This window comes from Propionimicrobium lymphophilum DSM 4903, assembly GCF_000423485.1.
Taxonomy (GTDB): Bacteria; Actinomycetota; Actinomycetes; order Propionibacteriales; family Propionibacteriaceae; genus Propionimicrobium; species Propionimicrobium lymphophilum.
This window is the reverse complement of the sequence record NZ_KE384026.1, coordinates 344597-402267: the sequence shown is the minus strand read 5'-3', so window position 1 is coordinate 402267 and position 57671 is coordinate 344597. Positions and strand designations below refer to the sequence as shown.

Here is a 57671-nt window from a genome sequence, read left to right as displayed (position 1 = left end):
AGCAAGGTTTATGCATTTTTACACGGTGAATTGACCGAAGAAACGGCAGACCAGGTCCGTCAACATCTCATGAACTGTGAGAATTGTATGGACTACTTCGACGTTGAAGCGTTGATCTCCAGCATGCTTAGGAAATGCTGCCGAGAGGTCCATGCGCCTAAGACGCTGCGCGCAAAATTATCCGTGCTGCATGTGACGTGGAGTGCGGGACAATAAAAAATAGGGTTAGAGTCCTTGAACACTTAATGTTCGGACCCTAACCCTTTATTAGTTAACCGTTAGGCCTTTTGCCGTGGTTAGCAGAGTTCTTGCGACGAGACTTGCGTTTGCGTCCTCGTTTGCTCATGGTTGCCTCCAAAGCGCTAGTTGTTAAGTTTTTGCTTCGGCTCACGAGTATAACCGACGCATCGAACCGATTCTGCCACCCGTTTCCTCGTCGACCAAATATTGTGCATATAATCCCTCACCAGGTGGGATTTGAAGGCATTTATAACTAGCATGGCTCCATGTCTTCAATGTCGCAGCTGCTGGAAAAACACTCGAATCTTTCTAAAGATAATCACGATTGGCTGGTCAGCCTCGTAGAGCATTGGCATCTGTTAGCCGACACCAGCTTTTCTGACCTCGTTTTGTGGGTGCCAGACGCCGAAGACGACAACATCTTCTGGGCAGTAGCTCATATCAGGCCGACTACCGGCCCTACCGCGATCGAGGAGGAGGTCGTCGGTGATGAGATCAACTACGATCCCGAATCTCCAGTCACTACCGCGTATTTCAGCCAGGAGATTTATCGCACCAGCGAGCACTCGATGGATGCAGGAATACCTGTAGATACATGCGGAATTCCTATCATTCGTAACGGGCAAGTTATCGGTGTTGTAGAGCGAAACACGAACCAGATGGGTGTTCGCGCACCCGGCGCCCTTGAAGACGCATACTTAGAAATTGCAAAAATTCTTGAGGAAATGCTTTATAGGGGCGAGTACCCGGTTTGCGACTCCAACGAGGATTATTACCCGCCCATGGCGGGAGACGGGATGACGCTTCTTTCTGACAAAGGTTTTGTCTTATACGCCAACCCAACAGCCGTTTCCGCCTGGCGCAGGTTAGGGATTCTTCAGGACCTGATGGGCGATAATCTCGAAGATCTATTGAGCAGAGTCGACGAGCTGCACAGTGGTCGGGATTCTGCTGAAGAGCCCTGGAAGCTTGGCTTGAAGCAACTTGCGAGCTTCGAATTGGAAACAGCTAACACAGCTTTACAGATTCAGGTTGTACCGCTGAAGACAGCGGAGAAAGAAAGGACGCTGGTTCTTTGCCGCGACGTCACAGAGGTTCGCGAACGCGATCGCGAATTAGTGACTAAGGACGCGATCATCCGTGAGATTCATCACAGGGTTAAGAATAATCTCCAGACGGTCGCGGCTCTTCTTCGGATGCAGTCACGCAGGCTGGATAGCGAATCTTCCAGGGAAGCAATGCGTGATGCGATGAGGCGGGTCGAATCGATCGCAACCGTTCACGAGATCTTGTCTCAAAGTTTCGATGAAGTGGTTAATTTTGACGAAGTGGCAGACAGGATTCTTTCGATGGTCGGCGATGTTGCCGCCTCTGATGGACTGGTGTCTACCAGGCGCGACGGCACGTTAGGGATGGTGCCTGCCGAAGTTGCCACCTCTTTGAGCCTCGCTGTGACGGAACTTTGTCAGAACGGTGTTGAACATGGGCTCGACTCAGGAAGTGGGGAGCTACTTCTGAAACCGAATCGAAAAGATAACCAGTTAGTCGTAGAGGTGATCGACAATGGTGCTGGACTGCCCGAAAACTTCGACATTAACAACACCAATTCTTTAGGGCTGTCGATAGTAATGACGCTGATTCAAGATCTAGGCGGGGAGTTCATGTTGGTCGATTCGGGGGAGGAGTCACCGTTCAAACACGGCGCGACGGCCCGAATAATTATTCCAATCAATCACAAAAAAATCGATCTTGGATAAGTGACGGAAGATTTTGAATAACGATGAATTATTTTGGGAAGGGTAACCTATCTAGGAACAAAATTCCATGCATAGTTAAGACCTTGAAAATTATTTCCAAGGCCTTAAGCTTTTTAATTTCGGCCTCTACCTTTGGTTCGAGCTGCTCGTCGTTTCATTGACCTGCGCTCGTCTTCGCTAGTTCCGCCCCAAACTCCATGGTCCTGACCATTCTCGAGTGCCCACTGAAGGCATTCTTCGCGAACGTCGCAGCGCATGCAGACTTTCTTGGCCTCCTCAACCTGAGCCAAGGCTGGGCCAGTCACGCCAATAGGGAAAAATAGCTCGGGATCCTCAGTTAGGCATGCTGCGCGGTGACGCCAGTCCATACTGTCAGACTCCTTTTCAAAATCAGGTAAATGTTAGTCCGCTCGGTAAACTTTTTAGCTTCGGGGTCAGTCGTTGTTTAAACGAACCAGCAGACAAACTTAACCGTCAAACGGCAGAGGTTCAAGACCCTTAACGCCGATTTTTTCTGCAAATAGAGCTCCAGCTGCTGGTTCGTCGCCATTCGCGACATCGTTTCTGGAGGTGGTAACGAATAATATCGATAGGTCATTCCCGCCGAATCCCACGGCGGTTGCCATCGTCACTGGAAGGTCAATGCGTTCACTGAGCCTTCCCTCGGGATCGTACCTTCGGATATGTCCAGCACGGTTCATAGCTATCCAGACTCCACCTTCGGCGTCCACGCATAGCCCATCAGGACGTCCCTCGCCGTCTCGGTATCTGACGAAATCGCGCCGATTTTGGAGGCCTTCCTCGAAGGTGTAATCAAAAACCGAGGTGACCATGGTCTCGGTGTCGTTGTAATAGGCAAGTGTCCCATCCGGACTGAAAGCAATGCCGTTGGACGTGGTCAAACCGTCTAGAACAGGTTCCGGGGAATCAGCTCCCGGAGAAATCCTGTACATCTGAGAAGCGCCGATCTTCTTTTTCCACGACATGTTGCCTATGTAGAACCTGCCGTGCGGATCGCACCCGCCTTCATTGAATCGTTTGGAAGCATCGATGAAATCACCGGTTATTGTCTTCAGATCGCTTAGATCTTCATTTTCGCACAGCGCGACATCTCTAGTTCTCGCGACTATTGCTCCGCCATTCTTTCTTGGACGAATGCACGCGACAACTTCTGCGCCAACCGGCAGCCGCCTATGGTTACCGGATTTGTCAACCGCTAACACGTCACCAGAAAGCATGTCAAGAAATCGAATTTCTTTGGTCTGCTCCCACCAGACTGGTCCTTCGCCATGGAAAGAGATGGAATCAGTGATCTGTTCCATTCTCATGGCTGTACCTCGTGTATTGGTTTGGATCGTCCCGCAAACGCGGAACACTTGACGCTTATCAAATGTACATATTTATGGGATGTTTTTCAGGTGTTATAGATAATTCGTGGCTACTGTGTTTGCCTCTTTTTGAGGCTATTGAGCCGCTTTGCTGCGAGGTAAACCGCCACGACGGTCATCAAAACCAATAATGCGTTTCTGAACACAAGAATGAGCGTCGCAATTTTGTCGGGCGGAGTAATTAGTAATTGCGCGTAAGTGATCGGATAAACGAGCTGAGTACCCGCTGCGACAAAGAATCCCATAATGCCGATATGAAAGAGTGCCTTGCTGCCGCCCTTACCCTTAGGTAAGCGGGTCAGCATAGCCAGTGGGCCGCCTAGCCAGACGATATATTGCGGGCTCAGAGTTTTGTTTGTGATGATCACGGCGAGGATGAGCGCTAGGAATGTCAAAATGACAGTTTTCGTGTGAAGGGCAGTTCCCTCAAGCGAGCGGTCTGTATGGATTAGCTGAACAGTCGCATAAATCGCGAAACAAACTGCGGCGGCTATCGCGAGTGAACTAAAAAGTAGAGGAATGGAGTCGTTGCGCCACGAAATTTCCCACGCGTTATAGATCGAGATGTTCACCTGGTATTTGTCGGCGTTACCGAAGGCTCGGTCAGCCATCGCCGGCGTTGCGGCAATGGATTCGATTTGCAAGCCACGATCTGATTGCCAGGTCAGGGCTGAGGTCGAGCCAGACCATCCTGCGATTAGCAAAGAGCTCAAACCAAGACCGAGCCCGACTACGAGAAAACCCTTCAAGCGCTGGACGGCATTTTTACTCTTGCCAAGTAACCCGGATAGCAGAAGGGCTGGCCAGAGCTTAGTTGCTGCGCCAATCGCGATTGCTAAACCCGAACCGAACTGTCCTAGTCTCGATTGACTTTTGAACAGAACAAGGGCGAAGACGACCGCTGCTGCGGGCAGCATGTCGATCCTGAACCAAACTATTGGGCCAAGTAAGAAAACAAAAAGAGTCCAATAGGTCGCAGACTGCCATGAATCTTTTCGCCACAAAACAACTGTCACGGTGACATCGAGAAGCAAAATAAAGAATACGAAAATTGTTTCGAAAGCGGTGAAGTCGCCTGCGCTCAATGCGTAGATCAGCCTCATGAGCCAGGCAATTGGCGGAGGGTACTCGACCAGTCCGGGCGTATTCGTCGATATCGCTTCTGCAGTCTGGTTGAAGTAATAATGAACATCAGCTTCGACAAATCTGGTTCGGTTAAGCCAGATCCAAAGCATCGACAGCCTAGTCAGCGACCATAAGATCGTCATCAAAACACCATCGACAGTGATTTTTGTGGGTGCCTTCTTATTTACCACTCTGCCTCCGGCTTTTTGGGTTGTTTCACAGGCTCGAGAGCCACAGTGGGATAGTCAGTCTTGACGCCCCGGACTATCTTGAAAGCCCTAGGCGAAACAGCCTTGAAAATCCAATACAAAATGACGGCTAGTAGCGCCACAATTAAGACATTTCTAGATACCAGAACGAGGGTCACAGGCAGCCTGAAGATGCTCGAGAGCCCTCCGTCTCGGACTAGAGGCCCATACCCAATCGGGTAGACAATACCGGTGGCTGCAGTCATCGTTATCGTCATTGCCGTGATGATCCATAGCCTTCTCCGGTCAATAACGTAAGAAGGCGATCCCGGGGCCCTAGCCCCCATTATGGCGAAAGACGCACAAAGTGGGCCTCCAAGCCAGAACGCGTACTGTGGGCTGAAAGTTTTATTTGTGACGATCATCACCAAAATAACGAGCAGCATGAAATAGCTTGCTTCCATCATGTGGCCATGACCTCGAAGCAGCCAGAGGCCGTAGCAAACGCAGACTAGTAGCACTCCAACTACGAAGGCTATCGAAGCTGCGGACGTCCAGAAACTAACTGTGGTCCCGTATACCTCGAATGCCTGATACCTGGAAATGAGAACTGCGTAGTCGCCAATTCCGAGAGCGCGTAAAAGCATTGGGACCGTAGCCCAGACAGATTCGACCTGGAGGCCTCTGCCCGATTGCCATGAAAGGGGAGAGACTAATCTGTCCCAGCCAGCCCAGAGAAGGCTTACTGCGACGACAATTATGCCGGTCAAAGCGAAGCTGTAAGTAGCCTTCAGCTTCTGTCTCCAATGCCCTCCGCACAGCGCAGGCCAGAGGAGCGCAGGCCACAATTTAACTGATGCCCCTACCGCCGCTAGGCAGCCAGCTATTGCTGTGTGTCGGCGGAGCAAGAAGAGCAGGCACCAGCCAGCAAACACAGAGGTCACCAAGTCGAACCGCATGTAGATAGTGGGACCACAGCAGAGAACAAAAACGATCCATGCCGCAACAGCATGAGGCGCTAGGCGTTTAGCTGTGTGCCAAAGACTTATAGAAAATAGCGCGTCTAGGGCGACCATGGAGAAGATGAAAGAAATAACATAGCCGGTCTTGGTGCCAAATCCGGTCAGCCAAAATACGGCCAGCATCCACAAAACAGGTGTCGGATATTCCCGCATGACCAAAGACGGGTCGGTGCCGGTGAAGAGTGAGTTAATGCCTTGGTAGTAGTAAAGAACGTCACCTTGAGCGGACGGTGAGAAAACGACCCAGATGACAAAGATCAGAATTCTGGTCAGAAACCAGAAAAAAAGCAAAGACCTGCCGGAATGCAGATCGAATTTTCTGAACTGGCTAAATGACCACTCTGCCGAGCGGCGAACCCAGTTCCTCGAACCGGAAGATTCTTTCCGAGAAGAAGTCGAGTGATTCTTCAAGGCTCCTCCCGAGGCTCAGGTCAAGTTTGCGTTAAAAGAAGCGAGCGCCCCTACGAGGATTCGAACCTCGGCTCCCGCCTCCGGAGGGCGGTGCTCTATCCACTGAGCTATAGGGGCAAATAACTAATAAGCTATTTTAGGCCTAGCGGCACAATAACCTAATCATTTCCGCATGACCGATGAGCAAATATAGCAGCAGAAATCCGATTATCGGTCATCGGCTTTAATATCAGGGTTTCTTTTGCCAGAATTTTCAGCATGCACACCATCAGCGCCTCCAATGCACAAGCAGCAGCAACTCATCCTGATTGGCTGATTAAGCCAGAGGACGCGAATGCTTTGAACCCAAAGATTTGGCCTCGTACCGCAGAACGAATCGATGGGATGCTTTCGATTGGTGGTGTAAGCGTTTCCGAGGCAGTGGCTGAGTCCGGCTCGCCGGTATACCTGATTGACGAAGAGGATTTTCGCGCCAGGGCTTCCTCATTCAAGGAGGCGTTTCACGGTTGGGACGTCTTTTATGCTGGGAAGGCTTTTCTTTCTAAAACGATTGCCAGATGGGTAAAAGAAGAGAGCTTGAATCTTGACGTCTGCTCTATGGGCGAGATCGAAACCGCGCTTCGAGCTGATTTTGACCCTGCGAAGATCGGTTTCCACGGAAACAACAAGTCGATTGACGAGATTCGTTTCGCACTGGAAAACGGAATCGGTCGAATCATCGTCGACTCCTTCTATGAAATCTCTCGAACAGAGCAGATCGCTCAGCAGCTTGGCATCACTGCGAACGTTATGGTCCGCGTGACTGCGGGCGTATCGGCCCACACCCACGACTACATCGCTACGGCTCATGAGGATCAGAAGTTTGGTTTCTCCATCGCCTCGGGGCAGGCATTGGTCGCGATGATTAGGTGCCATAATTCTGCGCAGCTAAATCTTCTCGGCGTTCATTCTCATATTGGTAGTCAAATATTCGATACGAGTGGTTTTGAGGTCGCTGCGAAGCGAACACTGAAGCTGCTCGCGCAGTTCGCTGATGCCACTTCCACTCAGCTACCTGAGCTTGATCTAGGCGGTGGTTTTGGTATCGCTTATACGGATGAAGACGAGCCTGCCACTCCTCGGTCGCTCGCATCTGACCTGCAGGGAATCGTCAAAAAACAAGCCGAAATCCTAAGCCTCGATTTGCCGCGAGTGTCTATCGAACCTGGTCGCTCGATAGTCGGCCCAACAGGAGTTGCAGTATACGAGGTAGGCACTGTCAAAGTGGTCGACTTGGAGGAAGGCAGCAGGGTCTATGTTTCAGTCGACGGTGGGATGAGCGACAACATCAGGCCTGCACTTTACGGGGCAGAATACACCGCAGTGCTTGCCAGCCGAGCTTCCGATTGTGAACCCGTCTTGTGCAGAGTAGTCGGAAAACACTGCGAGGGTGGAGACATAGTCGTTCATGATGTCTATCTACCTGGAGATATTGTTCCTGGCGATCTGATCGCTGTTCCTGCCTGTGGCGCTTACTCCTACGCAATGGCCAGTAACTACAACCACATACCCCGTCCTCCGGTGGTATCTGTTAAAGCAGGTAGGCTACAGACAATGATTCGTCGTGAAACTCTTGCTGATCTGGCTAGATTAGACGTAGGCGAGTAAAGAAAAGGTTTATTAATGGGTGAAAAATCCAAGCCCCTTAAGGTGGCCCTTGTTGGTGCTGGAACAGTCGGCAGTGAAGTAGCGAGGCTGTTGTTGACGCAGCGTGAAGAATTCGCGCGTAGGGCTGGTCGCGAAATAGAGCTAGCCGGAGTTGCCGTACGAAATGTTTCCAAAGAACGTCCCGGCATTCCCTCTGAACTATTAACAGACGACACTATGGGCCTTGTCTCAAGGAAAGACATCGATATCGTCGTCGAGTTGATGGGCGGTGTCGACGAAACCAAGGGCCTGATCATGAAGGCCATTGAGACTGGCAAGTCTGTCGTTACTGGAAACAAAGCTTTGCTCTCTGCTTTCGGTGAAGAGATCTTTTCGGCGTCGAATAAGGCGGGCGTAGACGTCTACTTTGAAGCTGCAGTAGCTGGCGCGATACCTATTATTCGTCCGCTGCGTGATTCTCTTGTTGGTGACAAGATCACTAAGGTTGCTGGAATCGTCAACGGCACTACCAACTACATTCTCGACAAGATGACCACGGAGGGGATGGAGTATGAAACCGCGCTGAAGCAGGCCCAAGAATTGGGCTACGCGGAGCAAGACCCGACTGCTGACGTAGGTGGGGCAGACGCCGCAGCTAAGGCCGCGATTCTCGCTAGCTTGGCTTTCCGCACGCCGGTCAACATTAGTGATGTCTATTGCGAGGGAATCACCAAGATTACCCAGACAGAGATTTCTGCTGCCCATGCTGCCAATTGCGTCGTAAAGCTTCTCGCCATGGCAGAGCTAATCGACGGTGAAGTCCACGTTCGTGTGCACCCGGTAATGCTCCCGAAGAGCCACCCGCTGGCGTCGATCGCTGGCGCCTACAATGCCATCATGGTAGAAGCCGAAGCGGCAGATAAGCTCATGTTCATGGGCCCGGGCGCAGGCGGAGCGCCGACAGCAAGCGCTGTAGTTGGCGACTTGGTGACGGTGGCACGCAACAGGGTCGCAGGTATTTCCTTGCCCGTTCTTGCAGGCTTCAAAAAGCTTCCGATCGCAAAAATGGGTTCCACTCGCTGCCACTATCAGCTAACGCTTGATCTAACCGATGAGGCTGGAGTCCTTGCTTCGGTCGCAACTACGCTGGCAAAACACAACGTTTCTGTTTACTCCCTCGAGCAGGTTGCGGTTGATGAATCCGGAGATCACGCCTCGGTTGGTTTAATGACACACGAGGCACTAGAGGCTGATGTTCTAGCCTGCATGAAGGAACTACGAGACAGCGACTACGTGTCGAACAACATCAGTTTCATAAGGGTTGGTAGCTAATGATCGTTGCTTGCTTAGACCTAGAGGGCGTTCTCGTCCCGGAAGTTTGGCTTGCCGTAGCAGATAAAACAGGCATCGAAGAGCTTGGGCTGACCACCAGAGAGATCCCTGATTATGACGAACTGATGAAGGGTCGTCTAAAGGTGCTCGCCGAACACGGTATTAAGCTCTCCGATATTCAGGAGGTCATCTCCACGCTCAAGCCGCTTGAGGGCGCAAAGGAATTTTTGGATTGGCTGCGTGAACGTTTCCAGGTAATTATTCTTTCCGATACTTACTACGAATTCATGTGGCCGTTGATGAGGCAACTTGATTACCCAACTCTTTTCTGCCACGACCTCGTCGTAGAAAATGATTCGATCGTTGGGTACAAGCTGCGCCAGTCGAATCAGAAACAAAAGGCAGTACAGGCTTTGCAAAGCATCAATTTTAAGTGCGTTGCTACCGGCGATTCGTATAACGACACCACAATGCTGGGGCAGGCTGATGCGGGAGCATTATTCAAGCCGTCCAAGCAGGTGGCGAATGACTTCAAGCAGTTCCCTGTGGCCAACAATTATGACGATCTCCGTGCCTTCTTCGAGAAGGCTGCCGCAAAATTGTCATAGGTGAAGTTGGGGATATTTCTCCAAGCGGGTTATACTGACTAGTAGAAATCGGCAGTCACTATGTTTGGTGATTTCGATTCTGCTAATCAGCAAAGCAAGAGGCTCGGGTTCGATCAGCCGAAATTTTGAAAACCATTTTTATTGTTTTCATCACTTGCGCTAACTTACTTCAGAGCCAATTGCTTATAGGGTCAACCGACTTTTGAATTATTAAGTCGATTCCCGCCAAAAGATTAGCTAGAAAAATCTAGTTTCGGCCTGCGGTCTGCGGGTTTAAATAGCTTCGATTCACCCACTAAGGGCTTGAAAGTTATTAGGTATCGCTACTTGATATCCGCTGCAGATCTTGAAAGGACAATTAAGTGAGCGAAAATATCGCGAGCAATCCAGGATCTAATCTGGCGACCATGAACGTCGCTGATCTGAAACGCGTCGCATCACAGATGGGAATTAAAGGCGCGGCAAAGCTGCGCAAGGCTGAGTTGATCGAAGCGATCAAGTCCAATGGCGCGCCTTCTGGCGGATCATCCAGTCAGTTAGAAAAAACTGCCAAGTTGTCAAGGCGTCAACGAGCAGCAAAGAAAGCTGCCGAAGAGTCCAACGGAACCTTGTTTGAAGAGAACCAACCTCAAGAATCCTCTAACGAGCAGTCTGCTAGCACTGATACTTCCGTTGAGATTGGTGCCAGGCTTGATGCTTTGAGCCAGGATCCTGCAGTCCAGGAAAGACTTCGCCAGCGCAAAGCCAAGCGCGCCAGCAATCAGCAGAAGTCTGAAAGGTCCGAAAAACAGTTTAGGCGTGACGATCAGTCAAATCACGAGGGTGGTGGCCGCAGGTCTCGCCACCGCCGACAACGCGATAGGCAGAACAGACGGTCGCGGAACGATTCTAGGGTAGACGAAACCATTCGTGAAGACGACGTTTTGGTCGATGTTAAGGGCATCCTTGATGTTCTTGATAACTACGCATTCGTGCGCACCCAGGGATATCTTCCTAGCCCTCAGGATGCTTACGTTTCCATGTCGATGGTTCGCAAGAACAATCTGCGCAAGGGCGATGTAGTGTCCGGAGCGATCCGTCAGCAGCGAGAAGGGGAGCGTAAGGAAAAATTCAGCCCCCTCGTACGCATCGACACTATTAACGGTGTTTCCCCAGAGAAGATGGCAGACCGACCGGAGTTCAATAAGCTGACTCCGCTTTATCCGCAGGAAAGATTGCGGATGGAGACGAGCCAGAACGAGCTTGCTGGCCGTATCATCGATTTGATTTCTCCAATCGGTAAGGGCCAGCGCGGTCTTTTGGTCAGCCCTCCTAAAGCCGGAAAAACCATGGCGATGCAGACCATTGCCAACGCCATCACGCGTAACAACCCAGAAGTTCACTTGATGGTCGTTTTGGTTGACGAGCGTCCTGAGGAAGTGACGGATTTTCAACGGACGACCTCGGGCGAGGTAATAGCCTCGACTTTCGACCGTCCCGCTTCCGATCACACGACAATTGCCGAATTGGCAATTGAACGCGCGAAAAGAATGGTGGAGCTCGGTAAAGACGTGGTGATTCTTCTAGACGGAATTACCCGCTTAGGTAGGGCGTACAACCTATCGGCTCCTGCATCCGGCCGAATCCTTTCTGGTGGCGTCGACTCAGCTGCGCTTTATCCGCCCAAGAAGTTCTTCGGTGCCGCCCGAAACATAGAAAATGGTGGATCGTTAACCATCCTTGCTACGGCTCTGGTCGAGACCGGCTCAAAGATGGACGATGTCATTTTCGAGGAATTCAAGGGAACCGGAAACATGGAGCTGCGACTCAGCAGGCAGCTTGCGGATAAGCGAGTTTTCCCGGCGATTAACGTTGAGGCCTCTGGCACTAGGCGAGAAGACTTGCTTACTTCGAAGCAAGAGCTAGACATCATCTGGAAGCTGCGCAGGGTTCTCTCGGGTCTTGACGACCAGCAGGCATTGGAGACATTGCTGAAGCAGATGCGAAAGACTCATAACAACGCTGAGTTTTTGGTTTTGATCAGCAGGACTACCGCTAATAACGATTAAGAAATTCGATTGCGACGGTAATTCGCGTAAGCGTAAATACTTGCGATAGCATTAACCTTCGGTTCCGGTTCACGCCTTTATTCGTTTGGCGACCCGGCGACTAGACAGGAGAAATAAAATGAAGCAGGGTATTCACCCCGAGTACCACACCGTTAAGGTGGTGTGCACTTGTGGCAACCAGTTCGAGACTCGTAGCACCTTCGAAGGTGACGTAATGAGCGCCGATGTTTGCTCGGCTTGCCACCCGTTCTACACCGGTAAGCAGAAGATCCTCGACACCGGTGGTCGTGTCGCACGCTTCGAGCGCCGCTACGGTAAGAAGAACGCTAAATAGCTTTTATTACGGGCGTCGGCAGGGTTACTCTGTCCGGCGCCCGTAATTTTGTTTAATCAGCTTGAATGAAGTCTTTAGGAGCCAATAAATGTTTGAGCAGGCAGAAGGACTACGAGACGAATACCGCGAGGTCACCGCGCAGATGGCTGATCCCGAGGTCATGTCTGATGCGTCAAAGTCGCGCAAGGTGGGCCGTCGTTTTGCTCAACTTGGCCCTATCATCAAGGCATTGGATGCTCATGAGCGTTTAATAGCCGACCTGGATGCGGCGAAAGAGCTGGCCGACGACGACCCCGAATTCGCTGCTGAAGCCGAAAGACTCAGCGAAGAACTCTCCGAAATCGAGAGCAAATTGACTGAGCTCCTCGCTCCGAGAGATCCCAATGATGCTAACGACGCCATCATGGAGATCCAGTCGGGTGAAGGTGGTGAAGAGTCTGCGCTTTTCGCTGGCGACCTCTTAAACATGTATCTCCGCTACGCGGAACACCGAGGTTGGAAGACGGAAATGCTTGAATCGGAGCAGACAGATCTGGGCGGCTACAAATCAGTGACCGTCGCGTTCCGCGCTAAGGATAACGATCCCAGTAACGCTCCGTATGGTGTGCTTAAGTTTGAGGGTGGAGTCCACCGAGTCCAGCGTGTTCCGGTCACCGAATCTCAAGGTCGTATTCACACATCTGCAGCCGGTGTGCTGGTCATGCCCGATGTGGAACCCGATGAGATTGAGATTAATGATTCGGATCTTCGGATCGACGTTTATCGCTCTTCGGGTAAGGGTGGTCAGGGCGTAAACACTACTGACTCCGCAGTGCGAATCACGCACCTGCCGACCGGAATCGTCGTTACCTGCCAGGACGAGCGCAGCCAGTTGCAGAACCGTGAGCAGGCCATGCGCATTCTTCGTGCACGTCTTGTTGCCCAGCAAGAGATGGAAAACGCTGCTCAGGCGGCAGACGCCCGTCATTCCCAGGTCCGCACTGTCGACCGTTCTGAGCGTATCCGCACCTATAACTGGCCTGAGAACAGGATTACTGATCACCGAATTGGGTTCAAGGCTCATAACCTCGATCAAGTCCTAACCGGCGAATTAGAACCACTCATTTCAGCGCTTCAGGAAGCAGACCTGAAGGAACGTCTTCAGCACGTTGGTGAGAAATAATGCCTGATTGGCCGAAATCCAATCGGCCCAAGACTTTGATAAATATGGCTGCTTACGTGTTGGCCGAAGGAAACAGTTTATCTCCCCAGGCTGATGCCAGGCAGCTCATGCAACATGCGACGGGCCTAGATCCGCTTGGCCTCGCAACCGTGCGAACCATAGATGACGCGACTATCGAGAAGTTTTTTGGATACGTTAAAAAACGAGCCGAGGGCGCTCCTTTGCAACATATCTTGGGCAAAGCGTGGTTCAGGCATACTGAGGTTGAAGTCGGGCCCGGTGTATTAGTTCCGAGACCCGAAACAGAGATCGTGGCTGGTTGGGCGATAGCAGCTTGCAAGGACGAGATCAAAAAGGGTAATCGAGCTCCTGCAGCGGCTGATCTTGGTGCCGGCAGCGGCATAATAGCGAAGTCGATTGCTTTAGAAGTGCCTGGATCTCGCGTCTTTGCCGTCGAAATAAGTAAAGACGCTGCAAAGTACCTACGCTCGAACCTCTCTGAGACCAGCGTCGAAATAATCGAAAGCGATTTTTCTGATTTACCGAAACTTAGGCCTGACCTTGCTGGCAAACTCGATGTCGTGGTGTCTAACCCGCCATACATCCCGGATTCTGAGGTCGATAGTTTATCTGCCGATGTGCTTGCTGACCCGGAAATCGCGCTGTTCAGCGGAGAAGACGGACTCGATGCTATTAGGGCGCTCCTTCCGGTTGCTGCTTTCCTTCTTAAGGAAGGCGGAAAATTGGTTTTTGAGCATGGTGACGATCAACGTAACGCGGTACTTGAACTAGCATTGTCGGACGGAAGGTTTACCGATGTTGAAGATCACGATGATCTGACTCGTAGGCCTAGATTCCTGACTGCTAAGCGAACCGGGATAGAAAAATGAAACTGGATCTGAAAAAGGGCAAAAACGAGTCCCTAAGCGTCGCTACTAAAGCGATTAAGCAGGGTAGATGCATAGTTTTGCCTACAGATACCGTTTACGGAATTGGCGCAGATGCTTTTTCTGCTTCAGCAGTGCAAAGACTGCTGAACGCAAAACATCGCGGACGTGATATGCCACCTCCCGTTCTAATTGCTGAGCCGGAAACTCTCCCTGCGATGGTTCAAAACGTTCCTAAGGCGGCAAAAAAATTAGTCAAGCACTATTGGCCTGGAGCTCTAACGGTCATTCTTAAAGTGGCTACGGATCTACGAATGGATCTTGGCAGGACACACGGCACCATCGCTGTACGAGTGCCCGACAGCGACGACGCTAGGGACTTGCTGCGAATTACGGGCCCTTTGGCTGTCAGCAGTGCGAATATTTCCGGTCAGCCTTCCGCTACCAACGTAGAGGACGCAATGCGCCAGCTGGGTGACTCAGTAGCTGTTTACCTAGATGGCGGACCGACTCCTGGCCCCGTTCCCTCGACAATCGTGAACTTCGTCGACAACCCGGAGGGCGAGCTTATTCGCCTAGGCGCGATTAGCGTCGATCAGCTTCGCAAGTATGCTCCTAACCTGGATGCTCGCCAGACGGATTTTGCGGATTAAACAGTGCGCGAATACTTACTTGTCCTACTAGTCTCGGCCGCAGCAACTTATCTATTTGCGGCTCCTGCTAGGCGTCTTGCGATACGCACCGGCGCAATGGCCAAGGTCCGTTCAAGGGATGTGCACACAGTGCCAACGCCCTATCTAGGCGGCCTTGCCATGCTGGGTGGGTTAGTCATCGGAGTCTTAGTTGCTTCTAGGATGCCGTTTCTCGGGCATAGGCAAGTTATCACCCAAGATTCTTGGGGAATCGTGGCTGCTGCTCTAGTGATCTGTTTAGTTGGGGTCGTAGACGACCTCATCGAGCTGCCAGCGGTAGCTAAAATTGCGGGTCAGGTTTTGGCTGCAAGCGTGGCAGTGCTCAATGGCGTGCGAATGTATTGGATATCGCTTCCTAGCCAGATCATTGCTCTTGACCAGGCAACTTCGATTCTGATCACAGTGGTGTTCATTTTTATCTGTGTGAATGCAATCAATATCGTCGATGGCTTAGACGGGTTGGCCGCTGGCGTCGTGGGTATCGGTGCGTCCGCACTATTTGTCTACACGTACGTATTGGCTAGGGAACAAAACTTCGTCGTTGCTACAACATCTAGCCTTATAGCAGTAACTACAACTGGAATTTGTTTTGGCTTCCTGCCACACAATTTCTATCGAGCCAAGCTTTTTATGGGGGATACGGGCTCAATGCTGCTCGGCCTTCTTCTGGCTTGTTCATCCCTATCTCTTACCGGACAAATCGATGCCAGCACTGTTGATGCATCACGCGGTGGCTTACTTCCCAACTGGTTGCCGATCATGCTGCCTTTTGCGATCATGGCACTGCCGATCGGCGATATGACGCTTGCTTATATTCGACGAACCATGCGAGGCCAGTGGTGGTTTGAAGCTGACAAGCAACACCTGCATCACAGGCTAGTCAGGCGGAGCAGGTCGACAATCAAGGCCGTTCTGATTATGTACGTTTGGACAGCGCTAATCGCTTATGGAGTCGTTTTCGCTGGGTTAATGAGAAATTTGGCTGCACTATTTGTCGTTGTGCTTGTTTGGCTGTTGGCATTGTTGGTCACGTACTTCGTACTGCGAAAGCTCGCAAAACTCCCGCTACCTGCCGCTGGTACATAGTCATTATCCAGAGTGATCTGTGGCTGCTTTCTAGATAGGATGAAGTCTGTGAACTGGCAAAAGAAATTAACTATGACGGCTCTTGTGTCATCGTTAGTCACACTTCTTGTCGTTTGCTTGCTTGGGGTCTTTATTTCCGGAACCGATGGGGCACTCGGCTCGCTCACGGGCGGGGCAGTGGTGTTGGTATTTTTCTTTTCGGGGCAGTTGATCTCTACGTTTTCCCTGACAAGATCCAACCTAGGCTTTGGTTTCTCAGTGACCATGATCGGTCTTGTCCTGAGATTTGTATTCGTAGGTATTTCTTTTTGGGCAGTAGGCAGATATTTAAACATCGAACCGATTTGGTTAGTTATAGGTGCTTTGGCTACTCTGATCTCGTGGTTAACCGGCTTGCTGATCGGTCATTCGAGAGCACGTATTCCGGTTTACGACGCGCCATATAAGGCTAAGCGAGACGTCGCGGAAGCCTGTGGGCAGACTTCTGGCAGCGACACACCCCGTTAGGCCGAAGCAGGATGATGAGTAAAGAATACGAAGAGTTCGAACAAGAAACAGATCAAAGCACTGGGTCTGGATATTCGGACAACGGAATGCGTATTTTTTCGTATCTGCTAGCTGGAATTATTTGCTATGGCGCCTTAGGTTGGTTGTTGGATGCGAAGCTCGGTACAAAGTGGTTGACGCCGCTCGGTATCGTTTTTGGACTTGCGTGCAGTATTTATTTGGTTGTAAAGAAATATGTCCGCTAGAACTTTTTGCAGACAAGCGTTAGATGAGATGATGGCAGAAGAGGTACAAGTGACGAGCAAGACCGGAGGTCTGTTATGAGCATATTTATGCAGCTTCCTCTGCCTGCTCAAGGCGAATTCAAGACGCCAGGTAGCGATGACTTCAAGTTCGACGGTCTATTCGGCATCGATTGGCTTAACAAACCAATGCTGCAGATTTTTATCGCAGCGGTTCTGGTTTTCCTCTTCTGGGGGCTATCCAGCCGAAACTTGAAAATAGTTCCAGGCAAGGGTCAGTTCTTCGCGGAAAGCGTTTATAACTACATTCGAAACGGTGTTGGTCGCGACATCATGGGCCCGGATTTCCGCCGTTATATCGGCTTGCTCGTGGGCATATTCACCTTCATCCTGTTGAACAACTGGTTTGGCGAATTTTTCTTCTTCATGTTCCCGACATTCTCGAATATCGGTTACGTGTGGGGTGTAGTTGCGTTTATTTTCATTGCCTATGTCGGGGCAGGTTTCAAGCAGCACGGTATCGGTTATTTGAAGAAGGCACTAATCCCGGAAGGTGTTCCGTGGTTCCTTGCTTTCATCATCGTGCCAATCGAGTTCATATCTAACTTCGTCACTCGGCCGCTGACTCTGGCTGTTCGACTTTTTGCGAACATGTTCGCCGGGCACCTAGCGGTAATGGTTTTCACGCTTGGTGGCGCATTCCTACTTACATACTCCGGAAACATCGCATACAACTTTGCGGGTTTCTTCTCAATCGTTTTTAGTCTTGTGATGATGTGCCTTGAGCTGTTTATCGGCTACCTGCAGGCGTACATCTTCACAATTTTGGCCGCACAATATATTTCGTCTTCGGTTAGTGAAACCCACTGATTGGAATTTGAAAGGAAAAAGTAATGACCCCAATGGAGTTGACTGGCTCGATCAACGTGCTGGGCTACGCAATCGCCACCATCGGCCCGGGCCTCGGCGTTGCTTGGATCTTCGCTTCGGTGATTAACGGCATTGCTCGTCAGCCTGAGGCCCGTGGCGCCATGATGAGCGCTGTTTACATCGGCTTCGCAGTGGTTGAGGCGTTGGCCATTCTGGGCTTCGTTCTTGCCTTCATCGCTCGCTAGTAGGTCCCTAAATGATAGGGTTTGGACTTGTTCCTCTTGAGGGAACTTTTGGCCCGCTAGCTCCAACTCATTGGAGCGAAGTGATCGTCGGCCTTGCTTTGGCTTGTCTGATCGCTTTCGGTGTGCAGAAGTTTGTGGTACCGCGATTTGAAGAGGTCTACAGGCAGCGTTCTGAACAGATTGAGGGCGGCATTAGGCGCTCCGAGCAGGCTCAGCTAGAGGCTAAAGAATCCAAGCAGGAGTATCAGCAAATGCTTGAGCAGATGCGTACTGATACTTCTCAGGCTAGGGAAGAGGCTCGTGCACAAGCCGCCCAGATTGTTTCAGAGGCTCGTGAGCAAGCTCAACGAGAGGCCGATCACATCATTGAGCAGGCACGTCTTCAGATTGTTGCTGAGCGCAAGCAAGCTTTCGACAGCCTACGCGGCGAGGTCGGGGGTTTGGCTACTACGCTTGCTGGCCGGATTGTCGGAGAGTCTCTAAAAAACGATGAGCTTGCCGATAGAACTGTCGATCGATTCCTCGCGGAGTTGGAGACCAGGTAAATGAGTGTAGCGATTTCGAACCAGGCACAGGCTTTGATTCAGAGTTGCGACAAGGTAACTGCTGAGGCTTCTACGGGCGCAGAATTATTCGGATTGGTTGATTTACTGATCGACAATCCGCAGCTTTGTCGTGGCTTGTTTGATAGCAACGGTTCGTTGGAAAATCGTCGCGGTCTTGCGAAACAGATATTCAGCGAAAATCTAGGGGAGCCCGCCTGCGAAATCCTAGATGCTGCACTTACCGTTAACTGGAACGACCCTCGCGAGGCCTTGGCTGCCCTAGAGGTCCAGGCGCTTAGAGTTCAACTTCGGTGTTCTGAAGCAGATATTGACGAGATAACTCAACAACTCGCCGCGCTTTCTCGAGCAGTCATAAATAGCCCAGAGTTAATGGCTACCATCACTGATCAGACGATTGATCTTGATGCGCGTAGAGATCTTATCTCAGAACTGGTGCCTAGTGGCTCTCCAGAGACGGTTTCTCTGCTTGCAAGGCGAGCCATCAATTCGGTTGTTTTCGGTAGCGTGGCTTTCTCAGAGAATCTGAGGAGCTATGCTACTGCTTCTGCGGACATCCGAGGACGGCAGTTAGCATTGGCGACTGTAGCCAAGCCATTGAGCGATCGGCAGCGTCAATCGCTGAGTCTGAGTTTGGAAAGGCTCTATGAGCGTCCAACTGATCTACTGGAGATAATCGATCCAGAGGTAATCGGAGGAGTTCGCGTTGAGATCGGCGACGAAGTCATCGACGGAACTATAAGAGCGAAACTGAACGAAGCTGAGCACGCGGTTCAAAGCTTAAATGAAGAAAGCTGAGTCAAGATGACCTCAGCAGACACGACAAAATCAAAAACTAGTTACATGGAGAGCAAGTCATGGCGGAACTAAAGATTAGTCCCGATGAAATTAAAGATGCGCTCGATAAGTTCGTATCGAACTACGCCCCATCTGCCAGCACCAAGGAAGAGGTCGGCAGGGTTATCTCTTCGGGTGACGGCATCGCTAAAGTCGAGGGACTACCGTCTGCGATGGCGAACGAGCTGCTTTGTTTCGAGAACGGCACGTTAGGCATCGCGCTGAACCTTGACTTGCGCGAAATCGGTGTGGTCGTTTTGGGCGAATCCGAGGGAATCGATGAAGGTTCCACAGTTCGCGGCACCGGTTCGGTGCTTAGTGTTCCGGTGGGCGACGGATACCTCGGACGCGTCGTAAACGCCATGGGCGAGCCGCTCGATGGCAAGGGCCCGATCAGCAGTGAAGAAAGTCGCCCGTTGGAGCTACAGGCTGCAGGCGTTATGGACCGTCAAGAGGTCCGTGAACCATTGATGACTGGTTTGAAGGCTGTCGACTCCATGACGCCAGTTGGCAGGGGACAGCGTCAGCTGATCATTGGCGACCGTAAGACCGGCAAGACTGCTCTCGCAATCGATACCATCATCAATCAGCGAGCCAACTGGGAAAGCGGAGATCCTAAGAAGCAGGTTCTTTGCATCTACGTCGCAGTCGGTCAAAAGAATACGACTGTTGCTGAGGTGCGAGCTCAGCTTGAGAAGGCAGGCGCGATGGATTACACCGTAATCGTTAACGCTCCTGCTTCCGATCCAGCCGGTTATAAGTACATCGCTCCCTACGCTGGATCGGCTATTGGTCAGCACTGGATGTATCAGGGCCGTCACGTGCTCATCGTGTTCGATGACCTTAGCAAGCAGGCCGAGGCATATCGTGCCATGTCTCTGCTGCTTCGTCGACCGCCGGGCCGTGAAGCGTACCCCGGTGACGTTTTCTACTTACACTCAAGGTTGCTCGAGCGTTGCGCAAAGCTATCCGACAAGATGGGCGGCGGCTCGATGACGGGCCTGCCGATCGTCGAGACTAAGGCAAACGACGTATCGGCCTACATTCCTACGAACGTGATTTCTATCACCGACGGACAGATCTTCTTGCAGTCAGACCTATTCAACGCAAACCAGAGGCCCGCGATTGACGTTGGCATCTCCGTGTCTCGTGTCGGCGGTTCTGCGCAGACTAAAGCTATGCGTAAGGTCTCGGGCACTCTCAAGATTTCACTTGCCCAGTACCGAGACATGGAAGCCTTCGCTATGTTTGCTTCCGATCTGGACGATGCTTCTAAGAAGCAGCTTGAACGCGGAGCTCGCTTGACTGAGCTGCTCCGTCAGGGACAGTTCTCTCCGGTTCCTATGGCTAAACAAGTCGTGTCGATTTGGATGGGTACGCACGGCCACCTCGATATCGTTCCAGTCGAAGATGTCCTTCGCTTTGAGAAGCAATTTTGGGACTACCTAGAACACGACACCGACATTTTGAAGAAGATCGATGAGACCGGAGAGCTTAGCGCTGATATCGAAGCCGAGCTTGAGAACAACATCGAATCTTTCCAGCAAACCTATCGGACTGCTGATGGACAATCGCTGATCGGTGATGCTGATCAGGACGAGGAAGCTCCTATTAGCCAGCAGGTTATTACCAAGCAGAAGCGGGGTTAGTAAATGGCTGCCACGTTGCGCGAACTGCGGGAACGCAGAAATTCTGTGTCCACGACGATGAAAATCACTCGTGCCATGGAGATGATCGCAGCTTCGCGGGTGACCAGGGCTGAACGGAAGGCTGTCGGCGCTGAGGAGTACACGCTTGAGTTGCGCCGCGCTGTCTCCGCTGTCGCTGCTTTCAGCGATACAGACCACCCACTTAACTCAGAACACAAGCAGAGGAATCGTTCCGCGCTTTTGGTGATCAGTTCAGATCGCGGTCTTGCCGGCGGTTATCCGAGCAACATCAACAAGGCAGCTGAGAAGATCTTGGGCCGTCTTAATGCCGAGGGTATCGAGACGGATATCTATACTTGTGGTCGCAAGGCGCGTGAATATTTCGAGTACCGCGAAGTAGAACTCGCTGGATCTTGGGAAGGATTCAGCGAGGATCCACGCTACGAGCACGCAGAACAAATCGGTGAACTGCTAATGAAACGTTTCCTCGACGGTTCCGCTAAAGACGGTATCGATGAGGTGCACATTGTATACACGCAGTTTAAGTCTCTTGTTAGCCAGCAGACCCGGATCGTTCGTCTGTTGCCTCTGCTCATAGTCGATGCCGATGACGAGGACGATACATTCGACGAGTTGCTTCAGTCTCAAAGAATCGGGACGGGGGATGACGCTAAGGGAATAGTTCCTGAGTACTCATTCGAGCCCGATGCTGAAACGGTGCTTGACGCCTTAACGCCGATGTACATCATCGACACAATTAAATTTATGCTTCGTGAATCGGCTGCCTCTGAACTGGCTTCCCGCCAGCAGGCGATGCACTCTGCAACGGATAACGCGAAGCAACTAATCAACGATCTGACTCGACAGGCTAACCAGGCTCGTCAAGGTGAGATCACACAGGAAATTACAGAAATCGTCAGTGGTGCTGACGCGCTTTCTGATGGACAGGAGAACTGAGCGATGGCGTTAACTGAAGAAAAAACCCTAAAGCCCAGTGGGACAGGTGAGGCTTCTACAACCCCAGCCGGACGCGTAACCCGTGTAATCGGCTCGGTTGTTGATGTCGAATTTCCTGCCGGGAACATTCCCGACATTTACAACGCATTAAAGGTCGAAGCCACGGTTGGCGACACCACTTCGACTCTTACTCTTGAGGTTGAGCTACAAATCGGTGGCAACACCGTTCGATGCATCTCGCTTAAGCCGACTGATGGTGTGCGCCGAGGCGCGAAGGTCGTTGATACGGGCGAACCGATCACCGTTCCGGTTGGTGACGTCACGAAGGGCCATGTCTGGAACGTGACCGGTGAGGTGCTGAATGCCGATCCGGAGACCGTCAAGGTCACCGAGCGCTGGCCCATCCACCGTGATCCGCCGCCTTTCGATGCGTTGGAACCGGAAACTCAAATGCTGGAAACTGGCATTAAGGTCATCGACCTGCTGACACCTTATGTGCAGGGTGGAAAGATTGGCCTTTTCGGTGGCGCAGGTGTTGGTAAAACCGTCCTGATTCAGGAAATGATTTTTCGAATCGCCCACAACTTTGGAGGTACCTCGGTATTCGCCGGTGTCGGTGAGCGTACTCGTGAGGGCAACGACCTGATCACCGAGATGGAAGAAGCGGATGTTCTTAAGGACACCGCCCTTGTCTTCGGGCAGATGGATGAGCCACCGGGCACGCGTCTACGAGTTGCACTTTCGGCGTTGACGATGTCCGAGTACTTCCGTGACGTGCAAAACCAGGACGTTTTGTTGTTCATCGACAACATCTTCCGTTTCACTCAGGCAGGTTCCGAGGTATCAACTCTGCTTGGACGCATGCCTTCGGCCGTTGGCTATCAGCCGACTCTAGCCGACGAAATGGGCTTGTTGCAGGAGCGCATCACTTCGACGAAGGGCAATTCGATTACGTCGATGCAGGCGATTTACGTCCCCGCTGACGACTACACGGACCCAGCTCCGGCAACCACGTTCGCACACCTGGACGCGACTACCGAGCTTTCACGCTCGATCGCTAGCCGTGGTATTTACCCGGCAGTAGATCCTCTTACGTCCACAAGCCGTATTCTCGACCCGCAGTACGTCGGGCAAGAACACTACGACGTAGCTACCTCGGTTAAACAGATTCTGCAGCGCAACAGCGAGCTCCAGGACATCATCGCCATTCTTGGCATTGATGAGCTTGGCGAGGAAGACAAGATCGTTGTTTCTCGTGCCCGTAGAATTCAGCAGTTCCTATCCCAGAACTTCTACGTAGCTGAGAAGTTCACCGGTGTGGTCGGATCGACTGTTCCGGTTTCCGAAACCGTTGAGGCCTTCAAGATGATCGTCGATGGTAAGTGCGACGACATTCCGGAGCAAGCTTTCTTCAACGTTGGCGGAATGGAAGATGTCGAGGCTAAGGCAGCTGAACTTAAGAAGGGTGCCTAATGGCTGAACCGCTTAATGTTCGAGTCGTTTCAAACGACTCGCCAGTGTGGGAAGGAGAAGCCACAAGCGTTGTCGTCCGCACTACCGAAGGTGACCTTGGTATCCTCTCGGGGCACGAACCGCTGATGGCTATCCTTGCCCCGCAGGCGGCCGAAGTGCTGACAGTTCAAGGGGAGCGAGAAATTTTCGCTATTTCAGGCGGATTCGTCTCTATCTTCAAGAACCGTGTTTCCCTGATTTGCCCTTACGGCGAGTTGGCTAAATACATTAGCGTCGAAGAGGCTGAGAAGGGCAAGGCTTCCCTGTACCGCAGGATCAACAACGGCCACGCCACTAATCAGGAGCGTATGGAGTACGACAAGTATGTTTCCCAGCTTCGTGCAGCTCGTAAATGGGCCGGAAAGAACGATTAATAGGCGATGAGGTGGATAGTGATTGCAATAGCGTTGCTAGCTCTGCTTGTCGTTATTGCAATCCTGTTCCGTGCTCGTTTGCTGGCGAGTAACAAGCTCGCTTTCAGCTGTTCCGTCCGACCGAGTGGCGAAAAACGGTGGCGGCATGGCTTAGCCCATTACAATGGCCCGATGCTACTTTGGTATCCGGTTTTGGGTCTTGGGATGAGGCCTAAGCTGATCTTTTCCAGGAGCAGAATTTCAATAAGTCGGGTTGAAGAAATCACCTCGCAGATCGGTTCTATACCGGAGGCACAGATTATCGATCTGATATCCGATCAGCCGGTGGGTGATAAGAGCAACAAGTGGCAGCTTGCGCTTAGTTTTGGATCTCGGTTGGGCTTGAACAGCTGGATAGAAGCTGCTCCACCCGGTGGAGATAAACCTGGCTTTATCATTTGATCTCGGCGAGTCTCTTGACTCGAACTTGAAATATCTTAAGAATCGCAAAGTAAGGTTTGTTACCTTGTATCAAAATAAATACGTTGAAAGCGGTCTTGTGATATTCCAAAAAAAGCTAAAGATTACTGCCGCGTCCATATTGGTTGGCATTTCCATCAGCGCGGGCGCGTCTGTTTTGCCTGCTCAGGCGGATACCCTCGACGACGAGTTGGCCGCTGTTAAGCAGAAGATTGCTGCATCGCAAAGTACCATCGACGAGCATACATCTAGCCTCGAAAAGGCAGACCTCGACGTTAATGCTGCTCAAAAAGATTTAGACGAAGCCAGAATCAAGGTAGCTGAGTCCCTGAAGCGTATGGAAGCTGCCCAGAGTGAAGCCGATGATGCACAGGCAGCGTTGCAAAAAGCGCAGCATGATTTCGAAAAGTCCGTCGCTGCGGTCGATTCTGCTAAGGCCGAGGTCGAGGAGCAGAAGAAGCTAGTCGGCGAAGCAGCTAGGAGTGAATTACAGCGGAAATCCACTCTCTCTGGCATATCTATCTTTTTCAGCAGCCAGAACAGCAGCGATCTTGCGAAACGTGCACAGTGGGCCAAAAATGTGGCTGGTTCGACGGATAAAAAACTTACTGAATACGAAAATTCACTGAAAAAGCTTGAAGCGCGTCAAAAAGAGATGGAAGAGGCCAAGGGCGTGGCTCAAAGTGCTAGGGATTCTGCAGTTGCTTCTCTAGTAAATACTCAATCGATCGCCGCTGAAGCTAGACAGGCCGCAGATTCGTTTAACGAAAAACTTCAGGCAGTCAAAGATTCCTATGATGCAGCTTCAAAGCTGCTTGCGGCTGCCGTCTCCGATAACGAGGAGTTGAAGGCGCGATCGCAGAAATTATCTGCTGAGATCTCTGAGCGGGATCGAAAATTAGCGGCAGAAGCCGAGGCAGCTAGGCAAAGAGCAAATAGGACTGCGGCGCAAGCAGTAGGCGATTGGGTAACAACCAATATTGCTCCGGGTCAGATACCTCCGGTTAGTGTGCAGCAAGCTCTGGCAAATGCGCAAGCGCTCAATGGTAACCCCGGATTCGAGGGACTATGCCTCGCACTTGTCGCCAATATGTATGGTTACTCTACCTCGGGCACGATGAGCGCTCAGTTGGCCGCTAACGACATCCAGGCAGCCGGCCAAATGCATACCGGCGGAGATATCCCAGTGGGCGCGCTAGTTTTCTACAATGGGTGGCCGGCCGGCAACCCGTACGGGCACGTGGCTCTTTACGCTGGTAACGGAATGGTTTGGTCTAACGGCGCAAACGGCGGGGTAGGGCTCATGCCTATTTCTACTCCAACCGTAGCTTGGGGCGAACCAATGATTGGCTGGTCTAGCGTTTGGCTGCCGAACGCTAGGTAATTTGTGGCCGTCAGAAGGCGGCCACAAGATCATGCGTTGGGGTTTCGTTCTCCACCGGGAAGCCACAGCACTTCTTCTTTGTGCTCGTTAGCGCACACTTTGCGAGCGAGAATGAAGAAGAGGTCGCTTAATCTGTTCAAGTACTTGATTGCGAGCGGATTAATACCTCCGCTTGGTTCGGTTCCTTCTTCCTCGAGGCCGTAATCCTCTGCAGCACGCCAGGCCGCCCTCTCCGCTTTTCTGACTGTGGTACGGCAAACATGCATCTGAGCAGCGGCTAAGCCTCCGCCAGGCAAGATGAAGGAACGAAGATTCTCAATGCCTTCGTTGAACTCGTCGCAGTATTTCTCCAACCTGTCGATTGACGATTGGATAACGCGCAACGGCTCCCATTTTGGGTTCGGGGTTACGGGATTGGATAGATCAGCACCGACGTCAAAGAGCTCGTTTTGAACTATTCCAAGGGCTTCACGAATTTCTTCAGTTATTCCGGGAGCTAGCTGTTCGGGCAGGCTGAGGGCAATGCCGATGGCGCAGTTGGCTTCATCTACACATCCGTATGCCTCAACTCTTGAGTCAGTTTTGCTCGCAACTTCGTTGTTTGAGAGTCGGGTATTCCCGGCGTCACCTGTGCGGGTATAGATCTTGGTGAGGTTAACCATGCCTAGATCCTACATTCAGCGCCATAACCTGCGTTTTAGGAGTCTTCGCATCGCTGTAGTTACGCGTTCGGGGGACTCGGCATGAACCCAGTGACCAGCCTGCATGACTACCTCTATGCCAACTGCAGGGAAGAGACGATAGATTTTCGGTAGATCTCTTCTTGTAATGTAATTGGACTGTCCGGCTGCGATGAATTCGCTCGGACCTAGGAAGCGTTTATTAGTGATATCGGGCCAGTCATTGAAATTCTGCATCTGGTCCTTGAGCGGCCTGATGTTGGGCAGCCATCTCCACCCCGTCGCCGAATCTGCGTCGCGGTGCAAGTTTTGTAGCAAAAAATTGCGGACCATCGCATCAGGAATGAATGGTTCTAAGAACTTCGATGCCTGAGCTCGACTTTCGAGCGAGTTCAGGTCGATACTGAGCATCGAGGTGGCATATTTAACGTATAAGTCTACATCGAAGCGTTCTCCTGGAGACATATCCAGCACACCAAGGCGTGAGATCAAATTAGGGTGGGCAAGGGCAACCAGCATTGCGATTCGTCCACCTAAGGAGTGCCCAACCAGGTTTAGCGGGGATTTTTCCGCACCCAACTCGACCAATTTTTCTGCCACTAAGTTGACGTAGTTGTCGTAGCTGACCTCAGCAGTCCAAGGGGATCTTCCATGATCTGGTAAGTCGACTAAATAGACGGTTGCTAGATCGGAAATGTTTTTGGCTATCTGACCGAAGTTTTTCCCTTGTCCGAAAAGACCATGAAGGAATACTAACTTTTGCGGCCCAGCGCCGATAGTCGTGTGGAAAAGCGTCATAGTTTTCTTTCCCAGCATGTCTTATGCCAATGCCTGCGATGGTCGAGGCCTGAGGAAGATCCGATAGGAGGAGTATGTGGCCATACGACTAAGTGTGCGACTCCTGCGAGGATGTCCTGGTTGCATCCGGGACAAATATAGGTCTTTTCACTTTTACCTTGCCTGGTTGGCCTCATAATCCACTTACCGTCTGATTTTGTTGTCGTGGTTTGAGTCGTCCCTAGCGAAAGCGGCCTAAACGGCCTGGAGTACTTATTAGTTCTACGAGCCACATACCCAACAATATCCGCTCAGCATGTCTTCATCTGTTCGAAGCGTTTTATTTATGCTGCAGAGAGTTTTGTTACGAGTAGCAACGGTAAATGGACATATTTTATTGCCCTGTAATAATTAGGGATGTGACGAAATCCCATGTTGTAATTATTGGCGGAGGGTTTGCTGGCCTACACGCGGCCCGCGAACTGACCAGAATAGACCATGAAGTAACAGTTATCGATAGGCACGCCTACACCACCTTCCAGCCGTTGCTTTATCAGGTTGCAACAGCTGGTTTGAACCCGGGTGATGTCACTTATTCTTTGAGAAGGTGGGCATCGAATGACAAGACTAATCTGCTTAGTTTCAGAAGAGCCACGGTTACGGCCATCGATTCCGAGAATAAGCAGGTAATCGTCAGCCGCGGTAAGCCCATTAGCTACGACAAGCTAATTGTCTGCCCTGGTGTTGGCGCCAACTATTTCGGTGTTAAAGGTGCGGCTGAAAATACCAAGCTGATCTATACACGCAAGAAAGCTCTAGAGGTCCGTGACATTGTGTTCTCGGGGCTGGAACTGATGGCAGCCGAGCGCGATCCGAACAAGAAATTTACTGCGGTCGTCGTTGGTGGTGGGCCTACCGGCGTAGAAACGGCTGGAGCCCTTGCAGAGTTGAAGACGCAAGCATTGCCTGAGCTCTTCCCGGAAATCGGAGTGGACAGCTTCCACGTCGTGCTCGTCGAAATGACAGATAGGCTGCTTGGCCCATTCAACCGGAGACTGCAGCGCTACACAAAGCGCGCGTTGTCCAAGCTAGGCGTCGATGTGAGGCTTGGCAGCGCTGTGCAAGAGGTGCACCCAGACCATGTGGATTTTGCCGATGGCACTTCGCTGGAATCCGACATTGTTGTTTGGGCTTCAGGCGTTGGAGCTCATCCAATTGTCAGCAACTGGGGGTTGCCTCAGGGGCGTGGCGGTCGTATCTTGATCAATCCCGACCTAACTGTTGTAGGTCATGATGACATCTTTGCGGCTGGCGATGCCGCATTGTGCGAGTCGAATCCTTCCCCGCAGCTTGCTCAGCCGGCAATTCAGATGGGCGAGTTGGTGGCGAAGAACATTGCCGCGCAAGAAGAAGGCTCAGCGCTCGAAGATTTTACCTACCACGACAAGGGCATCATGGCGACTATCGGCAGGAATGCTGCTGTTGTCGAACTGCCAAACGGGATAAAGATGACTGGATTCCTGGCTTGGGCAGCGTGGGTTATCGTCCACCTGATGACCTTGCTTGGGGGGCGCAACCGTGTCTCTGCGCTTTTGAACATAGCGGTCAGGTATATGGCTTGGCCTAAATCTGCGGCTGGAATCATCGGCGACTTCGCTGAATCTCCTGCAGCTATTAAGCGCAGCACCGAAAAGCAGGAGGGTTAACTCTCATTGTGCGGTGCGCTAACCTGGTTTAGTGCGTTTAGTAATTGCTGATTGCCAAGTTGATTACGCGGGTAAGCTCACAGCTCACCTGCCCATGAGCAAGCGATTGATAATGATCAAGGCTGACGGTTCGGTTTCTATACACGCCGATGACCGAGCCTACAAGCCGCTCAACTGGCTAAGCGCGCCGTGCACAATGTCTGTTTCTGATCCTAAGGACGACGAACAGGCTGCAGCCCAGATGAATAAATCTGTAAATGAGATCTGGACTGTTAGTTCCAATTCCGGGGACACCCTAAAAATCGGCGTAGGTGAAATCTATCTAGACGAAAGCGTCGAACTCGGAATCGATCCTGGTCTACAAAAAGATGGAGTCGAAGCCCACCTACAGGCACTTCTAGCCGAGAACCCAGAAACCTTTGGCGAAGGCTGGACCACGGTGCGTCGTGAATATCCCACCGCAATCGGTCCTGTCGATCTTTTGTGCCGCAATTCAGAAGGCGCTTATGTGGCTGTCGAGGTTAAGCGTCGCGGGGAAATAGATGGCGTTGAGCAGCTGACCAGATACCTGGAATTGATGAATCGGGATCCGCTTCTTGGAGAGGTCAAAGGAGTATTTGCTGCCCAGCTGATTAAGCCGCAGGCCGTAACATTGGCGCAAGATCGTGGCATTAAATGCGTGACTGTAGATTACGACGCTTTGCGTGGAATGGACCACTCTGAGGACCGTCTTTTTTAGCTCCAGTCGTGGGTAGGTGTGTTCATTTTTTATTCTAATATGTGAGATGGGCGAAATTGCCTAAAAAGGGCTAATCTGTCTCTGTCTGGCAACGATAGACAATATCTGCCGTATTTCCATCGTGGCTAGACACGCGTTATCTCATAATGAGAAACTTCTACCACACAACTAATTAATATCTATTACGAGGAGTGCTAGGTGTCCGAGACACTTGAAAAGCAGACCCAGCCTGGCTGGGAAGGCTTCGTAACAGGTCACTGGGCGTCGGAGATCGACGTTCGAGACTTCATCCAGAAGAACTACAAGCCATATGAGGGCGACGATTCTTTCCTCGCCGGCCCCACCGATAAGACCAAGCGACTCTGGGAAACTCTGGATAGTAACTATCTCAGCGTGGAACGCAAGAGGCGCGTTTATGATGTTGACACCGATACTCCGGCCGACATCGATGCTTTCAAGCCCGGCTACATCAGCGAAGATGATGACGTAATCGTTGGTCTTCAGACCGACACGCCTCTTAAGCGCGCGATGATGCCTAATGGCGGTTGGCGTATGGTCGAAACCGCAATTAAGGAGGCGGGTAAAGAGGTAAACCCTCGCGTGAAGGAGATCTTCACTAAGTACCGCAAGACGCACAACGACGCAGTTTTCGATATCTACACCCCTCGAATTCGCGCCGCACGTTCTTCCCACATCATTACCGGTCTGCCTGACGCATACGGACGTGGCCGCATTATTGGCGACTACCGTCGTGTTGCCCTTTACGGCATCGACAAGCTGATTGAGTGGAAGCAGGCGGACAAGGAATCCGTTGCTGATAAGCCCTTCTCTGAGCACTGGGCTAGGTTCCGCGAGGAGCACTCGGAGCAGATCAAGGCTCTGAAGAAGCTTAAGAAGATGGCAGCCGATTACGGCTTTGACATCTCGGTGCCCGCTAAGACTGCTCAGGAAGCCGTCCAGTGGACATACTTCGGCTACCTGGCATCGGTTAAATCTCAAGATGGCGCGGCAATGTCGATCGGACGTCTTTCCGCGTTCTTCGACATCTACTTTGAGCGTGACTTCAAGAATGGAATCTTGGATGAGGCTGGAGCTCAGGAGATCATCGATGCGCTTGTCATCAAACTAAGGATCGTTCGATTCCTGCGTACGGAAGCATACGATCAGATCTTCTCTGGGGATCCTTATTGGGCCACTTGGTCTGACGCTGGTTTCGGCGAAGACGGCCGCACTCTGGTCACTAAGACTTCGTTCCGTCTCTTGCAGACCTTGGCTAACCTTGGGCCTGCTCCTGAGCCGAACATCACGATTTTCTGGAGCCCCGAGCTTCCGGAAGGGTACAAGAATTTCTGTGCCAAGACTTCGATCGACACCTCTTCCGTCCAGTACGAATCCGACGAGCAGATTCGAGCTCACTGGGGTGACGATGCTGCGATTGCTTGCTGCGTATCTCCGATGCGAGTTGGAAAGCAGATGCAGTTTTTCGGCGCTCGAGTTAACTCCGCAAAGTCGCTGCTATATGCGATCAATGGCGGCCGTGACGAGATGAGTGGAAAGCAGATCACCCCGGTTGGTGAGTTCGAGCCAATCCAGGGCGACGGTCCGCTGGACTTCGACGTGGTATGGGATAAGTACGAGCGGATGCTCGATTGGGTCGTCGGAACCTATGTAGAGGCTCTGAATATCATCCACTACTGCCACGACCGCTACGCATACGAGTCTGTCGAAATGGCACTGCACGATCCTGAAATCGTCAGGACCATGGGTTGCGGCATCGCAGGTCTTTCGATTGTTGCAGATTCCTTCTCGGCTATTAAGTACGCGAAGGTTTACCCCGTTCGTGATGAAACCGGTTTGATCGTCGACTACCGCACTGAGGGCGATTTCCCACGCTACGGAAACGATGATGATCGCGTCGATGATATTGCCGCCACGATCGTCCATACGATCATGAGCAAGATTAAGGCAATCCCGATGTACCGCGACGCCATTCCGACTCAGTCGGTACTGACGATCACGTCAAACGTCGTTTACGGCAAGGCGACCGGCGCCTTCCCGTCCGGTCACGAGGCTGGAACTCCCTTCGCTCCGGGTGCCAACCCCGAGAACGGTGCTGATACGCACGGAATGCTTGCATCCATGCTTTCTGTCGGAAAGCTCGACTACAACGATGCTCTAGATGGCATCTCTCTAACCAACACCATCGTTCCTTCTTCTCTCGGTAAGACCGAAGAGGAACAGATCACCAACCTTGTCGGCATCATGGATGCTGGCTTCATTCCAAAAGATTAGGAGAAAAATATGACTATCAAGACTTTTGACGAGCGTCTTGCTTCCATGAAGGCTAGCCGTCCGATCGAGAACGGCGGCAAAGGCCTCTACCACGCGAACATCAACGTTCTGAACAAGGAGACTCTTGAGGACGCCATGGAGCACCCCGAGAAGTATCCGCAGTTGACCGTTCGTGTATCCGGTTACGCTGTTAACTTCGTCAAGCTGACTCGTGAACAGCAGCTGGACGTAATCTCGCGTACTTTCCACCAGGGAATGTAATTTGGCTACCAATGAGGTAACAAACGAAAGGTCGTACGAGGAATCTCGTACGACCTCCGTTTTTGCTGGCGAAGGATCCACGGGGGAGTATCGTCCCGAAAGAAGCGAAATTGATGTTCCACGAATGACCGGTGCTGGTTTAGCAGGTGTCCAGGACGCTCCACAGATGAGCCGGGAAGAGCATCACAAGGCGGTAAGGAATGGCGAAATAGGGTCGATCCATTCCTGGGAGCTCGTTACCGCTGTAGATGGACCAGGCACGAGGTTGACAGTATTTTTCAATGGCTGCCCGTTGCGCTGTGTCTATTGTCACAACCCAGACACGTTTAAGATGCGCGACGGCAAACCTGTTCTCGCCGAAGACATCGAAAAGCTACTACTCAGGTATAGGCCAGTTTTCAAGGCATCAAAGGGTGGAGTGACTTTTTCTGGTGGAGAGCCGGCTATGCAGCCGGCGTTTCTAGCGAGGCTGCTGCGATTCGCCAAGGAAAACGGTATCCATACCACGATCGACACGTCTGGCTATCTGGGCGTGAACATAAGCGATCAGATGCTGGCAGATATTGATCTGGTGTTGCTAGACGTCAAGAGCGGCGATGAAGCCACCTATGAAAAGGTGACTAAAGCTAAGCTGGCGCCGACCGTCGCCTTTGGAGATCGGCTAGCTGCGACCAATAAGGCCGTTTGGATCAGATTTGTGCTCCTGCCTGGATGGACCGACAACCCGGAAAATATCCGCGAAGTTGGCAAGATTATCCAGCGCTGGTCGAATGTCGAACGCGTCGAATTGCTGCCGTTCCATCAAATGGCGCGAGATAAATGGTCAGATCTGGGCTACGACTATCAACTTGAAAACGTCGAGCCGCCGAGTAAGGAAGATGCCGAAAAAGCTCGCGAGATTCTCAGATCGATGGGTCTTACCGTTTACTGATTCTTAGCACTCACTAAGCGCGACGCGGTGTCTCGTAGCGTGTGGCGTTAGAGTCGTTTTGACTGGAGAGGAGATTTTGTGCCACATCCCGGACATTTGCATGGTGGACACGGGCCTGTCGTCAGAAAAATTAAACACGACATCAACAAAAAGCCCTTCATGGTTATTTGGGAGGTGACTCGTGCTTGCCAGCTGGTCTGCAAACACTGTCGTGCGGAAGCTCAGCATCGCCCGTCACCCAGACAGCTCTCCAATGCTGAAGGAAAGAACCTGCTTGAGCAACTAGCAAGTTACGAAAAGCCACGACCGATGGTCGTGTTCACAGGTGGTGACTGCTTCGAGCGACAAGATCTCGTCGAACTTGTCCAGTACGGCACTGATCTTGGCCTGCACATCTCAATTTCGCCATCTGTTACGCCTCTCTTCACTAAGGAACGTCTAGTCGCCTTGCGGAAAGCCGGTGGTAAGGCGATGAGCGTTTCATTGGATGGTGCATCTGCTAAGACGCATGACGCCTTTCGTGGTTTCGCTGGAACATTTGAAAAGACAGTCGAGGCAACCAAGATTATTAACGAGGTTGGTTTCAGGCTCCAGATCAACACGACTCTGACTAAGGGGAACATTCACGAAGCCCCTCAGATGCTAAAAAATGCCATAGACCTAAATGCTTTCATGTGGTACACCTTCATGCTGGTCCCGACTGGTAGAGGTTCTCATCTTCAGATGCTCAACCCCTCAGAAAGGGAGGACGTCATGCACTGGCAGCATGACGTTTCCGACCGGATTGCTATTAAAACTACAGAGGCTCCGCAGTACCGCAGGATAGCGATTCAGCGAGCAGACGCAGCTGATGCCGGTGTTCCTCCGGAGGAATTAGCTCGACCAGCGGAACGTGGCGAGCTGTACCACTGGCTGACTAATGAGACGGCCAGAATCATGGGCGAGCATGCGCCAAATCCGCGAACTCCTCGTCCTCCGATGGCCATCAACTCTGGATCTGGTTTCGCGTTCGTAGATCACGAGGGGAACGTTTGCCCATCTGGATTCCTCCCAATTGCGGTGGGAAATATTCGAGAGAATCCTTTCGACGAACTGTATCGGGAAACCAAAGTGATGAAGGACCTTAGAAGCCCCGATCAGTTTGAGGGCAAGTGCGGAGCATGCGGTTTCAATAGGATATGCGGGGGATCACGAGCAACCGCATACGCCATGACAGGCGACTATATGGCGGCAGATCCAAACTGCATCTATATTCCTGATGCATGGGCAGCAAAGCATAGTTAGCGCACATAAATGTTTTGGCTGGCCAACATGGCCAGCCAAAATATTTATGTGTTATTTCTTCTTGTCGGTTTTCAAAATTTTTGTTTTCTCGTCGTCGACTACGAGAGTCTGCTCAGGCTGGCCATCTGCTAGCCATTTTTCGTCGTCTGCAGGTCGATCGGGTAGTTCGACCTCGGGGAACGGATCATCGTCGGGGAAGTCATTGAGCGATTCGAGACCAACCTGTTGCAGTGCTTCGAGCTGACCAATGATCGACTTCTTCCTGCCAATCAAAACGTTTATCTCTCGCTGCAGCTGTTCCTTGCGCCATTCAAATTGTTGCTCGAGACGCTCACGAAGCATCGCAGATTGGCGATGAGCCGAAGCTAACTGCGCCTCGCTCTCGCTAGCTGCACGTGCACGGGCCTCATCGGCTTCCTTGATCGCATCGGCTCTAATAGCTGCTGCCTGTTCTGTATGCTCGACGACAATAGCAGTGGCTTTCTCTGCCTGTTGACGAGCATCTGAAAGGATCTTCTCGACCTCTTCCTTAATGCTGGAGGCTCCTTCGTTAGCTTTGGCTAATTGTTCGCTTGCTGCCTGATGGGCTTCGGCTAGGGTCTTAGAGGCTTCTTCCTTTGCCGTTGCTAACCTGCTCTGTGCATCGTTATCGGCGGTAGCCATGATCGCGTCTGCGTTAGCTCGTGCCTGAGAAACGGTCTTTTTTGCTTCTTGATCGGCGAGGCTAAGAGTTTTGTGAGCATTATTTTCTGCTTCAGCAAGCATCGAATCGGCAACCGTCCTGACCTGCTGCAGGGTTCTGTTGGCTGTTGCTTCGGCATCACTAAGAGTAGTGGAAGCAGCCGCTTCGGTTTCTAAAGTTTTTTGAGCCGCTTCTTGCTCGGCTGCGGCGGTTAGCTGTCTAGCCGTTGCCTTGGCCTCTGTCAGAGCCAGATGCGCTTTGTGATTTGCCTCAGAGACGATCGTTTCGGCCTGCTGACGCGCAGCGGTGACAATGCTGGCCGATTCGACTTGAGCGCTTTCTCGAGCTGCTTGAACATCGGCATCTAATTTTTCTCGGGTCTTGCGAAGATCTTCCGCGGTGGAAACCCGAATGTCGTCTGCCTCACTTTGCGCGTTAGCCCTGAGGTCTGAAGCGTTGCGGCGTCCCTCTTCACGAATTCGCTCTGCTTCTAATCCAGCCTTTGCAACAAGATCTTCGGCCTGGGTTTCAGCGGAACGAAGAATCGAAGTGGCGTGAGCGCCTAGCCGGCTGAAGTCGGTTTCACCCTGAGAAGACTGCGTGATCGAAAGCTCTCGACGTAGATGTCGAGTCAGCTGACGCAGTGTCGAGACTTGTTGTTCTACATCCCTGACATAGGTGTCAACTGCGGTGCGGTCGTATCCAAGCATCGCGTGTGGAAAGCTGCCAGCGGCGCTGGCTCGCTCATCGAACAAGTTGAGCCCGGTCATGTCGGTTTCTTCCGAGACTTCGTAATTGGGCTGCTCATCGTTAGTCGCCATGCGCTTAATTATAGGGAGACCTGCGAATTTGCCTGAGATACTTGCCGCGCACCTGGTGAAAAAATAAATAACCGATGTTCTTCCAGGGAACATTTTGGTTTTTTACAACAAAGATGAACATGTGAGTCAATCAGAACGAGCATTGTGTCTTGTAAAGAATATTTTGGAAGGTGCCGCAGATCTATTTTTAGGTTCTGCGTGTCCCGGATGCGGATTGCCCGGGTTAGGAATCTGCCATGAGTGCCTAGCTAACGCTTTCGCCCAGCCCGTGATTAATAGGAATCTGCTTGGTGATCTGAGTGTGAGCGCTGCTTGCGAATATAAGGAGCCTGTTAATCGACTGATTTTGGTGCATAAGAATCGGTCTGGATTTTGGTTGAAGAAACCGCTGGCAAGGCTCGTCGCGGAGAAGCTAGAAATAGATAAAAGCGCGATCTTCTGTCCGATCCCCTCAGATCCAGCAGCTGTGCGAAGACGCGGCTACGACCATACATATTCGTTGGCGAAAGAAATTTCTTCGATAACTGGTTGCAAAGCTTTGCGTTTGTTAGAACGATGCCGGGCTGCGGGAGACCAGATCGGACGTAATAAAAGTAGCCGTTCATCAGCTCAGAAAAACACGATGAGAGCACGTTCAGGTTTTAACATGCCCGTGCTTCTTTTCGATGATGTCGTTACTACTGGGGCCACACTGAGGGAAGCTAAACGTGCTCTTGGAGATGCAAAAATTTCTTGTGAACAGGCTGTGACTATTGCATCTACGGGTTTACGACTACCAAATTTTCCATGAAAAATTGTTAACAAAGCGGTAACTTCTAATTAAGCGGTTTAAAGCCACTAATTAGTCCGCCACTACCTAGGAGGATGACATGGAAGTCACCATCACTGGACGTCACTGCACAATTACGGACGAACTTCGTGAGCAGATAAGTGAGCGATTAACCGATTCGATCAGCAAGTTGAAAGATCGTGTGATCCGAGTCGAGGTTGAATTCACGGCGCATCCCGCCAAGGGCGACCCCGAAGATGATATTCGCTGCGAGATTACCCTCAGAGGAAAGGGTCCGGTTATCCGTGCCTCCGCTCAGGCAGCAGACAAGCGCACCGCAATGGATCGCGCAGAAGATAAGTTGATGACCCAGCTTAGAAGGGCGGCGGACAGGCGTAAGCACAATCGTGGACTCCGCGAAGCAAGAAGCCTGGCCACAGTACCTCTAGATCTGGGGCTACTGAAAAAGCCAGAAGAAGAAATCTCCAACGAACCGGAAACAAAGACTGTTGCCGGCATAGAGGTAACCGGAGATGGCCCACTCGTCGTTCGAGAGAAGGTTTTCGATACTCAGCCATTGACTCTAGAGCAGGCCTTGGACGAGATGGAACTGGTCGGCCACGACTTCTTCTTGTACGTAGATGAGCAGACGCTGCAGCCAAGTGTCGTTTACCGTCGTAAGGCTTACAATTACGGCGTTATTCATCTAAACGTTGATGGTTCCGTAACTAAGGCAAACTCTTAGTCTGAGTCCATTAAGACTAGTGAATCATGACGTAGTTACACACTGATCGAAACAGGTTGCATGATCGGCCAGCCAATAAGGTTGGCCGATCATGCTGTTCGGATACTATCGTTATGTTGAAATACTATTAATAACAGGGGATAACACGTGAGCGTTATAGATCGCCTACTTAACTTCGGCGAAGGTCGAGTGCTCAAAAAGCTCGAAAAGATCGCCAACCAGGTCACCAGCATCGAAGATGACTACATCGCTATGAGCGATGAAGAACTTCGTGGCCAGACCGCTGAATTCAAGAAGCGTCTTGAGGAAGGCGAAACTTTAGATGACATTCTGATCGAAGCGTTCGCGACTGTCCGTGAGGCATGTAAGCGAGTTCTGGGTAAACGCCCATTCGACGTACAGCTAATGGGTGGTGCAGCCCTTCACATGTGCAACATCGCCGAGATGAAGACCGGTGAAGGTAAAACTATCGTCGCGCTGATGCCTAGCTACTTGAACGCACTTACTGGTAAGGGCGTGCACGTCGTTACCGTTAACGATTACCTTGCCGAATACCAGTCCGAACAGATGGGACGTGTTCACCATTTCCTTGGTCTGACCGTGGGCGTGATCCTCTCGAACATGACCCCTGCTGAGCGTCGAGTCGCATACAACGCAGACATCACGTACGGAACTAACAACGAGTTCGGCTTTGACTACCTTCGTGACAACATGGCCATGACCCCAGAAGATCTGGTTCAGCGCGGCCACTACTTCGCGATCGTGGATGAGGTCGACTCGATTCTGATCGATGAGGCCCGAACGCCGTTGATCATTTCTGGCCCTGCCACCGAAAACAAGCAGTGGTATCCGGCTTTCGCGAATCTCGCTCTCCGTTTGACTCGCGATGAAGACTATGAGGTTGATGAGAAGAAGCGCACGATCGCTATTCTCGCACCAGGAATCGAGAAGACCGAGGACATGCTCGGCATCGACAACCTTTACGAGTCGGCTAACACGCCGCTTATCGGTTACCTGAACAACGCAATCAGGGCTAAGGAACTCTTCCACCGCGACAAAGACTACGTCGTGTCGAACAACGAGGTTTTGATCGTCGATGAGCACACCGGTCGTACCCTCGAGGGGCGTCGCTACAACGAAGGTTTGCACCAGGCTCTAGAGGCTAAGGAACACGTCGAAATCAAGGATGAGTATCAGACCTTGGCGACGATTACGCTTCAGAATTACTTCCGCATGTATACAAAGCTTTCGGGCATGACGGGTACTGCAAAGACTGAAGAGTCCGAGTTCCAGAAGATTTATGGTCTGGGTGTCCTGGTCATTCCAACCAACAAAGAGATGATCCGCAAGGATTATGACGACAAGATCTATCGGACAGAGGACGCCAAGTACAACGCGATCGTGAAGCTCGTCAAGCGGATTCACGATACTGGCCAGCCGATTCTTCTCGGTACTGCATCAGTCAATAAGTCGGAGGAGCTATCCCGTCGTCTGAAAATTGCTGGCATTGCGCACCAGGTTTTGAATGCTAAGCACCACAAGCGTGAGGCTGCAATTGTCGCTGAAGCCGGTAGGAAGGGTGCTGTTACTGTAGCCACGAACATGGCCGGCCGTGGTACTGACATCATGCTTGGCGGTAACCCCGAATTCATTGCTACCGAGAAGCTTAAAGAGCGTGGCTTGGATCCCGTCGAGGATGCGGAAGAATACGAAGCAGCGATGCGAGAGCTTCTTCCTGTTCTCGAGAAGCAGGTTGAGGCAGAACACGACGAGGTCGTGGAGCTCGGTGGTCTTGTCGTAATCGGTTCTGAGCGTCACGAGTCCAGGCGAATCGATAACCAGCTGCGCGGACGTTCTGGCCGTCAGGGTGACCCGGGTGAGAGCCGCTTCTTCTTGAGCTTGCAAGACGATCTGCTGCGTTTGTTCAAGCCTGACGCTGTTGAAAACGCGTTACTTCGTCTGAATGTGCCGGATGATGAGCCCATTGAGATGAAGATGATTTCCAGGGCAATCGAGAGCGCTCAGAAGCAACTGGAAGCCCAGAACTTCGAAATTCGTAAGAATGTTCTTCGCTACGACGACGTCATGAACCGTCAGAGGCACGCCATCTACGGCGATCGCCGCAAGGTTCTCGCTGGTGCAGAATTGTCGGACACCCTAGAAGAGGTCACCGACAAAATCATCGGCGCAGGCATCGAGCGCTACACGCAGGGCTTCGCAGATGATTGGGACATCGACGGTCTGTGGCAGGCGATGAACCAGCTTTACCCTGTTGGTCTGGTCAAAGAAAACTTCGAAGAAGTCGATGACGCTGACGAACTGGTTGAGGCTTTCCGCGAAGATGCGCGTCGCGTCTACAAGGAACGCGAGGCTCTTCTCGGCGAAGAAAACATGCGAGACTTCGAGCGTACGGTTTGGCTTTTCGTCCTTGATAGAAAGTGGCGTGAGCACCTCTACGAGATGGATTACCTGCGTGAAGGCATCGGTCTTAGGGCGATGGCTCAGCGCGATCCACTCGTCGAGTACCAACGCGAAGGCGCACTCATGTTCGACCAGATGCGTGAAGGCTTCTACGCTGAGGTCGTTCAGTTCTTGTTGAACCAGCCGCTGGATGGTCTCGTTAAGCAGAATCAAGAGAATGAAGCTGCTGTGGCTGAGGAAAGCTCCTCAGATGAAAAAGCCGAGGCACAGCAGGCTCCTGCCAAGAAGAACGAACATTTGCGATACTCGGCGCCTTCTGAGGATGGTTCTGAAGAAGAATCTAATAGGCAGGTTGTTTCAACCGAGGCAGACCAGGTAGGACGTAATGATCCATGCCCTTGTGGTTCTGGAAAGAAGTACAAAAAGTGCCACGGCCGTAATCGTGGCTAGCTGACCAAAGCAATGATGTGGCCAGTCGACCGGAAGTAGTCGGCTGGCCACTTGTTTTGTTACTTGGCTATCCGGACCTCGGGTTTTTAGAAATTGTGGAAAACTATATGTGTGGATTTAGTTTTCGTGCCTGTCAGCCGTGCCCAACTGGATGAACTTTCTGATTCGGGGAGCCTCAATGGCGCGGTTCAGGCTTTTGTAGCGAACGGACCCTTGAAAGATACCTTCGGAATCGGCGACTACAAAGAGTCTCAAGAAGAAGCAGAGTTAGCTGCCTTGCAGGTGGCTGGCGTCTGGGCGCTGGCCAAATACGGTGAGAGACTGATAGCGGTTATCGACGCTTCGAAAGCAAAACTTTCCGAAGGGTCAGAAGCAGAAAACGGGGGAGTAACCGTTTCTAATATTTCGGCTAAAGCGGTCGTCTCTTGGTTTTCCGATGACCAGGAAGCCCCTAGAAGTCTGCTAGAGGAAATGGCCGGTCTAGAACTCGACGATGCCTGGCAAGCCGCGCAGGAATTTATGTCTAGTCATGATTTGGCCTGGCACACGCTCAGCGAAATTTAGCTGAGCCACTCTTTTCCGACTTCCTGCTGTTTATCGATCACTCTCATAACGTAAGGTGAAGCAGTTTCCTCGATTTTTTTGCTCAGAAGTGGAACGCTTACCGTGAAGTCGCATTCATAATCGACAACTGTGAGTTTCTCGTTTCCTCTTAGGAGAGCTTTACCCGTTAAAGTGGCGGGCATGTTTTCCACGGTGGAAGATAGATCTGCTTCTGCTCTACCGTCGATTAGATCGCTCCAGGTAGCGACCATCTTGAGGTTGATGCTTTGCCCTACGAATTTTTGCGCTTTACTTGGGGCAGCAATGCCTGCTCTCAGGGTGACTTCTGAATCGTCTTCGGTGACTTCAGAGCTATCTGCTCCTGCCATTTCGGCTACCTTACTTAGGAAATTTTTATCCCTTAGCATTGCGTAGACGGCCTGTGAGCTTGCAGCAAATTCGTGACGTGATGTAATTCGCATACATACATGATGCCATTTCAGGCAGCAGGTACTAATCAACGCGTCTGATCAACTCAGGAGATTCCTTAATGCCTAGCGAGACTCGATTTCCGGAAGATCTTGCCGAATTCGAAGAAATTGCGCGCCAGCCAGACCAAACTCTCATCAGAGTTCGCCAAGGCAGCTTAGACGCTAGTGCCCATGTTACAGTCCAAGTGATAACAGCAGACCGCCCTTTTATCGTGGAGACGATACTGCAGATTGCCAACAGCCTAGGTTTTTTAAATAGAGGACTATCGCATCCTCGGCCTTGGGTGACGCGTAACGAAAAAGGTCTAATAACTGCGTTTGGTAAGAACGCCGAGAAAGCCAGTCGGGAATCCTGGGTAAGGCTAGATCTCTTGAGCCCCCTAGGCGTGCCTACCGATGAAACTCTCCCTGGGTTAGAGCGCAAGCTCAAATTGGCTCTGGACGATCTAACCATCGTCAGCAACGACATGGAACAGATGCGCGAAAACATTCGTCAGGTTGCTGAGTCTGCGCAGCAGGAAACGACCAGGCAGATGCTGATTTGGCTTTCTGACCCGAGCCATTTTCTGCCTGTAGGCTCCCAGACTTATCGAATTACTGACACTGGGGCTTTCTGGCCAAGATCGAACGGATTGGGAATTCTCAACGATGTGGTTAGAGCTACAAGGCGTTTCCATGCTTCGCTACTTCCCGGCGAAGATCCCGAGGAATTGATCGTAACTAAGGATTCAGAACGGTCAAGGATCAGGCGAGGGGGATACCTCGATTACTTTGGGGTAAGGATCTTTTCTCAGGGAAAGGTCATAGGAGAACACAGGTTCTTGGGGCTCCTGACTTCCACGGCGTACTCGGAGTCAATTTTTAATGTGCCGTTGCTCGCGCAAAAGTCCAACAAGATGATGGAGGAACTGAAATACGACCCAGAGTCTTTCGCCGGGAGGAGTCTGCTCGCAGCGATGGAGACTTTCCCTCGCGAGGAACTGCTTAGGGCAACTCCGAAAGAACTGTATCCGATCTTGGCTCAGGTGGGACAACCGGAGGAGCGCAGAGAGCTAAGAATGTTCTTGCGTAGAGGGCGCTGGGGGCGGATGCTGACTGCCGTCATTTACTTTCCTCGGGACCGTTATAACACGACGGTTCGAGAAAAGATGATCGAAGTGCTGAAGGCTGCAACAGGAGCTAAAGAAGTTGAGTGGAGCCTTTTGGTTAGCGAATCCGTTCTAGCTCGCGTTTACATAAGCCTGCGAGTCGAAGAGGGCAGACAACTACCTCATGTAGATCCGACAAGACTAGAAAATTCTATTAAGCACGCAACTAGAAGCTGGTCGGATCGGTTTGCTGAGATCGCGGAAAGATTCCCCTCATCCGCTAGGGGGATTGATTTCTCAGATGCCTATAAAGAGGCATACACGCCGTTGGAAGCGGTGACAGATTTGGCGGAGTTTAACAAAATACAAAATTCCGATGATTTAGGCCTGCTAATTTATCAGCCAATCCCTCCACAAAACGGTGTCGACTTCCGGTTGAAGATATTCCGTGTCGGTGCCGAAATGAAGCTCTCCGAATTAGTCCCTGAACTAGTTGGGTTTGGCGTCGATATCGTCGATGAATTTCCGTTCAAGGTGAAATTGAGAGGAAAACCGGCGGTTGTCTATGACTTCGGGCTGAGCCTGCCCGCAGGAGTCTCTAGAATCGAAGAGTGGCCTTATGGCGACAGGCAAAAATTTATGTCTGCGTTAGAGGCAAGCTTCAGGTTCGAAAATGTTACTGGGGGACAATGATGAAAATCGACTTACATACACACTCAACGTTTTCCGATGGCACCGACACGCCAACCATGCTTGTTGCTAATGCGCAGAAAGCCGGTGTCGGCGTTGTAGCACTTTGCGATCATGACACTTTCGACGGTTTATCCGAGGCCATGGAGATGGGCAGGCGCATTGGCGTCAGAGTCATCCCCGGAATTGAAATAAGTGCTTGCTCGGGAGAAGATTCGGTTCACCTGCTTGGCTACGGTACTGACATTCACAATGCTGATTTGCTCGGAGAGTTAAGCAAGTGCCTGAAAAGCCGCCAAGAGCGCATCCCTCAGATCGTTTCAAAGCTAACCGAAGAGGGTATAAAGATCTCAGTTGAGGACGTTCAGGAAAAGGCAGCAGGCAATTCTATAGGTAGGCCCCATGTGGCCGACGCAATGGTCACAGCGGGCTATGTGAAGCATCGCAATGAGGCCTTTGAAAAGTATCTCGCCTACGGCAAACCCGCTTACGTGGGACGCTACGAAATTCCTGTCGAAAAGGCTATTGATCTTGTCCATTCTGCTGGCGGGGCAGCTGTTTTGGCTCACCCACTTATTAAGGGCAGAGGTGAAAATATCAGTACCGAACTCATCGAAAAATTGACGCTGGAAAATGGCTTGGACGGGATAGAGGTCGACCACCCGGACCAAGATAACGTGAGCAGGGATCTTCTTTGGCAACTCGGGCATCGACTTGGCCTGATGCGCACTGGTGGAAGCGACTATCACGGCACCGGCAAGATCGGTCACGCCTTAGGCAGCGAGACCACAAGGCATAGCGCTCTGCAGGGGTTGGTGACTCGAATCCGCAGTCATGGCGGAAAAATCTCTGTGCTCTAGAATGATTGCCATGACAGATCAGTACAAAGATAACAAAGAGCCAATTACCGAAGATAGCGTGGAAAAAAACCTGGCTGATTCGACTTCTGAGGCTTCTTTACAGGCTAGCTTGTCTCGCAGCAAGGCAATTGAGGACGACCTCTCAGTTAATCCTGAAAAATACCGAATGCTAACGGGCGACAGGCCAACCGGTGAGCTGCACATTGGGCACTATTTTGGTTCGCTCGCTAATCGCGTGCGTCTTCAAAACGCGGGTGTCGAGAGCTTTGTACTGATTGCTGATTACCAGGTTATTACAGACCGCGATGGCGTCGGCCCTATCAAGGACCGTGTCTACTCGGCGCTTGCTAACTACATAGCAGTCGGGATCGACCCTGACAAGAGCACTATCTTCACGCACTCTGCAGTGCCGGCTCTTAACCAGTTGATGCTTCCTTTCTTGTCTGTCGTCACAGACTCGGAGCTCTACCGCAACCCAACTGTGAAGTCTGAACACGAGGCGACTGGCGGTCGTCCGATGAGCGGTCTTTTGCTCACCTATCCGGTCCATCAGGCGGCAGACATCCTGTTTTGCAAGGCAAATTTGGTGCCTGTAGGCAAAGACCAGTTGCCTCACCTGGAACAGGCTCGCGTGATCGCTCGTAGATTTGATGAGCGTTACGGTCGTGTTGATAAAGACAAGCCAGTATTTCCGTCTCCGGAGGCTTTGCTGAGCGGGGCTTCAAGCATTCTCGGTCTCGACGGTAAAAAGATGAGCAAGTCTCATGGAAACACGATTGAGATCGGCATGAGCTCTGACGAGACCGCTAAACGGATCAAGAAGGCCGTCACCGATTCCGAACGTCACATCACTTTCGACCCGAAGAACCGTCCTGAGGTATCTAATCTGGTTAATTTGGCTGCGCTATGCGCTGATCAAGATCCCGTAGCAATTGCTGAGGAAATCGGCGATGGCGGAGCCGGCCAGCTGAAGAAGCTGGTTACCGAGTCCGTCAACGAGTACTTCGCTCCGATTCGTGCCCGCAGGGCAGAATTGGTGGCAGATCACGGTTATCTAGAGAAGATCCTTGCAGACGGTAACGAGGTCGCGAACGAGGTTGGCAACAAGACACTCAACGAGGTTCGCTCTGCCATGCAGATGATTTACTACTAGAAAACGTCTAAATTAGCCTTCCGCCAGCTCTGAATTAAAGTTGAAGCATGCGTTTTGCGATGATCGGAGCTGGCGGGCTAGGCGGTTTTTATGGCGCCAAACTGTTCGCAGCCGGAAATGAAGTTGCCCTAATAGCTAGACAGCGCACTGTTGATGCGATTCGGAACAATGGTCTGAGGGTTATTGGTGATACCGAGCTACATTTAGATGTCTTTGCCACAACTGATGCTGACGAAATCGGTGAGGTAGATTACGTATTTTGCACTCCTAAGCTTCATCAGCTGCCTGACGCGTTGAGGCATCTGAAGCCGTTAGTCGGGAAAGAAACGGGCGTAGTCACACTCCAAAATGGAGTTGAAGCGCCTTCGATTGTCGCCACCGAAATTGGTGAAAACCATATTATGCCTGGTGTTGCAAGAGTTTTTGCCAATGCGGATCAGCCCGGCGTTATATCCCATAGAGGGGGACCAGGCTCGCTATCTTTCGGTGAATGGGATGGCAGCCAATCCGGCAGATCTGAGCGGTTAGTTCAGGCCGCAAAGTCTGCTGGTATTCCGGTGCCGAGATTCGACAATGAGTGGTTGGACGTATGGCTTAAGTTTGCTTTCGTGGAGCCATTCGGTGTTTTGGGTGCTATGACGCAAAAACCGATCGGATTCCTCCGGAAAGAACTTCGGTGCAGCTTAGGTGCTGCAGTTTCAGAGGTGCTGAATTTAGCTACTGCTAGGGGAGTGGACGTCCCCGATGCTTCCCTAGACCAGATAATGAAATTCCTCGATGCGCAGCCAAAAGATTCGACATCCAGCCTGCAACGAGACCTATTGACAGGTGTGCCAAGCGAATTCGAAGGCCAGCCGGGTGCTGTAGTGCGATTAGCTGGGGAGTCGGGAGTAGACGTGCCTATCCATGACCTTGCATATGAAACGTTAAAACGAATCGCAAAATGAGCCCGGTCAAAGCACGGATAGGAATATCGCTTTTCTTCTTCACCAATGGAGCGATTTTCACAAACATCGTTCCTAGGCTGCCAGAGATAAAACGAGACTTTCTCCTTGGCGACAGCGCCTATGGCTTTATGATCGCCTTGATCTCTGTTGGCTCCTTGCTGGCTGTAAGCGTCACGGTGCAGCTGCTAAAGCGTTTCGGAGCGATAAATACCGGACTTTGCGGGACGTTTTTGCTGTGCGCAAGCGCTGCACTAATTGGGTGGGCTTCAAACCTCATAGTCCTCGCGTTAGCTTTCGCGTCTTTTGGTTTTCTGGACGCAATCGTCGATTCCGCTCAGAACGTCCACGGAGTGCGCGTAGAAGATTACAACGACCGTTCGATAATGAATTCGTTGCACGCCTTATGGAGCTTGGGAGCTGCCCTCGGCTCCCTTATGGGATCTGCTTGTGCAGGATTGGGTATAGGCCGCGGAGTACATCTGAGTGTCGTAGCTTTGGCCCTGGCTATTGTGGCATTCTTTGCCTGCAAAATGGCAAAAATACCTGAGGGCTTCAGCGTCAGCTCTAATCAGAATCCTGAGCAAAAGCTTAAATTCCGGTTGCCACGGCCGGTGCTTGTGACTCTTCTAGCTCTGGGCGTTTTAGCCATCGCTGGTGTGGTGATCGAAGATCTCGGGAGCGGGTGGTCCATCCTTTATTTGATACGAGAGGTAAGCGCACCAATCGGTATAGCTGGACTGGGATATACCGCCATCATCGGAGCGCAGTTCGTAGGCAGGATCTTGGGCGACCTGCTAATCGATAAGTATGGGCGAAGAAGAATTCTGCTGGTTGGTGGTTTAGCAATTTGCGTAGGTGGAGTTCTAGTTGTCGGATTCCCAACTACCTGGACCGTCATGTTGGGCTATCTATTTGCAGGCTACGGCTGCGCCACAGTGGTTCCGACTGCCTATGCTTCGGCCGGTAGAATTCCTGGTCTCCCGGAAGGCTTCGGCATCACCGTCGCGAGCTGGATGCTAAGAATCGGGCTGCTTCTTAATCCGCCAATTGTTGGTCTCATTTCGCAAGCTACTTCATTGCGTGCGGCCATGTCATTAATGCTCGTTTCAGGTTTGGTCATTGTAGCGCTTGCAGGAAAAACTCGAATACAATCTGTTCGTTGATTTTTTTGAGAGGACATCTGATGAGAAAGATATCTGCAGCAATCGTAGGGTACGGAAATCTCGGAAAGAGCGCTGAGAAAGTTATTGCCTCGAGTTCTGACATTGACCTCTACGGAATTTTCTCCCGACGCGACAGCCTTGATACCGGTAGCCCTGTTTTCAATGTAGCCGACGTGGAGAAACATTCCGAAAATATTGACGTCTTTTACCTATGCCTTGGAAGCGCTACTGATATTCCGGAAATGTCTGAGAAATTCGCAAGGCTGGCCTGCACCGTAGACACGTACGATAATCACCACTATGTAGCTAAGCACTACGAGCAGATGGACGAGATAGCAAAGGCCTCTGGCAACGTTTCTATCGTCTCCACCGGCTGGGACCCGGGCATGTTTAGCCTGAATAGGGTATACGCCTCGGCAGTATTGCCGAACTCCGATCAGCACACCTTCTGGGGGCCGGGGGTATCTCAGGGACACTCTGACGCATTGCGTCGGATCGACGGGGTGCAGAAAGCAGTCCAGTACACTTTGCCGGACGAGGGCGCGTTAGATAAGGCTCGCCAGGGCAACGCTCAAGGTTTGACTGGTCAGCAGGCTCACAAGCGTCAATGTTTCGTTGTTGCTGATGAGAGCGAACACGCCCGCATCGAAAAAGAGATCAGGGAGATGCCCGATTATTTCGTTGGCTACGAGGTAGAGATCAATTTCATCTCTTCTGAAGAGTTCGACCGAGATCACGCAGGGATGCCACACGGCGGATATGTGATCACGACTGGCCAGGCAAACGGCACCCAAGACACCATCGAGTACAGCCTGAAGCTTGAAAAAAACGCCGACTTCACCGCCGCTGTTGCTGTTGCATACGGACGTGCCGCGGTACGGATGAAAGTGCAGGGTGTCAGTGGTGCGAAAACGGTGCTGGAGGTGGCTCCTTACTTGATCCACCCAGCACCGCTTAGCGAATTGATTTCTAAAAACGTTTAGTTGCTTCGTTCGCGAACAACTTTTCCGTTCTTGGTACGCCGCCGCGTCCTCTTGGGGCGCGGCTTGGCGTTCCGAGTCTTCTTCTCAGCCGGCTTCTTGTCGTCCTCATCGGATGACTTCTTGAGGCGTCCCTTGGTGCCCTTGGGGATCTGCAGGTCGTTCAAGAAGTTTTCGCTGGTCGAGTAAGTCTCGGGAGGGTCTGCAAGATCCATTCCCAGAGATTTGTTGATTACGTTCCAGCGAGTCACGTCCTGCCAATCGACAAGTGTCACTGCGAAGCCGGATGCGCCAGCGCGTCCGGTGCGACCAATCCTGTGGACGTATTCCTTTGCGTCGTCCGGAACCTCAAAGTTGACAACGTGAGTGACATCACTGACGTCGATTCCGCGGGCTGCAACATCTGTGCAAACAAGGATCTTCGTCTGGTTGTTGCGGAACTTCTTAAGGGTACGTTCACGCTGTGACTGGTTAAGGTCCCCGTGGATCGTACGGGCGTTGAAGCCTCTATCAACTAATTCGTCGGTCAGCCTCTGCGCCGAACGCTTGGTGTGAGTGAAAATCATCACTTTGCCGACGTTCGGGGCCTGGAGCATTTTGCCAATCATCTCTGGCTTATCTAGTTCGTGCGCCTGATAAATCAGCTGTTTGATGTCGGGCACGGTCGCCTGTGCGTCTTGTCCCTCAGCGCGGATGTGTACCGGATTATGCAGTCTGGAACGGACCAGAGCCATGATTGCGGCGGGCATCGTCGCAGAGAAAAGAAGCGACTGCCTATCGTTGGGAGTTCGGTCTGTCAGGTTCTCGACGTCGGGCAAGAACCCTAGATCGAGCATCTCGTCTGCCTCGTCTAACACGAGAATTCGCACGTGCGATAAATCGAGCGCCCGCTGGTTAGCCAGGTCAAGTAGTCGTCCGGGAGTGCCCACTACGACGTCTACACCTTTTTTAAGCTGGGCTAGTTGCTCATCGTATGAAACGCCACCGTAGATAGTCACGAACTTGGCTCCGGTCTTTCGAGCTGCAGAACTAAGATCTCCAGAGACCTGCTGTGCAAGCTCGCGGGTGGGGGCCATGACTAAAGCCTGCGGCTTACCGTAATGCTCGAACTCATCGAAGCCTTCATTGCCTGGAAGAATAATTCGCTGCAGCAACGGTAGCCCGAAGGCGAGAGTCTTACCCGTTCCGGTCCGTGCCTGACCAATCAGGTCGGAACCGCTAAGAGCGATCGGAATGGCCATTTCCTGAATCGGGAAGGGTTCATTAATGTTTTGCTCTGCAAGAGCCTCGCAAAGGAGAGGATTGATGCCCAAAGAAGCGAAGGTCTTCGAGTCTTTGTCCTCATATTCTTTAGTAGTTTTGCTTTCATTCATCACTAACGATGCTACTCGTAAACTTCAGATACTTCCTATAACATGCCTAACCGCTGTCTGCGCGCCTCGGTAAATACGCTCATTTTCCCGTTAAACTTTTATCTGTGAGCGAAAACAAACTGGTGAGCCTGATGTCCTACGCCAATCTTTGTCTGCACGAAGAACTAGTTTCTCGTGCTGCAAGGGCAGGCGAACTAGAGGATAGGCTCCGACTGAACACTCTCGGTGCAGGACACTTCGCTCGATTCGCTGAACACGCGGGCACGTTAAAAACCATGAAGGCGAGGTTTGAACCGATAGCTGGTCCTATAAATGAGTTCGGTAGGCTCACAGATCCTAAGGATGATGTCGAGGCAATGCTGAGGGTGTGCCTGGTCGTCGGATTTATGGCGGATCTGGTGAAAGCCGTTGAGCAAAATTTATCCAACAAAGACAAAGATGCCTTGAAAGTTAGCACGCAACTTTGGCGTAGCCACGATTTCGCTAGTTCGAAGGTAGTTAGTTCTCTCGACGACGAAGGAGCGGTTGACGTTTTGTCGTTGTACGGCCGTCGAGTTATCTCGGAACTAACTCTGACCGTACAGAGCCTCGCTGCTGCCGATCAGGAGCTAAGCAACATCCTTAGTGGAACTAAGGACGATGGTTTAGCCGACATTGCTGGCGTGAGTAATCTGATGGATCAACTGTTAGAAAAAGCCCGCTCCAGGATGAGGCATCTTGGGTTGCGGGCCTAATCTATTAAATTTTTAAACGCCGAAACCTACCGGGCGTTGATTCTGGGCACCCATGTCTATGTATCCGATTTTTTCTACCGGAACGACCAGCCGCCTGCCGTTAGATCCATCAAGGACTAACGGGTTGCCGCTGTTGCGAGATTCCTGAATCTTTTCGATGATCTGCTCGGAGGTCAACTCAGTTTCTATTTCTAGCTCTCGAGCAATTTGAGTTACGCCAATTTTGATATCCACGAGTTCAAATCTACAAGATCATGCAAGTAGAAAAACCCAATAAGGTCAGCGTGGTTATTAATCTACAATTTTTACGTGATCAGCCTGGTTCCCCTTTGGGCCGCTGACGATATCGAATTCTACCTTCTGTCCTTCATCTAGTTTGCGGAACCCGTCCGCCTCAATCGCGCTGAAGTGTACGAATACATCTTCTGAGGAGCCCTCCACGCTGATAAAACCGAAACCTTTGTCTGCATTGAACCACTTAACGATTCCGTTAGCCATGACTTTCTCCATTCAATAGTGTCGTTGGCGCTTTAATCTTATGTGACTTGGTTGCCTCAACCTAACTGGGGAGGCCTAAGTGGTCGTTAAAAATGTCAGTGCGACCTGATTGAATGAAACTATGCAGTTTTCAAAGGCGACCTTGGTTGTAGGGGCGGCAGGCAGCGGTAAGACTACGATGCTGATAGATGGTGTTTCTACGCGTGTTATATCCGGAGAAGGGCTCACCAATCTTCTGATCTTTGCCGCATCAAGGTCGCTTGCTCAGGAACTACGGACTCAAATCTTGGACAAGATAGGTCGGACCCAAGGCAGTCCGAAAATCATGACTATGCATGCTTGGGCAAGAAGTGTGCTTGAAAGATTCACGCCAGAGTCGGATAAAGTCCCCGTGATGCTTACTGCTCCACAGCAAGAATTCAGACTTCGCGAGCTGTTGGCCAACTTTCCTATCGAAAACTGGCCACAGTGGCTAAGACCCGGTGTTAAAACTAAGACGTTCACCAGGCAATTACGAGATAAACTCTCTGAGCTTCGGCATCGCGGCCTCGACCCCGAGGATCTAATGGCAGGGAGCGAACTTGATCGAAGCGTAGGCAGATTTTTCTCCGAGTATCTTGATGTGCTCGATAGCGAGGGCGCGCTTGATTACTCAGAACTTATTCACCGTGTCCGGCTGATTCTTGCTGATGGTGCAGCCCAGATTCTGGCGGGGGAGATATCTGCCGTCTTCGTAGACGATTTCTCCGAATTGGACGAATCCCAAATCAGGCTGTTATCCGATTTACACGCTGCCGGTTCACAGATAATCGCATTCGCTAATCCAGATACGAGTGTTTTCGGGTTTCGCGGCGCCTATCCCAGGGCCATCAGCGATTTCGGGAAAATTTTCAGTAGCGACTTTAAAAGAATCGAATTGGTGAAGAATTTTCGTTCTGATTCGAAGATCGCCCTGGCTGCGAAAAGCGTCGCAGCAAAATTGCCTTATCGTGGCGGGGTCCGACCTAGTGACTATGTCGTTTCAGAAAAAGATGATTCCGGCGTTGTGCGAGCCATAACAATTGATAATGAAAATTTCATATACGACGAAATTGCCGGAATCTTAAGACAGGCGCATGCGAAAAACGGGATTGCTTGGGACGAAATGGCTGTGATCATCAGGGAAGGGCGATCAGAAATCAGTCGTCTTTCTCGAGCCTTCACTTCAGCTGGGATACCGGTTATTGCTAGGGGAGACGAACTGGCTCTTGGCCAAGAATTAGCGGTTCGTCCACTTATTTTCTCCCTACGTCTGGCCTTGGATCTGATGCGTGGGCAGAAACTTCGAGATGAAGATCGTTTCTGGCTCTTAACCAGTCCGATCGGTTCGGTCGACACGATTGAGGCACGAAAACTTTTGCGTCAGGAAGAGGACTTCTCAAAGCAGGTGACTCCTGTTGACGAACTGCTTTCCCAATTGGCGAAAATGATCGAAGAAGGCCAAGATCTGTCAAACCTTTTGTGGCGAATTTGGACTCATACTGATTGGCCGATTCAGCTAAGATCTGCTGCTCTTCGTAACGACGAAGATTCTCAACGGGCTAATCGAGACTTAGACGCAGTAATCGCTCTTTTCGATCTTGCCGAAAGATCGCATTTGAGCGGTGAAAAGGCAGTTTCACAATTTTTGGACGAGTTAGATAGTCAGCAGATCGCCGCCGATACCACTCGCGAATCCGATCATGCCAGGGAAGGCGTTTCCGTGTTGACCACACACAGGGCTGTCGGCCGTCAATGGCGTTTGGTGGTAGTAACTGGGCTGCAAGACGGCCAGTGGCCGAGGACTGCGCCGCAAGTCAAAATTTTCGATGACGCGATGAGCGCGGCAGAGCAAGTTGCTGCTGAGCGCAGGGCCTACCTCTTATCGATTACTAGAGCAAGCGAACAGCTTTATCTTGTGGCTGCAAACGGAGATGACGGTTCAGGCGCTAAAGAATCAAGATTTTTGTACGAACTGGGCGTTGATGTGGAGCGTCACAAGGCCGAAGAAGTGAATAGTCTGCCCGGCATGGTTGCCCTTCTCAGAACCGCGGTGAGCGATAGATCAATATCCGAAGGTCTGAGAAAGGTGGCTATCTCGAAGCTCGTTGAACTAAAAGACGCAAAAGATAGTTTCGGGAATCCGCTTGTTGAGGTTGCTGATCCCCAGAATTGGTGGGGAATACTGCCCATATCTGGTCAGGATCGGTGTGTTTTCAAAAAAGGTGCCCCCATTCGGCTTAGTGGAAGCGATGTCGAAGTATTGATCAAATGCCCGAGACGGTGGCTGCTTACTAGAAAAGCTAATGCAAACCCGAGTAATGAGTTTTCATCCAGCTTGGGAATGCTGATACACGAGCTAGCCGCCAAAGCGGACGATCTGGATCTTTCTGGTCTTGAAAAAATTCTTTCTGAGACCTGGCCAAAAATTGCCCCTGAAGTTGAATGGTACTCGAATGCTCAGTACCAGAAGGCTCAGTTAATGGTGCAACGTCTAAAAGCCTGGATCGAAGAGGATGATTTTGAGTTAGTCGGCACTGAGAAGCGCTTTGAGGTCACGACCCATGTTTCGGGTGAAGAAGTGAAGCTAGTTGGTGTCGTCGACAGATTAGAAAAAGACCGTGATAATAATCTTCGGATTATCGATTTCAAGACTGGAAATAGCGTTCCGTCCAAAAAAGAAGCAGAGTCTCATGTGCAGCTTGGCATTTATCAACTTGCTGCGAAGCTGGGAGCATTTGAGGATATCGCACAGAGCAATGCTCTGGCCGATGCCCACCTTGTCTACCTGAGCGATAAAGATAGGTCTGGGACACTGCCGAAAGTCTTAACTCAGCCATCACTTGATTCCCGTCCAAAACTGAAAGATCAACAAACCGAAAGCGAAACGTGGGTGCACGAACTTTTAGAACAGGCCGTGTCAATAATCCAGCGAGACAATTTCGATGCGGTCAAATGCGATCTGTGCAGGACATGCGTTTTTTCAGTTGATTGCCCGGTTATGTCAGGGAAGGAATCGCGATGAAAATAGTCAGTGAAGCCGAACTCTGCGAAGCCCTAGGCATTCCATTTAGCGATGAACAGCTAAAAGCTATAACGGCACCCCTGAGCCCTAACGTAATTATTGCTGGAGCGGGCACCGGGAAAACCACAGTTATGGCAGCGCGCGTCGTTTGGCTGGTTGCCACTGGGCAAGTCGCGCCAGGAGAAGTTCTCGGCCTTACCTTTACCAGGAAAGCTACGGCCGAGCTTAGCGACCGGATCAGCGCATCTTTGAAAAATGCCGGTTTCGAGAATTCTGCGGAGACAGTGGCAAGCAATGAGCCTTTTATCGCGACTTATGATTCTTTCGCTGCCTGGTTGGTGAGAGAGTTTGGATTCCACGCAGGAATAGATTCTGATTCAAGGCTGCTGACTAGGGGGCAAAGCTTCTTAACAGCATCTGAAATCGTTAATGATTCATCATGTGATTTCGAATATTTGAAGAGGATAAATCCGTCGACGATTATAGAAAGATTGATCAACTTATCCGAAAATGTTGAATCCAATCTATTGAGTTATTCAGAGATTCGAGAATTTTCCGAAGAATTCATCAAAGAGCTTGACCAGGAGCCGTTGAACAGGCAAAAGAAGGTTTTTGCTCATATTAGAGATGCAAAGGCAACAGCGTTAGAGAGACTGGAATTACTTCGCTTAGCCGAAAAATATCAGGAACTTAAGTCCAATAGACGGCTAACAGAGTTCTATGATCAGATGGCTACCGCGGCAAAGATGGTAGAAGAAGCTCCGGTGATCGGAAAAAGACTACGCGATACATTCAAAGTAGTACTTCTTGATGAATACCAAGACACATCTAGCGCACAGGCAAAACTATTAACTGGCCTATTCGTTGATCCGCAACATGGCGGGCATGCAGTAACTGCGGTCGGGGATCCGTACCAGGCAATTTATGAGTGGCGGGGAGCATCCCCCAGTAATATCTTGAAGTTTCCGCAAGATTTTTGTGTGGCTGGAAAACCAGCATCTATCTACACTCTCCAGGTAAACAGGCGCAGTAAGCCCGATATTCTCAAGGTCGCTAACGCTTATGCGCAACCGCTTAGAGGAGAAAACCTTCCGCAGGCATTTGACGAGGAGAATAACCAGATAAGCATCTATCTCACGCCTCCCGATGTCTCAGGGGAGTCTTTGAGCAAATCAGACCCACGCGTCATGGGTGTAGTAGAAGCCCACAGCTTTGTCTCATGGCCCGAAGAGGCATCTTGGGTTGTTGAGCAGATCAGGGACTGCTACGAATCAGGGGAAGTAGCTAGTTGGAGTGATATAGCAATTCTGCTCAGAGACAATTCCTCAGTTGCGCAGATCTTTAAGAACTTGGATCAGGCACAGATTCCAACCGAGCTGGTCGGTCTAAACGGACTTTTGGTGTTGCCCGGAATCAGTGATTTGGTAGATATGTTGCGTCTGCTCAATGACGTAACCGACGATCCTGCTGCTGCTCGTTTGCTAACGGGGTTGAGATGGCGTCTAGGGCCAGCCGAATTGGCCGAGCTCGGTCGTAGGAAGAAAGAGCTGTGTCTTCTGGACCGAGTAGTTGAGCTAAGCGAGTCTGCGGGAGACAAAATTTCTTCAGAAGGGCTCGAGCGGTTAAGGAATTTCCTCGGCGTCTTTAATTACTTGTTGAGATACAAAGATGAGCATGTCGTAGATCTGGTTGGCAGGGTCATAAATAAGATGGGACTTTCTTCGGAAGCCAGATTAAGTAAGGCGCAATCCTTGCAGCTCAGAAAGCTCACCGACGAGATTAACTCGTTTGCGTTAAACGATCAGAAATCGAATCTGAGCGGCCTCGTTGCATGGCTTAACTCTGAGATCGAGAACGGCGATGGCCTGGAGCAAGCTGCGGTCTCTGAAGAAGATTCTGTGAAGCTACTGACTATGCACAAGGCTAAGGGCCTTGAATGGGACGTGGTTTTCATTCCTCGCCTTGTAGACGGAACTTTTCCTTCTTCCAGAGTCACAGATAACTGGGTTAAAAATCCGGTCGAGATACCGGGACCGCTGCGTAGGGACGCGGAATGGATACCTCAACTGAACGGTCTATCTCGAGAAGAACTTGGCGAATTCGCGGATGAGTTGAAACAAAAGACTATGTATTCAGAGGACCGGTTAGCATACGTCGCCGCATCGAGAGCAAAAAATAGGCTCGTGCTTACATGCAGTCAGTGGAACGGTGGAAAATCTCCGAAACAACCATCTGAGTATTTTGAAAAGGTCATCACGTCATTTGAAGATCGCCAACCCATAGCAGGCAAGATGAGTATCGCTGAACTAACTGAAGAAGATCCACTCTCGTCTGATCAAGGCTCGAGTGCTTGGCCGCCTCCATTAGACGATTCAGAAGCATTAGAGCAGCAGGAAGTCGCGTTAGCCGTAAGTGAGTGGGAAGAGGATCAAACGATTCAACTCAATTTTGATGAACAAATAATCGCTGATTCCTGGTCTGATTCCGTGAAAATGCTTCTGGAGGAAGCCCTCGAAAATCGAAAAGGAGCAATGCGAAAGGTGATGCCGAAATCTATCTCTGCTAGCCAGAGCATTCTTTACGAGAAAGATCCTGAAAAATTCTGGGCAGACATTACAAGGCCAATGCCGCGAAAAGTTAACAAGATGTCTTCGGTTGGAACCAGGTTTCATGAATGGCTAGAAAAAAGATTCGGTCTATCAAAACCGTTCGATGAAGATTATGAAGATTTCGTTGTTTCGGAAAACGATTTTTCCGAACAACGATTCCAAAAACTGTTACATGATTTCGAAAACGGGCCTTACGCGGACAGGGTTCCAGTAGCCATCGAAGCTGGCTTCGTCCTAGTGAAGAAAAATGGCCAGCAGATTAGGGGACGGATCGACGCGGTTTTCCCCTCAGAAGAACCGGATTTTGATTATCAGGTGGTCGACTGGAAGACTTTTGATTCTCCTGGAGAACCGATGCAGCTAAGTCTTTACCGGGCGGCATGGTCTGACATGACAGGTGTTCCCGAAGGTAGAATTGACGCAGTTTTCTATCACGTTGCTTCGAAAAAAATCGAGCGCCCGCAGCTACCAGAAATTAATTAAACCTTGCCAGGAGAAAAGTCGGATTTTAATGATTTTAGATCAATTTTTTAAAGGCCAATCAGGGGTAAATTCTTGGTACGCACCAGCACTATTGGATCATGCGCAAGACGCTAGAGCCAATGGCGAATACGAAGACTTTTTCGCCAGTGGAAAAGCTAGATTAATCAAAGTTGATGATAAAAATTTGATCGAATTTTCTTCACACAAGGTTGCTGCTGGAACTAGTTATTCGTCTGACTGCATATTTATTGGGAAAACCAAAGACGAATACTGGTTCGCAAAAAGGGACGAAACTAAAACAGGAGTAGCGCTTCGGGATGCAGAATTAAGCGATGCAGAGTTACAGGCTGCTACGTCTGCAATTGCTATTTTGAATTGGTGGGATAGAGCGAAATATTGCCCCGAATGCACTGGTGAAATCAAGCCTAGACACGGAGGATTCGAGGGCGAATGCGAAGCCTGCAATAAGCTGCACTTCCCACGTACGGATCCGGCCGTAATCGTCGCGATCCTCGACGAAGACGAAAGAATTTACCTGGCTCACAACTCGATGTGGAAAAAGAATCAAGTCTCTATCCTCGCTGGTTTTGTCGAGTCTGGAGAATCCGCAGAACAGGCTTGTTTCCGCGAGGTCGAGGAAGAGGCCAAGTTGAAAATCAACAAACTAACCTTCTTTGGTAGCCAGCCGTGGCCTTTTCCTCGGTCGCTGATGCTCGGATTCTTTGCTCGAATATCAAATCGCGATGCAGCGAAAGCTGAGACTGATGGCACAGAGCTCGAGTGGGGAGACTTCTATACCAGGGAAGAAATAATTGAATTGGCAAAAAGTGGGAAACTCATCCTTCCGACGAAAGCCTCGATCGCAAGCCGAATGTTAAAGGCTTGGCTTGAAGGCCAGGAGCCGATTCGTTAGACCAGAAGCTCGCCTAGCAGGGTTCTCGATTGCCGCGGCG

Annotated in this window: 54 protein-coding genes, 1 tRNA gene and 2 pseudogenes (2 of these 57 running past the window's edge); 43 read left to right on the top strand and 14 right to left on the bottom strand. The window is 51.1% G+C overall.

All coding sequences use genetic code 11. From position 1 onward, the window contains the following. On the top strand, window positions 1–216 hold the 3' portion of the coding sequence (rsrA, locus tag G556_RS0109305; protein ID WP_028822584.1) for a mycothiol system anti-sigma-R factor. The gene continues 66 nt to the left of window position 1, outside the view; 216 of the gene's 282 nt are visible here — the last part of the coding sequence; its start codon lies off the left edge, out of view; the stop codon is at window positions 214–216. A gap of 55 nt (window positions 217–271) precedes the next feature. On the opposite strand, the gene G556_RS11920 is transcribed toward rsrA, so the two are convergent. Continuing rightward, window positions 272–346: a 50S ribosomal protein bL37 gene (locus tag G556_RS11920; RefSeq protein WP_369793279.1), complete on the bottom strand. Its 75-nt coding sequence runs from the start codon at window positions 344–346 to the stop codon at window positions 272–274. A gap of 160 nt (window positions 347–506) precedes the next feature. Between G556_RS11920 and G556_RS0109300 the strand changes: the two genes are divergently transcribed. Continuing rightward, on the top strand, window positions 507–1997 hold the full coding sequence (locus G556_RS0109300) for a sensor histidine kinase (protein ID WP_028822583.1): 1491 nt from the start codon (window positions 507–509) through the stop codon (window positions 1995–1997). A 113-nt stretch (window positions 1998–2110) separates the two neighbouring features. Here the strand turns inward: G556_RS0109300 and G556_RS0109295 are convergent, their stop codons facing one another. The 5 genes from G556_RS0109295 to G556_RS0109275 form a co-directional block, all read right to left on the bottom strand. Next, window positions 2111–2365, bottom strand: a complete 255-nt coding sequence (locus tag G556_RS0109295; protein WP_016456238.1) for a WhiB family transcriptional regulator — start codon at window positions 2363–2365, stop codon at window positions 2111–2113. 99 nt (window positions 2366–2464) lie between these two features. Continuing rightward, on the bottom strand, window positions 2465–3325 hold the full coding sequence (locus G556_RS0109290; protein WP_028822582.1) for an SMP-30/gluconolactonase/LRE family protein: 861 nt from the start codon (window positions 3323–3325) through the stop codon (window positions 2465–2467). Between the two features lie 110 nt (window positions 3326–3435). Further along, the gene (locus tag G556_RS0109285; RefSeq protein ID WP_155941799.1) at window positions 3436–4653 is read right to left on the bottom strand and encodes a glycosyltransferase family protein; all 1218 of its coding nucleotides are present in this window, start codon (window positions 4651–4653) and stop codon (window positions 3436–3438) included. A gap of 41 nt (window positions 4654–4694) precedes the next feature. Further along, window positions 4695–6131, bottom strand: coding sequence for a glycosyltransferase 87 family protein (locus G556_RS0109280; protein WP_028822580.1), 1437 nt, complete (start codon window positions 6129–6131; stop codon window positions 4695–4697). A 45-nt stretch (window positions 6132–6176) separates the two neighbouring features. Further along, a tRNA-Arg gene (locus tag G556_RS0109275) sits at window positions 6177–6248 on the bottom strand. 132 nt (window positions 6249–6380) lie between these two features. On the opposite strand from G556_RS0109275, the gene lysA reads away from it, so the two are divergent. The 21 genes from lysA to G556_RS0109170 all read left to right on the top strand — a co-directional run bounded on the left by lysA (window position 6381) and on the right by G556_RS0109170 (window position 25505). Further along, window positions 6381–7778, top strand: coding sequence for a diaminopimelate decarboxylase (gene lysA / locus G556_RS0109270; protein WP_420806066.1), 1398 nt, complete (start codon window positions 6381–6383; stop codon window positions 7776–7778). Window positions 7779–7793: 15 nt separating this feature from the next. Next, on the top strand, window positions 7794–9089 hold the full coding sequence (locus tag G556_RS0109265) for a homoserine dehydrogenase (RefSeq protein WP_024110577.1): 1296 nt from the start codon (window positions 7794–7796) through the stop codon (window positions 9087–9089). Then, window positions 9089–9697, top strand: a complete 609-nt coding sequence (gene thrH / locus G556_RS0109260; RefSeq protein WP_028822578.1) for a bifunctional phosphoserine phosphatase/homoserine phosphotransferase ThrH — start codon at window positions 9089–9091, stop codon at window positions 9695–9697. Before G556_RS0109265 ends, thrH begins: the two co-directional genes overlap by 1 nt. Window positions 9698–10059: 362 nt before the next feature. Further along, window positions 10060–11745 carry a transcription termination factor Rho gene (gene rho / locus G556_RS10850; protein ID WP_036916275.1) on the top strand — a complete coding sequence of 562 codons (1686 nt, stop codon included), beginning with the start codon at window positions 10060–10062 and terminating at the stop codon, window positions 11743–11745. 118 nt (window positions 11746–11863) lie between these two features. Further along, window positions 11864–12079, top strand: a complete 216-nt coding sequence (rpmE, locus tag G556_RS0109250; protein ID WP_016456230.1) for a 50S ribosomal protein L31 — start codon at window positions 11864–11866, stop codon at window positions 12077–12079. Between the two features lie 88 nt (window positions 12080–12167). After that, window positions 12168–13241: a peptide chain release factor 1 gene (prfA, locus tag G556_RS0109245; RefSeq protein ID WP_016456229.1), complete on the top strand. Its 1074-nt coding sequence runs from the start codon at window positions 12168–12170 to the stop codon at window positions 13239–13241. Beyond that, the gene (prmC, locus tag G556_RS0109240) at window positions 13241–14131 is read left to right on the top strand and encodes a peptide chain release factor N(5)-glutamine methyltransferase (protein WP_036916274.1); all 891 of its coding nucleotides are present in this window, start codon (window positions 13241–13243) and stop codon (window positions 14129–14131) included. Before prfA ends, prmC begins: the two co-directional genes overlap by 1 nt. Beyond that, window positions 14128–14781: an L-threonylcarbamoyladenylate synthase gene (locus tag G556_RS0109235; RefSeq protein WP_028822576.1), complete on the top strand. Its 654-nt coding sequence runs from the start codon at window positions 14128–14130 to the stop codon at window positions 14779–14781. Before prmC ends, G556_RS0109235 begins: the two co-directional genes overlap by 4 nt. A 3-nt stretch (window positions 14782–14784) precedes the next feature. Further along, a complete protein-coding gene (locus G556_RS0109230) occupies window positions 14785–15906 on the top strand; it encodes an MraY family glycosyltransferase (protein WP_028822575.1) in 1122 nt (373 codons plus the stop codon). Between the two features lie 48 nt (window positions 15907–15954). Continuing rightward, complete coding sequence (locus G556_RS0109225; protein ID WP_155941798.1) at window positions 15955–16413, top strand: hypothetical protein; 459 nt, start codon at window positions 15955–15957, stop codon at window positions 16411–16413. A gap of 14 nt (window positions 16414–16427) precedes the next feature. Next, window positions 16428–16658 carry an AtpZ/AtpI family protein gene (locus G556_RS0109220; RefSeq protein WP_028822573.1) on the top strand — a complete coding sequence of 77 codons (231 nt, stop codon included), beginning with the start codon at window positions 16428–16430 and terminating at the stop codon, window positions 16656–16658. Between the two features lie 75 nt (window positions 16659–16733). Next, on the top strand, window positions 16734–17525 hold the full coding sequence (atpB, locus tag G556_RS0109215; protein ID WP_016456223.1) for a F0F1 ATP synthase subunit A: 792 nt from the start codon (window positions 16734–16736) through the stop codon (window positions 17523–17525). 23 nt (window positions 17526–17548) lie between these two features. Next, window positions 17549–17770 carry an ATP synthase F0 subunit C gene (gene atpE / locus G556_RS0109210; protein ID WP_016456222.1) on the top strand — a complete coding sequence of 74 codons (222 nt, stop codon included), beginning with the start codon at window positions 17549–17551 and terminating at the stop codon, window positions 17768–17770. Between the two features lie 11 nt (window positions 17771–17781). Beyond that, window positions 17782–18315 (top strand): F0F1 ATP synthase subunit B, encoded by a 534-nt coding sequence (locus G556_RS0109205; RefSeq protein WP_028822572.1) that lies wholly within the window; start codon window positions 17782–17784, stop codon window positions 18313–18315. Then, window positions 18316–19131 (top strand): F0F1 ATP synthase subunit delta, encoded by an 816-nt coding sequence (locus G556_RS0109200; protein WP_028822571.1) that lies wholly within the window; start codon window positions 18316–18318, stop codon window positions 19129–19131. A 59-nt stretch (window positions 19132–19190) separates the two neighbouring features. Beyond that, window positions 19191–20819 carry a F0F1 ATP synthase subunit alpha gene (gene atpA / locus G556_RS0109195; RefSeq protein ID WP_028822570.1) on the top strand — a complete coding sequence of 543 codons (1629 nt, stop codon included), beginning with the start codon at window positions 19191–19193 and terminating at the stop codon, window positions 20817–20819. A gap of 3 nt (window positions 20820–20822) precedes the next feature. Next, window positions 20823–21776 (top strand): F0F1 ATP synthase subunit gamma, encoded by a 954-nt coding sequence (locus tag G556_RS0109190; RefSeq protein WP_028822569.1) that lies wholly within the window; start codon window positions 20823–20825, stop codon window positions 21774–21776. A 3-nt stretch (window positions 21777–21779) separates the two neighbouring features. Next, on the top strand, window positions 21780–23249 hold the full coding sequence (atpD, locus tag G556_RS0109185) for a F0F1 ATP synthase subunit beta (RefSeq protein WP_016456217.1): 1470 nt from the start codon (window positions 21780–21782) through the stop codon (window positions 23247–23249). Continuing rightward, window positions 23249–23662 (top strand): F0F1 ATP synthase subunit epsilon, encoded by a 414-nt coding sequence (locus G556_RS0109180; RefSeq protein WP_028822568.1) that lies wholly within the window; start codon window positions 23249–23251, stop codon window positions 23660–23662. The genes atpD and G556_RS0109180 overlap by 1 nt, the downstream gene beginning before the upstream one ends. An 18-nt stretch (window positions 23663–23680) precedes the next feature. Further along, a complete protein-coding gene (locus G556_RS0109175) occupies window positions 23681–24103 on the top strand; it encodes a DUF2550 family protein (protein WP_162139780.1) in 423 nt (140 codons plus the stop codon). 97 nt (window positions 24104–24200) lie between these two features. Then, on the top strand, window positions 24201–25505 hold the full coding sequence (locus G556_RS0109170; protein ID WP_155941797.1) for a CHAP domain-containing protein: 1305 nt from the start codon (window positions 24201–24203) through the stop codon (window positions 25503–25505). Between the two features lie 29 nt (window positions 25506–25534). Here G556_RS0109170 and G556_RS0109165 read toward each other — a convergent pair whose 3' ends face one another. Continuing rightward, window positions 25535–26167 (bottom strand): cob(I)yrinic acid a,c-diamide adenosyltransferase, encoded by a 633-nt coding sequence (locus G556_RS0109165; RefSeq protein WP_028822565.1) that lies wholly within the window; start codon window positions 26165–26167, stop codon window positions 25535–25537. A 15-nt stretch (window positions 26168–26182) separates the two neighbouring features. After that, window positions 26183–27001 (bottom strand): alpha/beta fold hydrolase, encoded by an 819-nt coding sequence (locus tag G556_RS0109160; RefSeq protein WP_028822564.1) that lies wholly within the window; start codon window positions 26999–27001, stop codon window positions 26183–26185. A gap of 380 nt (window positions 27002–27381) precedes the next feature. Here G556_RS0109160 and G556_RS0109155 point away from each other — a divergent pair, with 380 nt between their 5' ends. The 5 genes and pseudogenes from G556_RS0109155 (at window position 27382) to G556_RS0109130 (ending at window position 34175) form a co-directional block, all read left to right on the top strand. Continuing rightward, window positions 27382–28668, top strand: a complete 1287-nt coding sequence (locus G556_RS0109155) for an NAD(P)/FAD-dependent oxidoreductase (RefSeq protein ID WP_233418213.1) — start codon at window positions 27382–27384, stop codon at window positions 28666–28668. Window positions 28669–28699: 31 nt separating this feature from the next. Continuing rightward, window positions 28700–29407, top strand: coding sequence for an endonuclease NucS (gene nucS / locus G556_RS0109150; RefSeq protein ID WP_028822562.1), 708 nt, complete (start codon window positions 28700–28702; stop codon window positions 29405–29407). Window positions 29408–29605: 198 nt separating this feature from the next. Continuing rightward, a pseudogene (gene pflB / locus G556_RS0109145) lies at window positions 29606–31960 on the top strand (formate C-acetyltransferase). Between the two features lies 1 nt (window position 31961). Beyond that, window positions 31962–32891: a pyruvate formate-lyase-activating protein gene (gene pflA, locus G556_RS0109135; protein WP_024110987.1), complete on the top strand. Its 930-nt coding sequence runs from the start codon at window positions 31962–31964 to the stop codon at window positions 32889–32891. Between the two features lie 78 nt (window positions 32892–32969). Next, window positions 32970–34175 (top strand): TIGR04053 family radical SAM/SPASM domain-containing protein, encoded by a 1206-nt coding sequence (locus G556_RS0109130; protein ID WP_028822559.1) that lies wholly within the window; start codon window positions 32970–32972, stop codon window positions 34173–34175. Window positions 34176–34226: 51 nt separating this feature from the next. Here G556_RS0109130 and G556_RS10845 read toward each other — a convergent pair whose 3' ends face one another. Continuing rightward, entirely contained in the window at window positions 34227–35678 is a 1452-nt protein-coding gene (locus tag G556_RS10845; RefSeq protein WP_036916272.1) for a polarized growth protein Scy-related protein, read from the bottom strand. Between the two features lie 121 nt (window positions 35679–35799). Here G556_RS10845 and G556_RS11495 point away from each other — a divergent pair, with 121 nt between their 5' ends. The 4 genes from G556_RS11495 (at window position 35800) to G556_RS0109110 (ending at window position 40627) form a co-directional block, all read left to right on the top strand. Next, on the top strand, window positions 35800–36468 hold the full coding sequence (locus tag G556_RS11495; RefSeq protein ID WP_162139779.1) for a ComF family protein: 669 nt from the start codon (window positions 35800–35802) through the stop codon (window positions 36466–36468). A 79-nt stretch (window positions 36469–36547) separates the two neighbouring features. Further along, a complete protein-coding gene (gene hpf, locus G556_RS0109120) occupies window positions 36548–37192 on the top strand; it encodes a ribosome hibernation-promoting factor, HPF/YfiA family (RefSeq protein WP_016456203.1) in 645 nt (214 codons plus the stop codon). Window positions 37193–37339: 147 nt separating this feature from the next. Next, window positions 37340–40063 (top strand): preprotein translocase subunit SecA, encoded by a 2724-nt coding sequence (secA, locus tag G556_RS10840; protein WP_211219456.1) that lies wholly within the window; start codon window positions 37340–37342, stop codon window positions 40061–40063. A 111-nt stretch (window positions 40064–40174) separates the two neighbouring features. After that, entirely contained in the window at window positions 40175–40627 is a 453-nt protein-coding gene (locus G556_RS0109110) for a DUF6912 family protein (protein WP_024110594.1), read from the top strand. Here G556_RS0109110 and G556_RS0109105 read toward each other — a convergent pair. After that, on the bottom strand, window positions 40624–41088 hold the full coding sequence (locus G556_RS0109105; protein WP_081636657.1) for a DUF2505 domain-containing protein: 465 nt from the start codon (window positions 41086–41088) through the stop codon (window positions 40624–40626). The genes G556_RS0109110 and G556_RS0109105 overlap by 4 nt on opposite strands. Window positions 41089–41156: 68 nt before the next feature. Between G556_RS0109105 and G556_RS11910 the strand changes: the two are divergent. The 7 genes and pseudogenes from G556_RS11910 to G556_RS0109075 form a co-directional block, all read left to right on the top strand. Then, window positions 41157–41450, top strand: a pseudogene (locus G556_RS11910) (hypothetical protein); the annotation flags it as partial. Window positions 41451–41468: 18 nt separating this feature from the next. Next, entirely contained in the window at window positions 41469–42878 is a 1410-nt protein-coding gene (locus G556_RS0109100; RefSeq protein ID WP_338048840.1) for a hypothetical protein, read from the top strand. Further along, complete coding sequence (locus G556_RS0109095) at window positions 42878–43735, top strand: PHP domain-containing protein (RefSeq protein ID WP_028822557.1); 858 nt, start codon at window positions 42878–42880, stop codon at window positions 43733–43735. The genes G556_RS0109100 and G556_RS0109095 overlap by 1 nt, the downstream gene beginning before the upstream one ends. 1 nt (window position 43736) lies before the next feature. Continuing rightward, the gene (trpS, locus tag G556_RS0109090; RefSeq protein WP_231477445.1) at window positions 43737–44888 is read left to right on the top strand and encodes a tryptophan--tRNA ligase; all 1152 of its coding nucleotides are present in this window, start codon (window positions 43737–43739) and stop codon (window positions 44886–44888) included. A gap of 47 nt (window positions 44889–44935) precedes the next feature. Beyond that, on the top strand, window positions 44936–45835 hold the full coding sequence (locus tag G556_RS0109085) for a 2-dehydropantoate 2-reductase (protein ID WP_028822555.1): 900 nt from the start codon (window positions 44936–44938) through the stop codon (window positions 45833–45835). Next, window positions 45832–46998, top strand: a complete 1167-nt coding sequence (locus G556_RS0109080; protein ID WP_028822554.1) for an MFS transporter — start codon at window positions 45832–45834, stop codon at window positions 46996–46998. The genes G556_RS0109085 and G556_RS0109080 overlap by 4 nt, the downstream gene beginning before the upstream one ends. Window positions 46999–47018: 20 nt before the next feature. Further along, entirely contained in the window at window positions 47019–47981 is a 963-nt protein-coding gene (locus G556_RS0109075; protein WP_028822553.1) for a diaminopimelate dehydrogenase, read from the top strand. Here G556_RS0109075 and G556_RS0109070 read toward each other — a convergent pair. Next, window positions 47978–49351: a DEAD/DEAH box helicase gene (locus G556_RS0109070; RefSeq protein WP_028822552.1), complete on the bottom strand. Its 1374-nt coding sequence runs from the start codon at window positions 49349–49351 to the stop codon at window positions 47978–47980. The two genes, G556_RS0109075 and G556_RS0109070, sit on opposite strands and share 4 nt — an antisense overlap. A 104-nt stretch (window positions 49352–49455) precedes the next feature. Here G556_RS0109070 and G556_RS0109065 point away from each other — a divergent pair, with 104 nt between their 5' ends. Then, complete coding sequence (locus G556_RS0109065; protein WP_028822551.1) at window positions 49456–50085, top strand: ferritin-like fold-containing protein; 630 nt, start codon at window positions 49456–49458, stop codon at window positions 50083–50085. A 12-nt stretch (window positions 50086–50097) separates the two neighbouring features. On the opposite strand, the gene G556_RS0109060 is transcribed toward G556_RS0109065, so the two are convergent. Then, window positions 50098–50319: a DUF3107 domain-containing protein gene (locus G556_RS0109060; RefSeq protein WP_016456191.1), complete on the bottom strand. Its 222-nt coding sequence runs from the start codon at window positions 50317–50319 to the stop codon at window positions 50098–50100. Window positions 50320–50376: 57 nt separating this feature from the next. Then, the gene (locus G556_RS0109055; protein WP_016456190.1) at window positions 50377–50583 is read right to left on the bottom strand and encodes a cold-shock protein; all 207 of its coding nucleotides are present in this window, start codon (window positions 50581–50583) and stop codon (window positions 50377–50379) included. Between the two features lie 121 nt (window positions 50584–50704). Here G556_RS0109055 and G556_RS0109050 point away from each other — a divergent pair, with 121 nt between their 5' ends. The 3 genes from G556_RS0109050 to nudC are packed head-to-tail and all read left to right on the top strand — an operon-like array spanning window position 50705 to window position 57631. Then, window positions 50705–53626, top strand: coding sequence for an ATP-dependent helicase (locus tag G556_RS0109050; RefSeq protein ID WP_081675574.1), 2922 nt, complete (start codon window positions 50705–50707; stop codon window positions 53624–53626). Then, window positions 53623–56718, top strand: coding sequence for an ATP-dependent DNA helicase (locus tag G556_RS10835; RefSeq protein ID WP_036916270.1), 3096 nt, complete (start codon window positions 53623–53625; stop codon window positions 56716–56718). Before G556_RS0109050 ends, G556_RS10835 begins: the two co-directional genes overlap by 4 nt. A gap of 28 nt (window positions 56719–56746) precedes the next feature. Further along, complete coding sequence (gene nudC / locus G556_RS11155) at window positions 56747–57631, top strand: NAD(+) diphosphatase (protein WP_051176824.1); 885 nt, start codon at window positions 56747–56749, stop codon at window positions 57629–57631. Here the strand turns inward: nudC and recD are convergent. After that, window positions 57593–57671: the 3' end of an exodeoxyribonuclease V subunit alpha gene (gene recD / locus G556_RS0109035; protein ID WP_028822549.1), read on the bottom strand. Its footprint extends 1766 nt past the window's final position; the window shows 79 of its 1845 coding nt (coding positions 1767–1845); the start codon falls outside the window, past its right edge; it ends in the stop codon at window positions 57593–57595. The two genes, nudC and recD, sit on opposite strands and share 39 nt — an antisense overlap.

What these genes read in the sequence shown, in the direction of transcription:
- G556_RS0109300 (WP_028822583.1), top strand. Translation starts at nt 507, where the DNA reads ATGTCTTCAATGTCGCAGCTGCTGGAAAAACACTCGAATCTTTCTAAA.
- G556_RS0109295 (WP_016456238.1), bottom strand. Translation starts at nt 2,365, where the DNA reads ATGGACTGGCGTCACCGCGCAGCATGCCTAACTGAGGATCCCGAGCTA.
- G556_RS0109290 (WP_028822582.1), bottom strand. Translation starts at nt 3,325, where the DNA reads ATGAGAATGGAACAGATCACTGATTCCATCTCTTTCCATGGCGAAGGA.
- G556_RS0109285 (WP_155941799.1), bottom strand. Translation starts at nt 4,653, where the DNA reads ATGACGATCTTATGGTCGCTGACTAGGCTGTCGATGCTTTGGATCTGG.
- G556_RS0109265 (WP_024110577.1), top strand. Translation starts at nt 7,794, where the DNA reads ATGGGTGAAAAATCCAAGCCCCTTAAGGTGGCCCTTGTTGGTGCTGGA.
- thrH (WP_028822578.1), top strand. Translation starts at nt 9,089, where the DNA reads ATGATCGTTGCTTGCTTAGACCTAGAGGGCGTTCTCGTCCCGGAAGTT.
- rpmE (WP_016456230.1), top strand. Translation starts at nt 11,864, where the DNA reads ATGAAGCAGGGTATTCACCCCGAGTACCACACCGTTAAGGTGGTGTGC.
- prfA (WP_016456229.1), top strand. Translation starts at nt 12,168, where the DNA reads ATGTTTGAGCAGGCAGAAGGACTACGAGACGAATACCGCGAGGTCACC.
- prmC (WP_036916274.1), top strand. Translation starts at nt 13,241, where the DNA reads ATGCCTGATTGGCCGAAATCCAATCGGCCCAAGACTTTGATAAATATG.
- G556_RS0109235 (WP_028822576.1), top strand. Translation starts at nt 14,128, where the DNA reads ATGAAACTGGATCTGAAAAAGGGCAAAAACGAGTCCCTAAGCGTCGCT.
- G556_RS0109220 (WP_028822573.1), top strand. Translation starts at nt 16,428, where the DNA reads ATGAGTAAAGAATACGAAGAGTTCGAACAAGAAACAGATCAAAGCACT.
- atpB (WP_016456223.1), top strand. Translation starts at nt 16,734, where the DNA reads ATGAGCATATTTATGCAGCTTCCTCTGCCTGCTCAAGGCGAATTCAAG.
- atpE (WP_016456222.1), top strand. Translation starts at nt 17,549, where the DNA reads ATGACCCCAATGGAGTTGACTGGCTCGATCAACGTGCTGGGCTACGCA.
- G556_RS0109205 (WP_028822572.1), top strand. Translation starts at nt 17,782, where the DNA reads ATGATAGGGTTTGGACTTGTTCCTCTTGAGGGAACTTTTGGCCCGCTA.
- G556_RS0109200 (WP_028822571.1), top strand. Translation starts at nt 18,316, where the DNA reads ATGAGTGTAGCGATTTCGAACCAGGCACAGGCTTTGATTCAGAGTTGC.
- atpA (WP_028822570.1), top strand. Translation starts at nt 19,191, where the DNA reads ATGGCGGAACTAAAGATTAGTCCCGATGAAATTAAAGATGCGCTCGAT.
- G556_RS0109190 (WP_028822569.1), top strand. Translation starts at nt 20,823, where the DNA reads ATGGCTGCCACGTTGCGCGAACTGCGGGAACGCAGAAATTCTGTGTCC.
- atpD (WP_016456217.1), top strand. Translation starts at nt 21,780, where the DNA reads ATGGCGTTAACTGAAGAAAAAACCCTAAAGCCCAGTGGGACAGGTGAG.
- G556_RS0109180 (WP_028822568.1), top strand. Translation starts at nt 23,249, where the DNA reads ATGGCTGAACCGCTTAATGTTCGAGTCGTTTCAAACGACTCGCCAGTG.
- G556_RS0109165 (WP_028822565.1), bottom strand. Translation starts at nt 26,167, where the DNA reads ATGGTTAACCTCACCAAGATCTATACCCGCACAGGTGACGCCGGGAAT.
- G556_RS0109160 (WP_028822564.1), bottom strand. Translation starts at nt 27,001, where the DNA reads ATGCTGGGAAAGAAAACTATGACGCTTTTCCACACGACTATCGGCGCT.
- G556_RS10845 (WP_036916272.1), bottom strand. Translation starts at nt 35,678, where the DNA reads ATGGCGACTAACGATGAGCAGCCCAATTACGAAGTCTCGGAAGAAACC.
- hpf (WP_016456203.1), top strand. Translation starts at nt 36,548, where the DNA reads ATGGAAGTCACCATCACTGGACGTCACTGCACAATTACGGACGAACTT.
- G556_RS0109105 (WP_081636657.1), bottom strand. Translation starts at nt 41,088, where the DNA reads ATGCGAATTACATCACGTCACGAATTTGCTGCAAGCTCACAGGCCGTC.
- G556_RS0109095 (WP_028822557.1), top strand. Translation starts at nt 42,878, where the DNA reads ATGAAAATCGACTTACATACACACTCAACGTTTTCCGATGGCACCGAC.
- trpS (WP_231477445.1), top strand. Translation starts at nt 43,737, where the DNA reads ATGATTGCCATGACAGATCAGTACAAAGATAACAAAGAGCCAATTACC.
- G556_RS0109085 (WP_028822555.1), top strand. Translation starts at nt 44,936, where the DNA reads ATGCGTTTTGCGATGATCGGAGCTGGCGGGCTAGGCGGTTTTTATGGC.
- G556_RS0109080 (WP_028822554.1), top strand. Translation starts at nt 45,832, where the DNA reads ATGAGCCCGGTCAAAGCACGGATAGGAATATCGCTTTTCTTCTTCACC.
- G556_RS0109075 (WP_028822553.1), top strand. Translation starts at nt 47,019, where the DNA reads ATGAGAAAGATATCTGCAGCAATCGTAGGGTACGGAAATCTCGGAAAG.
- G556_RS0109070 (WP_028822552.1), bottom strand. Translation starts at nt 49,351, where the DNA reads ATGAATGAAAGCAAAACTACTAAAGAATATGAGGACAAAGACTCGAAG.
- G556_RS0109055 (WP_016456190.1), bottom strand. Translation starts at nt 50,583, where the DNA reads ATGGCTAACGGAATCGTTAAGTGGTTCAATGCAGACAAAGGTTTCGGT.
- G556_RS0109050 (WP_081675574.1), top strand. Translation starts at nt 50,705, where the DNA reads ATGCAGTTTTCAAAGGCGACCTTGGTTGTAGGGGCGGCAGGCAGCGGT.
- G556_RS10835 (WP_036916270.1), top strand. Translation starts at nt 53,623, where the DNA reads ATGAAAATAGTCAGTGAAGCCGAACTCTGCGAAGCCCTAGGCATTCCA.
- nudC (WP_051176824.1), top strand. Translation starts at nt 56,747, where the DNA reads ATGATTTTAGATCAATTTTTTAAAGGCCAATCAGGGGTAAATTCTTGG.